General features: G+C 62.0%; 52 protein-coding genes, 1 tRNA gene and 1 pseudogene (1 of these 54 running past the window's edge). 6 read left to right on the top strand and 48 right to left on the bottom strand.

Annotation, left to right across the window (positions count from 1 at the left end; translation table 11 throughout):
* The 21 genes from RDW26_RS04600 to RDW26_RS04500 all read right to left on the bottom strand — a co-directional run.
* Positions 1-312, bottom strand: partial view of a ribonuclease J gene (locus RDW26_RS04600; RefSeq protein ID WP_307982702.1) — the 5' end (the start) only. It extends 1536 nt beyond the left edge of the window; the window shows 312 of its 1848 coding nt (coding positions 1-312); its start codon is at positions 310-312; the stop codon falls past the left edge of the window.
* Positions 313-382: 70 nt separating this feature from the next.
* The gene (gene dapA, locus RDW26_RS04595; RefSeq protein WP_307982701.1) at positions 383-1273 is read right to left on the bottom strand and encodes a 4-hydroxy-tetrahydrodipicolinate synthase; all 891 of its coding nucleotides are present in this window, start codon (positions 1271-1273) and stop codon (positions 383-385) included.
* Positions 1274-1464: 191 nt separating this feature from the next.
* Positions 1465-2232: a 4-hydroxy-tetrahydrodipicolinate reductase gene (gene dapB, locus RDW26_RS04590; protein ID WP_307982700.1), complete on the bottom strand. Its 768-nt coding sequence runs from the start codon at positions 2230-2232 to the stop codon at positions 1465-1467.
* A 69-nt stretch (positions 2233-2301) separates the two neighbouring features.
* Positions 2302-4536 carry a polyribonucleotide nucleotidyltransferase gene (locus RDW26_RS04585; RefSeq protein ID WP_307982699.1) on the bottom strand — a complete coding sequence of 745 codons (2235 nt, stop codon included), beginning with the start codon at positions 4534-4536 and terminating at the stop codon, positions 2302-2304.
* A gap of 157 nt (positions 4537-4693) precedes the next feature.
* Entirely contained in the window at positions 4694-4981 is a 288-nt protein-coding gene (gene rpsO, locus RDW26_RS04580; RefSeq protein WP_042434157.1) for a 30S ribosomal protein S15, read from the bottom strand.
* Positions 4982-5191: 210 nt separating this feature from the next.
* Positions 5192-5440 (bottom strand): TIGR03905 family TSCPD domain-containing protein, encoded by a 249-nt coding sequence (locus tag RDW26_RS04575; protein ID WP_307982698.1) that lies wholly within the window; start codon positions 5438-5440, stop codon positions 5192-5194.
* A 74-nt stretch (positions 5441-5514) separates the two neighbouring features.
* Positions 5515-6291: a DNA repair protein RecO gene (recO, locus tag RDW26_RS04570; RefSeq protein ID WP_307982697.1), complete on the bottom strand. Its 777-nt coding sequence runs from the start codon at positions 6289-6291 to the stop codon at positions 5515-5517.
* A gap of 3 nt (positions 6292-6294) precedes the next feature.
* Entirely contained in the window at positions 6295-8190 is a 1896-nt protein-coding gene (locus tag RDW26_RS04565; protein ID WP_307982696.1) for a PASTA domain-containing protein, read from the bottom strand.
* A gap of 121 nt (positions 8191-8311) precedes the next feature.
* Positions 8312-9262, bottom strand: coding sequence for a GTPase Era (gene era / locus RDW26_RS04560; protein ID WP_114620788.1), 951 nt, complete (start codon positions 9260-9262; stop codon positions 8312-8314).
* A 25-nt stretch (positions 9263-9287) separates the two neighbouring features.
* Positions 9288-9716, bottom strand: a complete 429-nt coding sequence (locus tag RDW26_RS04555; RefSeq protein WP_307982695.1) for a diacylglycerol kinase family protein — start codon at positions 9714-9716, stop codon at positions 9288-9290.
* A gap of 5 nt (positions 9717-9721) precedes the next feature.
* The gene (gene ybeY / locus RDW26_RS04550) at positions 9722-10186 is read right to left on the bottom strand and encodes an rRNA maturation RNase YbeY (protein ID WP_118349227.1); all 465 of its coding nucleotides are present in this window, start codon (positions 10184-10186) and stop codon (positions 9722-9724) included.
* Positions 10164-11159 (bottom strand): PhoH family protein, encoded by a 996-nt coding sequence (locus tag RDW26_RS04545; RefSeq protein WP_307982694.1) that lies wholly within the window; start codon positions 11157-11159, stop codon positions 10164-10166. The genes ybeY and RDW26_RS04545 overlap by 23 nt, the downstream gene beginning before the upstream one ends.
* A 69-nt stretch (positions 11160-11228) precedes the next feature.
* Entirely contained in the window at positions 11229-12452 is a 1224-nt protein-coding gene (locus RDW26_RS04540; RefSeq protein ID WP_307982693.1) for a MiaB/RimO family radical SAM methylthiotransferase, read from the bottom strand.
* Positions 12449-13246, bottom strand: coding sequence for an RsmE family RNA methyltransferase (locus RDW26_RS04535; RefSeq protein WP_307982692.1), 798 nt, complete (start codon positions 13244-13246; stop codon positions 12449-12451). Before RDW26_RS04535 ends, RDW26_RS04540 begins: the two co-directional genes overlap by 4 nt.
* A 237-nt stretch (positions 13247-13483) precedes the next feature.
* Positions 13484-14605 (bottom strand): molecular chaperone DnaJ, encoded by a 1122-nt coding sequence (gene dnaJ / locus RDW26_RS04530; protein WP_307982691.1) that lies wholly within the window; start codon positions 14603-14605, stop codon positions 13484-13486.
* Between the two features lie 50 nt (positions 14606-14655).
* Positions 14656-15672, bottom strand: a complete 1017-nt coding sequence (hrcA, locus tag RDW26_RS04525; protein WP_298629184.1) for a heat-inducible transcriptional repressor HrcA — start codon at positions 15670-15672, stop codon at positions 14656-14658.
* Positions 15673-15787: 115 nt separating this feature from the next.
* A complete protein-coding gene (gene hemW / locus RDW26_RS04520; protein WP_307982690.1) occupies positions 15788-16894 on the bottom strand; it encodes a radical SAM family heme chaperone HemW in 1107 nt (368 codons plus the stop codon).
* Entirely contained in the window at positions 16887-17858 is a 972-nt protein-coding gene (gene dusB, locus RDW26_RS04515; protein ID WP_307982689.1) for a tRNA dihydrouridine synthase DusB, read from the bottom strand. Before dusB ends, hemW begins: the two co-directional genes overlap by 8 nt.
* 9 nt (positions 17859-17867) lie before the next feature.
* Positions 17868-18062, bottom strand: a complete 195-nt coding sequence (locus tag RDW26_RS04510) for a hypothetical protein (RefSeq protein WP_307982688.1) — start codon at positions 18060-18062, stop codon at positions 17868-17870.
* A gap of 15 nt (positions 18063-18077) precedes the next feature.
* Positions 18078-19880 (bottom strand): translation elongation factor 4, encoded by a 1803-nt coding sequence (gene lepA, locus RDW26_RS04505; protein WP_294380301.1) that lies wholly within the window; start codon positions 19878-19880, stop codon positions 18078-18080.
* 161 nt (positions 19881-20041) lie between these two features.
* A complete protein-coding gene (locus tag RDW26_RS04500; protein WP_307982687.1) occupies positions 20042-20470 on the bottom strand; it encodes a hypothetical protein in 429 nt (142 codons plus the stop codon).
* A 373-nt stretch (positions 20471-20843) separates the two neighbouring features.
* Here RDW26_RS04500 and rpsT point away from each other — a divergent pair.
* Positions 20844-21101, top strand: a pseudogene (gene rpsT / locus RDW26_RS04495) (30S ribosomal protein S20); the annotation flags it as partial.
* Between the two features lie 478 nt (positions 21102-21579).
* Here rpsT and holA read toward each other — a convergent pair.
* The 12 genes from holA to carA form a co-directional block, all read right to left on the bottom strand.
* Positions 21580-22557, bottom strand: coding sequence for a DNA polymerase III subunit delta (gene holA, locus RDW26_RS04490; protein ID WP_303868468.1), 978 nt, complete (start codon positions 22555-22557; stop codon positions 21580-21582).
* 9 nt (positions 22558-22566) lie between these two features.
* Complete coding sequence (locus tag RDW26_RS04485; protein ID WP_307982709.1) at positions 22567-24693, bottom strand: DNA internalization-related competence protein ComEC/Rec2; 2127 nt, start codon at positions 24691-24693, stop codon at positions 22567-22569.
* Positions 24694-24956: 263 nt separating this feature from the next.
* The gene (locus RDW26_RS04480; RefSeq protein ID WP_307982686.1) at positions 24957-25637 is read right to left on the bottom strand and encodes a ComEA family DNA-binding protein; all 681 of its coding nucleotides are present in this window, start codon (positions 25635-25637) and stop codon (positions 24957-24959) included.
* A 423-nt stretch (positions 25638-26060) separates the two neighbouring features.
* Positions 26061-27278, bottom strand: a complete 1218-nt coding sequence (gene thiI, locus RDW26_RS04475; RefSeq protein ID WP_307982685.1) for a tRNA uracil 4-sulfurtransferase ThiI — start codon at positions 27276-27278, stop codon at positions 26061-26063.
* A 175-nt stretch (positions 27279-27453) separates the two neighbouring features.
* Positions 27454-27714 (bottom strand): DNA-directed RNA polymerase subunit omega, encoded by a 261-nt coding sequence (locus tag RDW26_RS04470; protein WP_042434108.1) that lies wholly within the window; start codon positions 27712-27714, stop codon positions 27454-27456.
* 7 nt (positions 27715-27721) lie between these two features.
* Positions 27722-28294 carry a guanylate kinase gene (gmk, locus tag RDW26_RS04465; protein ID WP_307982684.1) on the bottom strand — a complete coding sequence of 191 codons (573 nt, stop codon included), beginning with the start codon at positions 28292-28294 and terminating at the stop codon, positions 27722-27724.
* 3 nt (positions 28295-28297) lie between these two features.
* The gene (mihF, locus tag RDW26_RS04460) at positions 28298-28606 is read right to left on the bottom strand and encodes an integration host factor, actinobacterial type (protein ID WP_042434102.1); all 309 of its coding nucleotides are present in this window, start codon (positions 28604-28606) and stop codon (positions 28298-28300) included.
* Positions 28607-28821: 215 nt separating this feature from the next.
* Entirely contained in the window at positions 28822-29550 is a 729-nt protein-coding gene (gene pyrF, locus RDW26_RS04455) for an orotidine-5'-phosphate decarboxylase (RefSeq protein WP_296129059.1), read from the bottom strand.
* Positions 29544-30494 carry a dihydroorotate dehydrogenase gene (locus RDW26_RS04450; protein WP_307982683.1) on the bottom strand — a complete coding sequence of 317 codons (951 nt, stop codon included), beginning with the start codon at positions 30492-30494 and terminating at the stop codon, positions 29544-29546. Before RDW26_RS04450 ends, pyrF begins: the two co-directional genes overlap by 7 nt.
* Positions 30495-31301 carry a dihydroorotate dehydrogenase electron transfer subunit gene (locus tag RDW26_RS04445; protein WP_307982682.1) on the bottom strand — a complete coding sequence of 269 codons (807 nt, stop codon included), beginning with the start codon at positions 31299-31301 and terminating at the stop codon, positions 30495-30497. It lies immediately after the preceding gene.
* 272 nt (positions 31302-31573) lie between these two features.
* Positions 31574-34828, bottom strand: a complete 3255-nt coding sequence (gene carB, locus RDW26_RS04440) for a carbamoyl-phosphate synthase large subunit (protein ID WP_307982681.1) — start codon at positions 34826-34828, stop codon at positions 31574-31576.
* Positions 34821-36170 (bottom strand): glutamine-hydrolyzing carbamoyl-phosphate synthase small subunit, encoded by a 1350-nt coding sequence (gene carA, locus RDW26_RS04435; RefSeq protein WP_374110309.1) that lies wholly within the window; start codon positions 36168-36170, stop codon positions 34821-34823. The genes carB and carA overlap by 8 nt, the downstream gene beginning before the upstream one ends.
* Before the next feature lie 376 nt (positions 36171-36546).
* On the opposite strand from carA, the gene RDW26_RS04430 reads away from it, so the two are divergent.
* Both RDW26_RS04430 and RDW26_RS04425 read left to right on the top strand, forming a co-directional pair.
* The gene (locus RDW26_RS04430; RefSeq protein WP_307982679.1) at positions 36547-37743 is read left to right on the top strand and encodes an MFS transporter; all 1197 of its coding nucleotides are present in this window, start codon (positions 36547-36549) and stop codon (positions 37741-37743) included.
* A gap of 91 nt (positions 37744-37834) precedes the next feature.
* Positions 37835-39022 carry an MFS transporter gene (locus RDW26_RS04425; protein WP_307982678.1) on the top strand — a complete coding sequence of 396 codons (1188 nt, stop codon included), beginning with the start codon at positions 37835-37837 and terminating at the stop codon, positions 39020-39022.
* A 112-nt stretch (positions 39023-39134) separates the two neighbouring features.
* Here the strand turns inward: RDW26_RS04425 and RDW26_RS04420 are convergent, their stop codons facing one another.
* The 6 genes from RDW26_RS04420 to RDW26_RS04395 all read right to left on the bottom strand — a co-directional run bounded on the left by RDW26_RS04420 (position 39135) and on the right by RDW26_RS04395 (position 45965).
* Complete coding sequence (locus RDW26_RS04420) at positions 39135-40427, bottom strand: dihydroorotase (RefSeq protein WP_298625309.1); 1293 nt, start codon at positions 40425-40427, stop codon at positions 39135-39137.
* A complete protein-coding gene (locus RDW26_RS04415; RefSeq protein WP_042434081.1) occupies positions 40411-41355 on the bottom strand; it encodes an aspartate carbamoyltransferase catalytic subunit in 945 nt (314 codons plus the stop codon). Before RDW26_RS04415 ends, RDW26_RS04420 begins: the two co-directional genes overlap by 17 nt.
* Positions 41356-41358: 3 nt before the next feature.
* Positions 41359-41946 carry a bifunctional pyr operon transcriptional regulator/uracil phosphoribosyltransferase PyrR gene (pyrR, locus tag RDW26_RS04410; protein ID WP_042434078.1) on the bottom strand — a complete coding sequence of 196 codons (588 nt, stop codon included), beginning with the start codon at positions 41944-41946 and terminating at the stop codon, positions 41359-41361.
* Positions 41947-42563: 617 nt separating this feature from the next.
* Positions 42564-43835 (bottom strand): glycosyltransferase family 4 protein, encoded by a 1272-nt coding sequence (locus RDW26_RS04405; protein WP_307982677.1) that lies wholly within the window; start codon positions 43833-43835, stop codon positions 42564-42566.
* Positions 43836-43889: 54 nt separating this feature from the next.
* A complete protein-coding gene (locus RDW26_RS04400; RefSeq protein WP_307982676.1) occupies positions 43890-45023 on the bottom strand; it encodes an aminotransferase class V-fold PLP-dependent enzyme in 1134 nt (377 codons plus the stop codon).
* A gap of 174 nt (positions 45024-45197) precedes the next feature.
* Entirely contained in the window at positions 45198-45965 is a 768-nt protein-coding gene (locus RDW26_RS04395; protein WP_307982675.1) for an acyl-CoA dehydratase activase, read from the bottom strand.
* Between the two features lie 177 nt (positions 45966-46142).
* Here RDW26_RS04395 and selD point away from each other — a divergent pair, with 177 nt between their 5' ends.
* The gene (gene selD, locus RDW26_RS04390; RefSeq protein WP_307982708.1) at positions 46143-47204 is read left to right on the top strand and encodes a selenide, water dikinase SelD; all 1062 of its coding nucleotides are present in this window, start codon (positions 46143-46145) and stop codon (positions 47202-47204) included.
* 109 nt (positions 47205-47313) lie between these two features.
* Here selD and RDW26_RS04385 read toward each other — a convergent pair whose 3' ends face one another.
* From RDW26_RS04385 to RDW26_RS04370, 4 genes are all read right to left on the bottom strand, one after another.
* Positions 47314-47556 carry a DUF3343 domain-containing protein gene (locus RDW26_RS04385; RefSeq protein WP_307982674.1) on the bottom strand — a complete coding sequence of 81 codons (243 nt, stop codon included), beginning with the start codon at positions 47554-47556 and terminating at the stop codon, positions 47314-47316.
* 18 nt (positions 47557-47574) lie between these two features.
* Positions 47575-48174 (bottom strand): sulfurtransferase-like selenium metabolism protein YedF, encoded by a 600-nt coding sequence (yedF, locus tag RDW26_RS04380; RefSeq protein WP_307982673.1) that lies wholly within the window; start codon positions 48172-48174, stop codon positions 47575-47577.
* 48 nt (positions 48175-48222) lie between these two features.
* A complete protein-coding gene (locus RDW26_RS04375; protein ID WP_307982672.1) occupies positions 48223-49401 on the bottom strand; it encodes a double-cubane-cluster-containing anaerobic reductase in 1179 nt (392 codons plus the stop codon).
* Between the two features lie 235 nt (positions 49402-49636).
* Positions 49637-50479 (bottom strand): formate/nitrite transporter family protein, encoded by an 843-nt coding sequence (locus RDW26_RS04370; RefSeq protein WP_307982671.1) that lies wholly within the window; start codon positions 50477-50479, stop codon positions 49637-49639.
* A gap of 253 nt (positions 50480-50732) precedes the next feature.
* On the opposite strand from RDW26_RS04370, the gene selA reads away from it, so the two are divergent.
* Positions 50733-52196, top strand: coding sequence for an L-seryl-tRNA(Sec) selenium transferase (selA, locus tag RDW26_RS04365; RefSeq protein WP_307982670.1), 1464 nt, complete (start codon positions 50733-50735; stop codon positions 52194-52196).
* Positions 52197-52202: 6 nt separating this feature from the next.
* The gene (gene selB / locus RDW26_RS04360) at positions 52203-54137 is read left to right on the top strand and encodes a selenocysteine-specific translation elongation factor (protein WP_307982669.1); all 1935 of its coding nucleotides are present in this window, start codon (positions 52203-52205) and stop codon (positions 54135-54137) included.
* Between the two features lie 246 nt (positions 54138-54383).
* Here the strand turns inward: selB and RDW26_RS04355 are convergent.
* The 5 genes from RDW26_RS04355 to RDW26_RS04335 form a co-directional block, all read right to left on the bottom strand.
* Positions 54384-54480 (bottom strand) — tRNA-Sec (locus RDW26_RS04355).
* Positions 54481-54583: 103 nt separating this feature from the next.
* Positions 54584-54853: a hypothetical protein gene (locus RDW26_RS04350; RefSeq protein WP_307982668.1), complete on the bottom strand. Its 270-nt coding sequence runs from the start codon at positions 54851-54853 to the stop codon at positions 54584-54586.
* Between the two features lie 272 nt (positions 54854-55125).
* A complete protein-coding gene (locus RDW26_RS04345; protein WP_307982667.1) occupies positions 55126-56061 on the bottom strand; it encodes a protein kinase in 936 nt (311 codons plus the stop codon).
* An 81-nt stretch (positions 56062-56142) separates the two neighbouring features.
* Complete coding sequence (locus RDW26_RS04340) at positions 56143-56565, bottom strand: helix-turn-helix transcriptional regulator (protein WP_307982666.1); 423 nt, start codon at positions 56563-56565, stop codon at positions 56143-56145.
* A 122-nt stretch (positions 56566-56687) separates the two neighbouring features.
* Positions 56688-57437 (bottom strand): DUF4352 domain-containing protein, encoded by a 750-nt coding sequence (locus tag RDW26_RS04335; RefSeq protein ID WP_307982665.1) that lies wholly within the window; start codon positions 57435-57437, stop codon positions 56688-56690.
* Positions 57438-57671: the final 234 nt, after the last annotated feature.

Here is a 57671-nt window from a genome sequence, read left to right as displayed (position 1 = left end):
GTCGGGAAACATGAGGCCAGCATCGTCGAGCACCATGTCGCCCTTGCACTCGAACACGGTCATGTTCTTGCCGATGGCGTCAAGGCCGCCGAGCGGGATGATCTTCAGCGTGGCTCCACGGTCTTTTTTCGAGGAGTCGAAGGAGCGCTTGCGGGAACGCGGACGCTTACGGCCCTGATCGGCGTTGCCCTCTTTCGTGAGCTTGGGACGCTCAAGGTCAAGCTTGACGTGCTTGACCGTCTGCGTGCTTTTGCCGCTGTTCTCAGGGCGCACATCACCGTTGCGCTTCGGGCGCTGTTCGTTTTGTTCCATGTATTGATTTCCTTACTGCCAACATACAGCAGGGCCGCATGGATTGAAGCGACCCTGCTGCGTATCCTGGCTACAGGACGCCGACCTCGCGCATAGTGCGCTCAAGCTCGGCGGACTGCTCGGCAGTGGCATCGACCAGCGGTAGGCGCACTCCGCCTACCGGGAAACCGGCCAATTTCAGTGCCTCTTTGACCAGGATGGGGTTCGCTGTCTTGAACAGCCCTTCCATGAGGGGCATGAGGCGTTCGTTGGCGGCAGCGGCTTCTTCCCACTTGCCGGCCGCGCACAGCTCCACGATCTCCTTCATTCGAGCAGGAGCAACGTTTCCGATGGTGGAGATGACGCCCACGCCACCTAGTTTCATAATGTCATAGGTTGCCGAATCGTCGCCGGAGTATACGCAGAAGCCCTCGGGTGCGCCCTCTACGATGGCCTTCACCTGATCGAAGTCTCCAGAAGCCTCCTTGATCGCAACCACGTTATCCAGATCATGCGCAAGACGCAGCGAGGTTTCCGCGGTCATGTTCACCGCGCAACGTCCCGGGATGTTGTACAGGATGATCGGCAGCTCAACCGAACGCGCAATAGTGCTGAAATGCTGATACAAGCCCTCTTGCGGAGGCTTGTTGTAGTACGGTACGACGCACATGAAGCCGTCGACGCCGAGCTTGGCGACATCGCTTGCGAAGCCGACCGTGTCCGCCGTGCAGTTGTCGCCGACGTTGGCGATGACCGGGATACGGCCATCGACCGCAGCCACAACGGCCTTGAACAGCTCGATCTTGTCCGGATAGAACACCGTGGGAGATTCACCGGTGGTGCCGTTGATGATCAGCGAGTCGGCGCCGCCCTTTACCAAACGGTCAGCAAGCTCCTGAGCACGATCGAGATCGAGATCGAGATTGTCCTTCATGGGCGTGACCATGGCCGGAATCATGCGACCGAAACGAGGATTTCCCATCGTTGGCACCTTTCTGTACAAGCATGGTTCATCACCATGCACCTGAATCGCAAAATGCAACTTGGCCATATTATGCCACGGCACCCCGGAGGGCGCCGTGAAGTCATTAAATTGTCACGCTCAAGAAACAAATGTTGCCGCCTAGGTGGTAATTCCTGCCATAAGCAGCAAAAGACTAGCTTGGCGTGCGGCTATTCCATGAAGTTCTCAAGCCCGACGATAAGGCCCTGTCGGTCGCCGACGCTTCGGATGCCCAGCAGCACGCCGGGCATATACGAGGTGCGATCCCATGAATCGTGGCGGATGGTAAGGGTCTGGCCCATGGAGCCCAACACCACTTCCTGGCTTGCCACATAGCCCATAGAGCGCACCGAGTGCACGGGCACGCCATCCACCAACGCGCCGCGAGCTCCCTCGCAACCTGCGATCTCGGTTTCCTTGCCAGGAGCGGTGCTTTGACGGCCGTCGCGGGCCTCGGAGATGATCTGCGCCGTGCGCACGGCGGTTCCAGAGGGGGCGTCCTTCTTGTTGCAGTGGTGGAACTCGAGCACTTCCGCTTCAGGAAAGAACGGCGCAGCGGCTTTTGCGAACTGCATCATGAGCACGGCGCCGGTGGTGAAGTTCGGGGCATAGAACAAGCAGGTTCCCTCAGGGGCAAGGGCAGCAAGCTCTTCGAGTTTGTCGTTGGCAAGACCCGTGGTACCCACCACGCAATCGATGCCCGCCGCAAGGGCGACGCGAAGATTGCCCTCTACGACGGAAGGCTGCGTAAAATCGACGAGCACATCGAACCCGCCGGCATGCACGGCCTGCTCGACCGTTTCATACACTGCGAACACCTTCGAAGAGCCATGCGGGTCGATTCCGCAGGTCACCTGCATATCATCGGCAGCAGTGACGGCATCGACCACGGCTGAACCCATACGTCCGGCAAAACCGGAAACGGCAACGTTGATCATGTTGAAGCTCCTCCTTAGAAAAGATGGCGGCCTAAGGCGGCCGCCATCGCTAGCTATCTTATATACAGCTTATTGGGATTCATGACGGCGACGAGGGGTGCGGTTGGCACGACCGGGGCGCACGTCGCGCTGGCCGCCTTCGCGCTTGCCTCCCTCGTGGCGTTCATGGCGCTCATGCCCGCGATGCTCGCGCGGAGCAGGTGCGCTGCCTTCGGGAGCTTCCGGCTTGTCCAGACGATCGAGCGAGATCTTGCCCGTCTTGGGGTCGATCTCGAGGACCTGAACCTTGACAGTGTCGCCGAGCTTCAACACGTCCTCGACCGAGCCGACGCGACCGTTTGCCACACGGGAGATATGCAGCAGGCCGTCCTTGCCGGGGGTGAGCTTGACGAAGGCGCCGAAGTCCTTGATGCCGACGACTTCGCCCTCGAAGATCTCGCCGACCTCGGGCTCCTTGACGATACCGAGGATCATGGCCTTGGCGGCTTCGCCAGCCGGGCCCTCGATGGCGGCGATATGGATGGTGCCATCTTCCTGGATGTCGATCTGCGCGCCGGTTTCGTCCTGGATACCGCGCACGACCTTGCCACCGGAGCCGATGACGTCGCGGATCTTGTCTACGGGGATATGGATGGTCTCGATGCGCGGAGCAGTGTCGCGCAGGCTTGCGCGGGGCTCGGGCAGCTCGGCGAGCATGGCCTTCAGGATGTGCGCACGGCCTTCGTGAGCCTGTTTGAGCGCACGGCCGAGGATCTCGGTGGACAGGCCCTTGGCCTTGTTGTCCATCTGCAAAGCGGTGATGCCCTTCTCGGTACCGCAGACCTTGAAGTCCATATCTCCGAGGAAGTCCTCGATGCCCTGGATGTCGGAGAGGATGACGATGTCGTCGCCTTCCTTGATAAGACCCATGGCGATACCGGAGACCGGAGCCTTGATCGGCACGCCCGCATCCATCAGCGCCAGCGTGGAACCGCAGGTGGAAGCCATGGACGAAGAGCCGTTGGACTCTAGGATCTCGGAAACCACGCGGATGGCGTAGGGGAACTCGTCTTCAGAGGGGATCACCGGCAGCAGGGCGCGCTCAGCCAGCGCACCGTGGCCGACCTCGCGACGCTTCGGAGCGCCCATGCGGCCCGTCTCGCCGGTGCAGTACGGCGGGAAGTTGTACTGGTGCATGTAGCGCTTGCCCTCGGCCGGGTCGATGGTGTCAAGACGCTGCCACTCGTTGAGCATGCCGAGCGTGGCGATGGAAAGCGCCTGGGTCTGGCCGCGCTGGAACAGACCGGAGCCGTGGACGCGGGGCAGATAACCGGGCACGATGTGCAGCGGACGGATCTCGTCGGCGCGGCGGCCGTCGGCGCGCTCGCCGGTTTCGATGACCATGGCGCGCATGGCCTTCTTCTCAAGCGACTTCAAGGCAGCGGCAATGTCGGAGCCCCAAGCGGCAAGCTCCTCCTCATTGAAGCACTCTTCCTTGATGCGGGTCTTGAGCTCCTCGACCTTGCCCATGCGAGCCTGCTTATCGGCATCGCTCAGAGCCTGGGACATCTCGTCGAAGAACGGGGAGATGCGCTCGTCGATGGACGGGTCGGCAACGTGGATAGGCCACTCGACCGGGGTGATGTCGCAACGATCGAGGAAGCGCTGTTGGGCTTCGCAGAACTTCGCGATGGCCTGCTGACCGAAGTCCATGGCGCGCAGCATAAGATCCTCGGAAACCTCGTTGGCACCGGCCTCGACCATGGAGATGTAGTCGGCGGTACCTGCAATGGTGAGCTCGAGATCGGAGGTCTCCTGCTCCTCGTAGGTGGGGTTCACGATGAACTCGTCGGTCTCGGGGTTATGGGCGATGCGCACGCAAGCCGCAGGGCCGTCAAACGGGGCGCTGCCGATCATAAGGGCTGCCGAAGCGCCGCCGACGCAGATGCAGTCAGGAGCGTTCTTGCCATCGCACACGAGCGTAGTGGCGACGATATGCACCTCACGCTTGAAGCCGTCGACAAAGCCGGGACGGATGGGACGGTCGATCATGCGGGCGGTCAGCGTGCCCTTCTCGGACGGACGCGCTTCACGCTTGAGGTAGCCGCCGGGGATGCGCCCGACGGAGTACATCTTCTCCATGAAGTCGACGGTAAGCGGGAAGAAGTCGTAGTTCTTCTCCTCCTTGGAGATGACGGCCGTGACGAGCACGGTGGTCTCGCCCTGCGTGACCAGGACAGCGCCGGTAGCCTGCTTGGCCAGCTCGCCCGTTTCGAAGCGGTAGGTCTTGCCGTACAGCTCGAAGGACTCGACGATCTTTTCCATGTGGTGTTCTTTCCTTCTCTATTCCTTAACCGCCGTAGTGCGGTCAAGCTTCTTCGGCCAGGGGTACTCACGTTTCCCGCTTGCCGCGAGCAGGCATGCCCTTGCATACCCGACCGCTATGCAAAAGCCCGCGCAGCGCTGCGCGGGCTTTCGTTGACTAGATGTTGTCGCGAATGCCGAGCTTCTTGATGAGGGCACGGTAACGCTCGATGTCGCGCTCCTTGATGTACTTGAGCAGACCACGACGCTTACCGATGAGCATCATCAGGCCACGGCGGGAATGGTTATCCTTCTTGTGGGTCTTCAGGTGCTCGGTCAGGTTGCGGATACGCTCGGACAGGATGGCGACCTGCACGTCCGGGTTGCCGGTGTCATGCTCGTTGGCGCCGAACTCGGCCACCAGCTCTGCGGTGCGCTCTTTCGTGATGCTGAGTTTGCTAGGCATGCTAACTCCACCTTTCCTGCGGGACTTGCCCGCCTTCCGTGCAGCTGTTGCTGCGCTCTACTTGCTTTCCGCTGGGATCCATGCTGGATGGGGACCAAGCTGAAAGTGGCTGCCGATACGGCAACTGGTCTAGAATACGATGACGGAGCGCTTGCACGCAAGTGTAATGGACCCACCTGCACAGCTTGCGCACAAAACCCCCGCCTGCGCTTATTGCGCTTGACGGGCCTCGCGCAGCGCATGGACAAGTTGGTCGGCACAGCTAGTGGAACGGCGACCGCAAGTATTGCCCTCGAGCACGGCAGCAACATCGTCGATGTTCTTGCCGTTGACCAGCTTGCCGATGGCCTTGAGGTTGCCGTCGCAGCCGCCGACGAAATCAACATGCTTGATAGTGTCGCCGTCAAGATCGACGTGGATCTCTCGCGAGCATACGCCCCTGGTTCGATAGGTGTACATATATGTTTCCTCTCTCTTGGATGGTGAAAGTATGCCATAGCGGCAGACGGACCGGCCCCTATTTGGACAAGCACCTAAAACAATCCGCAGGTGAATAGGAAGTTGAGCGATTTCAAGCGAATGGAGGCGTGCATCTGCGCCCAGGTTTGGCATAAGCGAAGCACATCGAAGACGCACGACTGATCGAGCTGAATCGAAGCGATATCCGAAAAACGCATCCCCAGCAGCGCGCTTGCCCAGGAAAGCGTTTCCGGGGCAAGGCCGGCAACGTCGGAGACGCGACATGCATCGCACACCACACCGCCCTCGCCGCACGAGAACGCTATGGTTCGATGGGCCGAATTCCCCACTTCACAGGCCAAAGGCTCGCCGCAAACGCAGCAACGATCCAGCGAAGGGCGGATGCCCAGAAACGCGAACGCCTTGAGCAACCAAGCTGCGCAGATGGCAGGCCCGTGCGCGGAATCTGCCGAGGCGAGCACATCGAGGGCCGTTTGCGTGAGCGGGAACAGCTTTGGGACCTCGAGACCAGGCTGCGTGATGCGATCGAGCAGCTCGACGATGGGAGCCGCGCAGGCGGCAAGCTCCATGCTTTCACGTAGCGCGGCATTGCCGGCGACCAAACGCGCTTCCTTGACGATATCGAGCGAACGCCCTTGCGCTAAGAGCACATCCGCCTGCGAATACAGCTCCAACCGGGAGCTGAACTGGCTGGTAGGTTTTCGAGCCCCTTTTGCAACGGCCCGAATCTGCGAGCCATCCTGCGCAAGCAGGGACAAGATGAGGTCCGACTCCCCCAACTTGGTCTTACGCAGCACGAGCACATGGGCATTGTAGGTGCTTTGCGCCACGGGTTACTTAAACGATACCGACGCGACGTTGTTCGAGGAGTCGAAGGTAACGGTACCCGAAACCTGTTTCGAATCCCCCGCGACCGATATGGTCTGCCCCAGAACCGTCACCGACTTGGAAGCCTTGCCCGATGCGGTGAAGGCAACCGTGTCGTTGCCCTGATAAGAGACGTTGTCGACCGAGGATACGGTGAACGACGACCCATCCGATGCGGTAAGCGTGGTCGAGGAGAGGTATGAGCGCGCGGCGGCAGTCAGCTCGCTGGCGCGGGACTTCGCAAGCGAGACGACGACGACCGTGTCGGAGGGGACCTTCGAGCCTGCAGCGGGCTCGACGCCCATGATGGCCCCTTCGCTTGCGGTCTCGCTATACACATATACCGCTGTAGAAGACAGCCCAGCGTCCTTGATCGCCTGCACTGCCTCGTTATAGCTCATGCCCGAAACGTCGGGCACGGTATAAGCCTGCGCCACCTTGAGCGTGATGCCGGTGGAGGCCTTCGCCTTCTCCCCCTCCTCCGGGCTGATGGAAAGGACGGTGCCCTCCGGCTCATCAGAGCGCTCAAGCTGCACATCGACGTTTTCGAACCCGTTGTCCGAAAGGGCCTTCAATGCGCTGTCCTTGCTGGAACCAACCACCTTGGGAACCATGCGAGAAGTGGACACGTGGATGACGACCTCGGCGCCCTCCTCCTGGCGTGCGCCGGCGCCCGGATCCATGAGCAGGACAAGGCCCTCAGTGGAATCGGAGGGAACGGTTGTGGAGCGAACCGCAAAGCCCTTGTTCTGCAACACATATGTAGCGTCGGCCTGCGTCATGCCCGTGACGTCGGGAACGATCTTTCCGCCCCATAGCTCCATCTGATACGTAACGCCTCCGGCTACGCCTGCAGCCAGGACCACCACCAGCGCCACGATGGCGGCGATCTTCGACCCGGGAAGCCGCTTGCTCTTCGATTCCGGCTTCTTGTCGTCTTTCGACTTCGTTTCGGAAACGACGGGCTTGGTTTCCTTTTCAGCGTGCTTAGGATGCTCCTTCTCAGGCTTGGCTGCAGGTTGCTCCGCTTCCTTAACGTGCCCAATGCTTTGCTGCTGGGACTCGCAAGCTTTGGCCTTCTCGGCTTTCTTCTTCTTGCGGTCGCGCTTCTTCTTGTTGGGGTCGGGCGCGATGAAATCCTTCTGCTGCGACAGATCGGCATCGGTGATGCGCGGCATCTGCATGGTGTCGCCTGAATGCCAGGCGGCCTTAGGAGGCACATATCCGGGATACACGAGGAACTCGTCGAAGCCGGACAGGTCAGGTTCCCAGCCCGATTTGATCGCCGGCGAAGCAGGCTTAGGGCCGAGCGTTTGGGTTTTCTCGGACTCGAAGGCAAGATTGCGGATATCAGGAAGATCGAGCACGTGCGTGCGCTGATGCGCAACATCATCGGCGTCGCCGTGGCTTTCACCAAGCTCATTCGCCGCGTCCTGTTCGGCTTCCTGGGTGCTTTCGGCTACGTCTTGCCGCGATTGAGGGTCATCTTGCATGGCGATATCGGAGCTGTCGGCATCGATGGCGTCCTCTCCTACTGCCTCTTCATTGCTGTATGCAGTATCACCAGCATCTTCAGCGTCATCGTCTGACGCGGACGCGCCGTCGAGCTGCACAACGGGTTCGGAATCGACGTCTTCGCCATCCTGACCGCCATCTGCTGCTTCAGCGCTTTCGAGGTCAGCACCGCACACATCGGGGACGGCTTCGTCTTCGGCGGGTTCCTCGTCACCGATTATGCTCAACGCTTGGGCAGGTTCCGCGCCTTCGATCTGCTCGAAGGCGGCACGAGGCAGCTTGGCCCCGCACTCGTCGCAGAACTTCGCGCCTTCGCGATTTTCCGTGTGGCAAGAAGGACAGATCATGCTTGAAACTCCCTTGCGCGTGCTTACTGTATGAATTCCCGTAAATTGTACCGAAAAACAGGATTGAGGTGCCACTTGGCACCTCAATCGCAAAATATCTTATAAACCTGAAAACAACCTGCTATAAACCCTCACCATATCCGAATCGGCGGATTTGCGTGGCATCGCGGCGCCAGTTCTTCTTGACCTTCACCATAAGGTCAAGGTACACACGCGTGCCGAGCAGCTGCTCAAGATCTTCTCGGGCCTCCTGGCCGATGCGCTTGATGGCGCTACCGCCCTTGCCGATGATGATGCCCTTCTGGGAATCGCGCTCCACATAAATGCGGGCCAGGATACGATTGAGGTCCTTCTTCTTTTCATACTCCATGTGCTCGATGGTGACGCCGATGGAATGAGGGACCTCGTCGCGGAACGTTCGCAAGATCTTCTCGCGGATGAACTCAGCGACGATGACCTCGATGGGCTGGTCGGTTTCCATATCCGCGGGGAACCATGCCGGCCCCTCGGGCAAGAAGCACTGCACCTCTTCGATGAAAGCGTCCACATTGTAGCCGGATTCGGAGGAAAGCCCCACCATGGCATCCCAGTTCGCCAGCTTCTTGGCGGCCTCGGCCTGCTCGTGCATTTGCTCAGTGGTGACCAGGTCGCCCTTGGACAGGACGCAGATCTTCTTCGCGTGTTTGCAATGCGGGCCGTCAAGCTGAGCGGCAACCCACTCGTCACCACGACCGACAGGCTTGCTGGCATCGATGAGCATGGCAATGACGTCGACGTCTTCGAGCGCCTTGAGCGCCGAGGTGTTGAGTTCCTCGCCAAGCGCATCGTGGGGTTTGTGCAAGCCCGGGGTGTCCACGATGATCATCTGCATGTCGTCACGCGTGTAGACCGCGCGGAAGCGATGACGCGTGGTCTGGGCGGTGTTCGAGGTGATGGCGATTTTCTTGCCCATGATGGTGTTGAGCAGGGTGGATTTTCCCGCATTGGGGCGGCCGATCAACGTTACGAAACCGGATTTGAAGCCTTCGCCCGAAGGGGGCGCGGCATGTCCGAAATATGCGTCGAGGTCCATAAGACTCCTAGGTTCAAAAGGTTGTTTACGATGCCATGAGGGCGAGCAAGGGTGGGATGAAGACGATGCAGCCGACCACAAGGGAGGCAAAGGCACCTGCAAGCGCAGCACCCGCCGCGCAGTCCTTCGCCCGGCGAGCCAGTTCATGGTACCCGGGGCTTGCAAGGTCGACCACGGCCTCAATGGCCGTGTTAACCGTTTCAAGCGCGAACATCATGCCGACGCATATGATAACGGCAAGCCATGAAGAGGTATCAATGCGCAACGCGAAGCCGAGCGCTATCGCAACCACGGCCATGCATACGTCGATGCGCAGGTTACGTTCGCTGCGAACCGCGTCGAAAAGGCCGCGCCCGGCGTTGGCGAAGGCGGAAGTGAGCTTATAGCGCTGCCCCTTTTCCTTCGTTTGGGCGGAACGGATGAATGCCTTGTTGTCGGAGGATGTTTCGCCCATGGCCGTTATCGCGCATTCCAGGCGGCCAAGATCTCATCCTCTAAGGCCTCCATGACCTTGGCGTCCTCCTCGACGATGTGATCGTAACCGCACAGATGCAGCAGACCGTGAACGAACAGCAGGCTGACCTCCTGCTCGAATGTGGTGCCGAACTCATGGGTTTGGCGCTCGGCCACATCCGGCGCGATGACGACGTCTCCCAGTTCGTAGACATCACCGAAGCCTGCGGGAACCATATCGGAAAGCTCATCCTCAACGCCGTCGCATTCGAAGGACAGGACATCGGTGGGTCCTTCCTTTCCGCGATACTGCTCGTTGAGGCGGGCGATCTCCTCGTCGGTCACAAAGCTCAAGGACACCTCGGTGTTCTGGGGCTTCTCCTGATGATCGAGCACGAACTGAGCGAGTTCGACAAGCGGCATGTCCTTCAGGTCATCGCCGCGGTAATCATAGTTGATTTGAACGTCCATTGCTGCCCTTCTTCTGCATGGCGTTGGCCTGTGTGCGGTCATACGCCGAAACGATGGCCGCCACCAGCGAGTGGCGAACCACATCCTTACCCGAGAATCTGCAAAACGACACGCCCTCGATGCCGCCGAGGATATCTTCAATTCCCTTCAAGCCCGAAACGCCGCGCGGCAAGTCGAGCTGGGTGATATCGCCGGTGATGACCATCTTCGACCCGAACCCAAGGCGCGTGAGAAACATTTTCATCTGCTCGGGCGTGGTGTTCTGCGCTTCGTCCAGGATGACGAAGCTGTCGTTGAGCGTTCGCCCGCGCATGAAAGCCAAAGGTGCGATCTCGATGACGTTACTCTCGATGAACTGCTGCGCGCGCTCCATATCGGTCATGTCGAACAAGGCGTCGTAGAGCGGGCGGATGTAGGGATCCACCTTCTCGTTCAAGGAACCGGGAAGAAAACCCAGGTTCTCCCCCGCCTCGACAACGGGACGCGTGAGGATGATGCGTCCAACTTCCTTGCGCTTGAGCGCGGCAACGGCCATAGCCATGGCAAGGTAGGTTTTACCGGTGCCCGCCGGCCCAATGCCGAAGGTGATGGTGTTTTTACGTATGGCGTCCACATAATGCTTCTGCCCGGCGGTTTTCGGCCTGATCGCACGCCCACGATACGTGAGCAGGATGTCCTCGCGAAGCATAGACGGGGTGAACTCGGCCGTGCGCAGAAGATCGAGCGCGCGCTGGATGAACCCATGATCAGGGGTTCCACCGCCTTCAACGAATTTGAAAAGCTCGGAGAAGAGCGCCATGAGGGATTGCACCTCGACTGGATCACCTTCGAGCACAACCGAATCGCCGCGTACCGTGATACGCGCATCGAACGCCTCTTCGATTAAATGGAGCAGGCAATCGCCAGCTCCCACCACAAGCGCCATGTTCACGGTTGGCGGCGCGGTGAGCGTGATATCCGTTGAATCTGTCATGCCAGCAAGTATAGCACGCCCGTTCGCGGTTGCCTCGCGCACGCGAAGGGCGCACATGTAGCGCACAAGCTACAGGCTGACGGCAACCAATTGCCCGATGCAAGCGTTTTGGGGAGCCGGCACCTCGAAATAGCTTTCGGTCATCGCCTGCCCGGCCTCCTCCACCAATGCGAGCTCCGTCGTTCCGGCACGACCCGACAGCTGCTGGGCGCGAAGGGCGTCGGCGACCTCGCGCAAACGCTTCGCACGCGCCGTACGTACCGCAGGCTCCACCTGGTCGACGCGTTCGGCGGCAGGGGTTCCCTGGCGCTTAGAGTATGGGAACACGTGAATCTTCGTGAACCTGCATCGTTTAGCCAGCTCCACGGTATCGTTGAACTCCTGGTCGGTTTCGCCCGGGAATCCGCAGATGATGTCGGTGGAAAGCGAGAGCATGGGCATAGCGGCATACAGCTTTTCGACAAGCTCTTCGAAGTACTCGGCGCTGTAAGGACGATGCATTTCTCGCAGCACCTTCGAGTTGCCCGACTGCAATGGCAGGTGCAGATGACGGCAAATACGCCCTTCCGACCGGGCCATCAAGTCGATCAGCTCATCAGAGACATCGCGGGGCTCGATGCTGGAGATACGGAACCGGCAAGGGGGCTCGCCAACCTCGTGAATATCGGCAGTTTCGGCAAGCAAGCGCTCAAGCAGCACGTCAAGGCGTTCCCTGCCGTTTTCGCCCTGCTCGTGCCAAGAACCCAAATTGATGCCGGTGAGCACGATCTCCCGAACGCCTTCGCGCGCAAGGGCGACGCACTCGGAGATGATCGCCTGAGCAGGGCGGCTGGAAGCTCGACCACGAGCAACGTGCACGATGCAATACGTGCATGCGTTGTTGCATCCGTCTTGCACCTTCACACCGACGCGCGTTCTAAAGCCCTCGCCAACCGCAAGCGGCATAACCCCGTGGCCGATAGGGCCGACGAGGCAGTCGAGCACGTCATCGACTTGCAACTTTCCCGCGATGTGCACGCGTGCGGGGTCCATGGACGTGAATGCATCGGCATCGATGGCGGCGGCGCAACCCGTGACCACCACATCCGAGTTGGCGTTGGCGCGCAAAACCTGCCTGACGGCCTTTCGCGTTTTCTTCTCCGCCTCCCCGGTGACGGTGCACGTATTGACAACCACCACATCGGCGGCATCGGGGCCAGTTTCCAAACCGCCGCGCGCAAGCAGACCGGAGGCGAACGAATCGGATTCCACACGATTCACCTTGCACCCGAGATTGACGATGGCGAAGTTCATGCGCGCTCACCTGCCCCCATGCCGCCCATTTCATACAGCACCAAAGCAGGCGCCACGATACCGGCGGTTTCGGTGCGCAAGATCGAGGACCCGAGCGAAACCATGCTCGCGTTTGCGTTGCTTGCAAGGATTGCGTCAACCTCTTCTTGGGCAAGGCCGCCTTCAGGGCCCACCACAACCGCGATCCGCGCAAGATGACCTTCTGATGCGTTGAGAACAGCCGGACGAAGAGCATTGCGCAGCAGTGCGGTGCCGGGCGCTTCCTCCCAGCACACGACGACGGCGTCGAAGGCTGCAAGCACCTCTTTCAGCTGAGCAAGCTTCATGGGATGATGCACATGAGCAAGGTGGGTTTGCCCTGATTGCATGGCGGCGCTTTTCGCGATAGCTTGCCATCGCTCGGTTTTGGACGCCGCTTTCTTTGCATCGACCTTCATAATGCTTCTTGAGGCAGCGAAGGGAATGAACTCGGACACGCCCAGCTCGGTGGCATGGCGGAGGACTGTTTCCATTTTGTCGCCCTTGGCAAGGCCCTGCACTAGGCAAACATGCGCGGCGATCGGCTTGCCATCAAGATGGCCCGAGATGGCGACGATAGGCAAAGCGCCATCAAAAGACATGATCTCGCATTCGAAATAGTCCTGCGCCGCATCCACCACGGCGATATGCTCTCCGGGGTCAAGGCGCAATACCTTGGCATGCTTCGCATCATCGCGCGAAAGCGCCAACGGGAACTGTTCCTGGACCTCATCGGCCAAAACCTGTTCATCGAGGAAAAACTGAGGAAGCGACACGGGAATCCTTATCTGCGAGCATAGGGCTTATTGAACGAATGCGAGCACTTCCGGTCCGGTTGTCCGAAACCCTGCATGACGGGCAGCGCAACGGCCAGCACTCGAAAGTTGCCGACGGTTGAATGGTTGAACGAAACGCGAACCGGAACGAAAACGCTTTGCGCAACCGTTCGATACACGATTGCGCAAAGCGTCGAGCACGAGCTTTCCCGCTCGAACGCTGAGCGGGAAAGCGGACTAATTGAACTTGTCGCGCAGTTTCTGCAGCGGCGTGCGGGCCTCGGCAACGTCCTCTCCCATTTCGTGGGCGAGCTGCTCGAGAAGCTCTCGCTGCTTCTTAGTGACCTTCTTCGGCACCGCGACGGTAACGTGGACGTACATATCACCACGTGCCTCGCTTCGGAAACGCGGCATGCCGAAGCCCTTCACGCGCACGATTTGATCGTTCTGCAGTCCTTCGGGGATACGGACCTTGACCTTCTCGTCTTCGAAGATGCCGTCGACCTCGATTTCGGACCCGAGCGTTGCCTGGACGATGGACACGTTGGCGCGACAATGCAGGTCATCGCCATCGCGCTCGAAGAACTCATGCGGCTGAATGCGGCACGTGACGATAAGGTCGCCGGAGGCCGCCCCGCGCAAACCCGCCTCGCCGAAACCGGTAAGGCGCAGCTGCTGAGAATCGCGAATGCCGACGGGAACCTCCACGGTGACACGCTGACGATCGGGCACGCGCCCTTGACCGCCGCATTCGGGGCACGGATTGTCGATGGTTTGACCGGTGCCGTTGCATTTGCTGCAGGTGGTTGCCGTCTGCATATCGCCCAAGAACGTATGCTGCACGGTAACCACACGGCCTTTGCCGCCACATTCGGGGCAGGTGACCTGCTTGCCACCTTCGGCCATGCCCGTACCGTCGCAATCAGCGCACGGAGCCAAGCGATCGTAGACGATCTCCTTCTTGGCACCGGTTGCCACTTCCTCGAGCGTCAAACGCAGGCCGACGCCCATATCGCGCCCATCGGTGCGCTGCTGACGGGCACCGCCAGCGCCACCGCCGCCGAAGAAACTGCTGAAGATATCGCCGAACCCACCGCCGAACAGGTCGTCGAAGTCGACATAGCCGCTACCGCCGCCAGCCGCGCCGGAAACGGTGCCGAACCGGTCGTACTGCGCGCGCTTGTTCGCATCGCTGAGCACGTCGTAGGCTTCGTTGAGCTCTTTGAACTGGTCCTCGGCATCGGGGGCCTTGTTCACATCAGGATGCAGCTCGCGCGCCTTGCGGCGAAACGCCTTCTTGATATCCGCCTCCGTGGCATCACGGGAGACGCCGAGAACTTCGTACAAGTCCTTCGCCATGTTGGCCGTATCCACCTTTCCATTTCCCAGCAGGGCACCCCGCCAGGTTCCTACAAATCACCGAGCGCGGTGCCCGCGATGCGGACCGCGCGTAATACCTTCGAATAGTCCATGCGCGTAGGGCCGATGACCGCCACCACACCGGCGGAATCGCCGCGACCGTAGCGGCTGGCCACAACCGATACGCCGGACAGCTCGGAGGCCTGGTTCTCCGAGCCGATGCGCACCGTGGGCCTGCCGTCGGTTTGGCATGCCGTGTCGTCAAGGATGTGCAGCAGCACCGTATCATCCTCGAGCACCTGCATGACGGGAAGCACCGCCTGCGATTGGCTGAACTCGGGCTGAGACAAAAGCGAGCTGAACCCAAGGCTGTGGGCACGCGATCCCTCGCCCTCCCGCAGGCATGAGAGAACCTCGTCGAGCGTCATGCGCACGAGCGGGTCGGCAAACGCCTCCGACATGCCCCGGCCCAAGCCGTGTTCGATATCGTGAAGCGTGTTGCCACCGAACACCTCGTTGAGCAGATGTTGCACGCGGGCCAGCTCGTCGCTGGACACCTCTTCGGCAAAATCCATATGGCGGTTAAACACTTGGCCGTCTTCGGTGACCACAACGACAAGCGCGTTGGTGGGCGTTAGAGAGATAAGCGAAAGCTGCTTGATGTGCAGATCGAGCACCGACGGGGCGAGCACGATGGACAGGCAGTCGGTAAGGCGCGTTAGGGCTTCGGAGGTCTGCTCGACCAGGTCATCAAGTTCCGAAGCGCTTTGCCTGAGCTTGTCAGCCGCTTCTTGGCAACGCTCGTCCTCTTGTTCGCCGCCTTCCTGGGAGAGCAGGTCGTCGACGAAGGCGCGGTAGCCTTGATCAGTGGGAATCCTGCCCGCAGAGGTGTGGGGCTGGGCAATATAGCCCCCGTCCTCGAGAACCGAAAGCTCGTTGCGCACGGTCGCAGGGCTTACGCCGAGCTGATAACGTTCGGTAAGCGTGCGCGAACCTACCGGCAGAGCGCGCGCGACGTATTCCTCAATGAGCGCTGCGAGCACTTTTTGACGCCTATCCGAAAGCACGCTTCCCCACCATCCTTTCACCCACTACGGTATAACCAATTCGTAACAGCTAATATTAGCAGCGAGATGGTGGGAGTGCTAAATATTGCACCGAATCGTAAGAAACGGACACTCCTTATGCTAAATCGAACAAGGCGCCGTACAGCTGATTGCCGCACAGCCAACCACGTTCAGTGGGGCGCCAGCGTCCGTCGACGTGCTCGCACAGCCCTTGCTCGGCGAGCGCGTCGAGCGTCTCCCGGGTTTTCGGCAGCAGCTGCGCGGCCCGCTGCACCAGGTCATCGGAAATACCGCGCGACATGCGCATGCCCAGCATCATATCCTCGGCAACCATTTCCCCAGCGTCGAGGTCATCGGTGACCTGACCATCTTGGACGCGCATGCGCCGCTCGGCGTTCTGCGTCATGCTAGCCGCGCTACGCCCCAGGCCAAGGTAGGAAACGCCGGTCCAGTACGCGATGTTGTGACGGCACTCGAACCCGGGTTTCGCATAGCTTGCCACTTCGTAGCGCTCATATCCAGCCTGGGAGAGGATGTGCTCCGCCGCCTGCATATGCTCGGCTTCGACATCGTCATCGGGCTCTGCAAGCTGGCCGGACAAAACCATAGCGTCGAAGGGTGTATGCGGCTCGATGGTAAGCGGATACACGCTGACGTGGGGAACCCCGCAATCGATGGCGGTTTTAACGCTGTCCTCGAACGACTCGATGCTTTGCCCGGGAATGCCGCACATAAGGTCGACGCTGACGTTTTCGAACCGTTCCCGCGCACATGCGATGGCCCGCTTCGCCCCTTGCGCATCATGGGCGCGCCCCAAGATGCCGAGCACATGGTCATCGAAGCTTTGCACGCCGATGGAGAGCCTGTTCACGCCAAGCGCCCATATGTCACGGACCATGGAAGAGGTCAGGCTTTCGGGGTTCGCCTCCATAGTGCATTCCACATCGGGTTCCAGACGTATGGAAAGCCCCAGGGTGTAAAGCAACATGGACAGCCGCGGCATGCCCACATGGGAAGGAGTGCCGCCGCCAAGATACACCGTCGAAATGCTTCCAAGCTCGCCTTCCTTAGACTTGCGGCGAATCTGCAGGCACAGGTCTTCCACGTATTCGTCGATTTGCGGGCTTTCGGCGGGCACGGCGGCAGTGGCGAAGTCGCAATAGCTGCAACGCTTCACGCAGAACGGCAGATGCAGGTACAGCGCGCGATAAGGATCATGCATGGCTTCCCGCTATCTCGAGCAGCTCGTCAAACACGGCGTCGAAATCGTCCACACCCACGCAGGCGTTGATCTTCCCGCGCGCCGCAGCGGCACCGGGAAGGCCCGTCATATACCACATGGCGTGCTTGCGCATGCGCACGATGTTGCGCCCTTCGCGCTGCGCGAGCAGCCGTGCATGGCGTCGAGCCATGGCGATTCGCTGTTGCACGGTGGGCGCGCAAGGCTCCGGCGAGCCTGCAAGCGCTGCAGCGGCCTGGGAGAATATCCACGGGTTGCCTTCAGCGGCACGTGCGATCATAACGGCATCGCATCCGGTCTCCCGGGTAATGGCCACGGCATCTGCGCCGCATTTGACGTCGCCGTTGCCGACCACGGGCACATCCACCGCCTGCTTAACGCGCGCAACGACGCCCCAATCGGCGCACCCGCGATACAGCTGCTCGGCGTAACGGCCGTGCACCGCGACCGCAGCGGCCCCGGCATCCTGCATACGAACCGCGAATTCAGGGGCGGTTTCGCACCCCATGGCCCATCCACGGCGGAACTTAACGGTAACGGGATGTTCCACCGCCCGGCTTACCGCAGACACGATGGAGGCGGCCAGGTCCGGATCGCGCATAAGCGCGCTGCCGTCGCCTTTCGTGACGATCTTGCGCGCAGGGCATCCCATGTTGATATCGATATAGGCGAGATTTTCGCCCATGACCTGCTCGATCCAAGCTGCTTGGGACGCCATGGTGTCGGGCTCGTGGCCGAAAAGCTGCACAGCGACCATATCCTCGCCTTGCGCCAGGTCGAGTAGATGACGCGTTTTCTCGTTGGCATAGGAAAGGCCCTTGGCGGAAACCATTTCGGTATACGTCAAATCGGCGCCTTGCTCGCGGCACAGCGTGCGAAACGCCATGTCCGAAACGCCCGCCATGGGCGCAAGCAGCAGGCGATGGCGATTAAAGAAATCGTACATGCGCCCGCCCTACATCGCAGACAGGATGTTCACACCGGAGACCAGCGTGAACCCGAGCAATACGATAAGGGCTATGACCACCACGATGCAGCCAAGACCTGCGGCCTTCGTACCGCCGCGCTGAGCCCGCTCGAGCTCTTCGCGAGCCTTCTTATCGTCGAACGCATCGTCCAACCAGTTGTAATCGTCGCGCTTTGCGCCCATATTTCGCAACAGCCCCTAATCGTCGACCTTCAAAATAGCCATGAACGCTTCCTGCGGCACCTCGACGTTGCCGATGGCCTTCATGCGCTTCTTGCCCTGCTTCTGCTTCTCGAGCAGCTTGCGCTTGCGGCTGATGTCGCCGCCGTAGCACTTCGCTAGCACGTCCTTGCGCTTGGCCTTCACCGTCTCGCGCGCAAGCACGCGTCCACCGATGGCGGCCTGGATAGGAACCTCGAACATCTGGCGAGGTATGATCTCCTTGAGCTTTTCGGTAAGCACGCGGCCGCGATCGTAAGCTTTATCGCGATGCACGATGAAGCTGAGCGCGTCGATAGGCTTACCGGAAAGCAGGATATCAAGCTTGACCAGGTTCGATGGCTTGTATCCGTCGAAGTCGTAGTCAAGGCTGGCGTAGCCTTTTGTGTTGGACTTGAGCTTGTCGAAGTAGTCCATGATCAGCTCCGAGAGCGGAATCTCCCACAGCATTTCCACCGTGTGCTGCGACAGGTAGTTCATGGTGACGAACGTGCCGCGACGCGCCACGGTCAGGTCCATGACCGCGCCGACGTAATCGGGCGGGATGAGGATCTTCGCCTTCAAGTAAGGCTCCTCGATGCGCTCGATCTCGCCGGGGTCGGGCATCTCCTGCGGGGAATGCAGGCTGATCATCTCGCCGCCTTGACGAAACACGTGATACTCCACCGAAGGCGCGGTGGCGAGCAGGTCCAGGTTGAACTCGCGTTCCAGGCGCTCCTTGACCACTTCCATATGCAGCAGGCCCAAAAAGCCCACACGGAAGCCGAAGCCAAGCGCATGGGACTTCTCGGGTTCCCAGATGAGCGCAGGGTCGTTGAGCGACAGCTTCTCGAGCGCCTCTTTGAGCGGCTCGTACTGATCGGAATCGATGGGGAACAGGCCCGTGTAGACCATGGGCTTGGCCTCACGATAACCCGGCAGGGGCTCGTCGACGCCGCCCTCGGCCAACGTGAGCGTATCGCCCACCTTAACCTGGGAAAGGTCCTTCAGGCCGGTGACCAGGTAACCGACCTCGCCCACGCCGAGCTGCGGCAGCGGCTCCTCGGCAGGATGACGCGCTCCCACCTCTTCGGCCAGGATAATCTTGCCGCTGGCCATGAGCTTGAGTTTCTGGCCCTTGCGCATGGCGCCGTCCACCACGCGCACCAGAGCCACAACGCCGCGGTACGGATCGAAGTAGCTGTCGAAGATGAGCGCGCGCAGGGGCGCATCGGCGTCGCCCTGCGGCGCGGGGATGTTGTACACCACGGCCTCGAGCAGGTCGTGGACGCCCACGCCGGTTTTGCCGCTTGCCAGCACGGCGTCGTCAGCCGGGATCGCAAGGCCATCCTCGATCTCGGCCTTGACGCGCTCGGGCTCGGCACTGGGAAGGTCGATCTTATTGATGAGCGGGATGATCTCAAGGTTGGCGTTCATGGCCATCATGGCGTTAGCCACCGTTTGCGCCTCGACGCCCTGGGTGGCATCGACCACGAGCACGGCGCCTTCGCATGCAGCCAGACTGCGGCTGACCTCGTAAGTGAAATCGACATGACCAGGGGTGTCGATGAGGTTGAACTGGTACGTCTCGCCATCATCGGCGGTATAGTTGACGCGAACGGCCTGGCTTTTGATGGTGATGCCGCGTTCGCGCTCGATGTCCATGCTGTCAAGCAGCTGGGCCTGCATATCGCGATGCGCCACGGTGCCGGTCATCTCCAAGACGCGGTCGGAGAGCGTGGACTTGCCATGGTCGATATGGGCGATGATGCTGAAATTTCGGATATGGGATGGGTCGGTCATGTCCCCCTCTTGCTTTCTGATGCCGTATGGATGCGACGGTTGCACGGCAAGGCCGGGCAACAGGTTTCCCTGCGCTGCGCACGATGCGGTTTCGACGTGCACCGCGATGATTGCATAAGAACGGATTTTACCAGCTGGTGGCCGTCCTTACCGCCATAGCACTACAATTCCACGTCAGCGGTCCCGGTGCTCTCCGATGACACCGTGACCAGCTGGGCCTTCACGGAGCCCTGCACCTGCGCGCAAAGCGCCCAGGTGCCTTCGGAGAGCTGCACCTGAGCCGAGCCGTCTTCCGCTTTCACCGAAGAAACCTGCTCGGGAACGAACTTGGAGCCGTCTTCTGAGACGAAGATGGGCTTGCAGACCAAAACCTGCTCGGCGGAGGTTTTCACCGAAACGGTTCCGTTTGACTGAACGGCAGACGCGGGAGCGGCGTCATCGAAGACCTGCTTGCCGCCCGAATGGCAGCTGGAGCAGTCCTGCCCCTGGTCGATGACCTCATGCTGACCCGAGCCGCAGCCTGCAAGCCCAAACGCCGCTGCGAGCGCAAAGGCCATACCTGCCGAAACGGCGACCCTTCGAACACCCATGTTGAACCCCCCTTCAAGAGGAAATCCCGGATAAAGTTGTGCATTGTTCTGCACAACTGCAAATAAACAGGTGCAAAACCGTGCGATATCGGCTATTCTAGCTCATTGCGTATCCGGCATATGCGCGCTCCTGCAATATTCGCAGGGCATCCGCAGACAAGGCTGCATGAAGGATCACCGTGGTGCCGGGTGGCCGATTGGCTAGCTGAATGGGAAATCCTGTCCATTCCCGCATATGAATGCTTTCGCGCTTTGCGCTCGAAGCCATATGCCAATCCGTCACCTGTGCATCTCACCCACTCCTTCGCAGCCGCGCCGAAGGCGCAAAGCAAGCCGAAACCGGCAAACCACGTTAGAGCGAAGGAGTTTCACAATGGCAAACATCAAGAGCCAGAAGAAGCGCAACATCACCAACGAGAAGTCCCGCCAGCGCAACCGCGCCATCAAGTCCGAGCTGAAGACCGCCATCCGCGCTGCACGCGAGGCCGTTGCCGCCGGCGACGCAACCGCTGCTTACGCCAAGGGCCTGTACGCTTGCCGTCTGCTCGACAAGGCCGTCTCCAAGGGCGTTATCCACAAGAACCAGGCCGCAAACCGCAAGTCCGGCGTGATGGCGCTCGTCAACACCATCGTCACCGATGAGGTGCGCGCTGCTTACGTGAAGCCCGAGGCCAAGAAGCAGGAGGCCACCGGCTCCAAGAAGGCCGCTCGCAAGGCTGAGAAGGCTGCCGCTTACAAGGCTGCCGCCGAGGAGAAGGCCAAGCGTGTTGCCGAGCAGCAGAAGCTCGAGGCCGCTGCCGCCGAGCGCAAGGCAAAGGAGGCCTCAGCGGCCGCCGCTGCCGAGGCTGCCGCTGAGGCTGAGGCCGCCGAGGGCGAAGAGGCTGCTGAATAGCATCTCATCTGCTAGTGAACCAAGAACGGCTCCGGATTCCCGGAGCCGTTCTTTTTTATATGAAACAGGCGCCGACCTACGTTGATGCCTTTTACACAAACGCGCATCCAACGCGATGATCGGGCGAGCTGGGGCCGAATCGGACGCGCACATCCCACCCGACCAACCAAGCACTTGAACACGAACCGATGTCGCAAAACGGGCTCGAATCGCACCGCTACCCCCGCTTCGCGGTGACGTTCACCACCCACTCGCGGAATGCCGCATCAGGGTCGGCGCCGCTTTTCATAGCTTGCTCGGTATCGCGAGCGGTGATAAGCGCTTGCCGCAACTCCTGCGGAGTGTACTTCCGCGCCCATGCCGCATGGTTTTTCACACGCCAGTCGGGCTGCTTGAGCGCGGCGGCTATCCCTCGCCCCTGCCCGCGGGCGGCAAGGCTTTGCGCGCACATAAGCTCGCGGATGCGCGTGACGCACATGGGGAGCAGCGCATGGGGCGATACCGATTTCATGCGCTGCAGGTCGAGCAGGCACTTCGCCGTGTCGCGTGCCGCGAACGCGTTTGTGAACTCCCAAGGCTTGACCTCGGCAGTACGGCTGACAAGCGATCGCACCTCTTGCTCCCCGACCGCCGCGGTGCCGGAATGAGCAAGGGCAACCTTCTTGATTTCGGCATCAAGATGAACGGTATCCTCACCCACCAGGTTCACAAGAGCGATGGCGGCACCTTCCGAAAACGTGACCCCGTGGCCAACCGCCATGGAGCGCACCAGTTTAGGCAGGTCGCGGGCCTTCGGCGGGGCGCAGTCGATCACCGCGGTTTTGCCGTGCTTTGCAACCGCTTTATACAGGCGGGTGTTCTTCGCAAGCTTCTCGGCAACGAGGGCGAGCACGGTGGTCTCGCAAGGCGCATCCAAATAGCTGACGATAGGTTCCGAATCGGCCTTCTTCAGCTTATCGGCCTCGCGAACCTCCACCAAGCGGACAGGGGATGCAAACGGAATGGTATTGCATGCGTTGACCACATCGTCGCCAGTGAATTCAGCCCCTTCGAACACATCGGAGTTGAACGATAAATCGCCCATGCTTGACAGACGCGTGCGAAGCCGCTTCATAACGGCATCGCGCTTCAAGGCATCCTCACCGGTGATGAGGTACACGGGAAGCAGGGATTGGTTGTTCTTCGAATCAGTCATAGCCCCATTTTACCGCAGCGTTTCCACGCTGATATGGTCCTTAGCGAATCTGCATGCCACATCCCCGTGCTCATCGGTGCGCATCACCGCGCTTCCCGCACGTTCAAGGGACTCCATCGTCGATGCGGCAGGATGCCCATAGCGGTTCCTTGCCCCCACCGAACAGAGGGAAATCTCTGGAGACAATGCAGCTGCTTGTTCTTGCGTCAGCGCGTTTTTCGACCCGTGATGGCCGACCTTGTACACGTCGACCCCGTCGATCAACCCGGCGGATAGCATCTGCGAAACCTCCTCATGCTCGGCATCCCCCACCAACAAGCTTCGCCACTCCCGGTTGCCGTCTCCATCGATATCGGTATCCACGGTAAAGCAGAGACTATCTCCATTGCCGCCTTCGTCCTGAAACGCAACCGGCCACACGCAGGTGAATTTAAAAGCACCGAACCGAAGCTTATCCCCTTGCGATAAACCCTCGATCCGTTCCTTCCCCACCAGCATATTCGCATGCTGCCGAAGCTTGGCGCACGAGACACAAGAGCACGCAAGGCCATCACGGGCAAGGAGAACGCGATCAACCTGCACCACGCCATCAAGCGACGCCAACGATCCCATGTGATCATCGTCGGGGTGCGTGACGACAAGGGCATCAAGACGGGTGATATGATGCCGCGCCAACGCTTGACGGAGCAAGGCGTCTTGATTGCCCGTGTCCACCAGCACCGAATGCTTGCCGCTACGGATAAGAATGGCATCGCCTTGTCCGACATCAAGCGCGACGATCTCGCATCCTCCATACGAACTCGATGCTTTCAACAGGGCGAACATGATCGCGCAGGCGATACCGGTTACCGACAGCAACCGATACGCCGAACGAGAATCCGGCTTTGGCCACCAAAGCCATAGCGCGCAGGCCAACACGAAACCTGCTAGTAACGCAACGAAAGCCGGGGCAACGATCGGGATGCTCGCGTAGGGAATCGATGCGCATGCCTGGACCACCTTTAATAGCAACGACGCGCTTGCGCACGTAATGGAAGCGACGACGCCAGGCAACGGAAGCATCGCACATACGAACGCCCCTATGATGCCGGCTGCGCAGACCGGGCCGAACAGCGGCGCGATGGCGATGTTGGCAACCGGAGCCGCTAAAGGAAGCTGGCTGAACAAGGCCGCAGAAAACGGCGTCGCGAGCACCGATGAGGCGAACGTCAACGCCAACGCCTCACGTACAAAAGCCGGCAACCATCCCAAACAAGCCTTCAACCACGAGTTAGCCAAACCGCCGAACACGACGATCCCGAGCGTGGCCAAAACCGACAGCGCGAACGAGGACGACAACGCCGCCTGGGCATCAAGGGCGATCATAACGACGATGCAGCATCCAAGCGCGGATAACGACGAGGCCCGGCGTCGAGCCGTCCACGACGTCATTCCAGCTAATGTCATAAGCGTAGCTCGAATGGCGGAAGCCGGCATAGCGGTAAGCGCCAGGTATGCCGCGAGCAACATGATTTGAGCAGCTACCGAAATCGGCTTGGGAACGCGCAACGCGCCAAGTATCGAGGCCATGAGCGCTGCTACGATGGAGAGATGCGCACCGGAGACCGCAACCACATGCGCAAGCCCGCTGACCTGGAATTGCCGGTATACCGACTCTGGCAAACCAGCCCTCCATCCGCAGGAGATAGCGGCTGCAAGGCCCATATCGCCACGTAACGGCTCCGTAAGCGCCCGCACGGCGCGCTCCCGAAACGATAGGAGCGCAGCACCTGGACCCCGAAGCTCAACACGCTCGCAGGTTCTCAATTTGACGTTTGCGACGATGCCGCGTTGCCAACCCCGCGGTGCGCGATCTTCGGAAAATTCCGATATCGTGCCGTAGCCGGTAAACCGCTGGCCATACATAGGCAGAGCGTAGTCGCAGGGAAAGGAGATTTTCGCCGTGAACGATCGGTCAGACCCCTCCGCCTGCACTCGAGCTGTACAGGAAACGCCGAATTCGCCTTGCACACCATCCGATAACGCGGTGATGCGCAACAGGCCCTGCGACCCGAGAGCCACCTGTTGAGCTTGATGAAGTCGCGCCCCTTGCGCGAAGCCTAAAGCACCGCCGCACAACAAGCCCACTACAAGCACCAACGCAAGAAGGTGCCTTCGACGGCGCCAAAGCAGGCAGAGACAGCATACGCACGCGACAAGCCCGCTCGCACATAACGCAGCACACACGACGACCGAAAGCGAACGCGCAGACAGCAACGCGACAACGGACCCCGCCCAAACGCCTAGCGCAAATGCCAGCACAGGAGGAATCGCCGGGCGCAAGGGAAACGAGGCCTCGTCCTCAACGGTCCGGTTCCCAGGAACAACCGTATCCCGAAGCAACTCGCTTTGGGCAGCGCCTACCCGACGCAAATCGAATCCGCCAACGATGCGTACTTCTTGTCTCCGATTCCGGACACCCGTTTAAGGTCCTCGACGGTTTTAAACGGGCCATTGGCCTGCCTATCCGCAACGATGCGCTGCGCCAATGCGGGACCCACCCCGTTGAGCTGCTGCAGCTGATCGACCGTTGCCGCGTTGATGTCGACCTTCCCGTTTACGAGAGCCCCACCCGATGACGCCGCAGACGCACCGGAATCCGCTGCGGCAGGCGCCTCAGAGCCGCTAGCTTGCTGCATGCTGGGAACGATGATCTGCTCCCCATCCTGCACCTGACGGGCAAGGTTGAGCGCATCGACGGCAGCGTCCTCGGCAAAACCGCCTGCCGCATCGACGGCCTGCTGCACTCGCGCATCGCCGGCAAGCTCATATAACCCAGGATCGACCACCGACCCTCCAACATGCACGAACAGAGAAGTGCTCTCGCTTTGCGAAGGATCCACCTGCCCCGATTCACCATGCGAAGCATCGGCCTTCTCAACGGTGAAGCCGGAATCCGGCGCGACCACCGAAGCCAGGCCCACACCGCCTGCGACCAAAACGCAAATCGCAACAGCTGTAATGCCTATCACAACGGGAAGGCGCACCCCGCCCATATGCAGCTTGGCGCGAACCGAATCGGCGTACCGAACGAAATCCATAAAAGCCCCTTTCCTTGATTTCGGAAAGCATAGCTCCGCCATCTTGCAGAACCCTTGTCGACAAGACCGATGCGAGTCCCATAAACCTTGCAAGATGAGGGAACAGCAACCCGGGTCGCAGACCTTCCAAGCACCAAGAAAAGTCGTTGAGAGCTAGAGAGCGTCTCCAAGCATCGCCGAGAAATCGTTCCTTGAGCCAAAAAGCCAAAGAGACGCAAAGTTGATAGGCCGATCGACACTCGGAAATAAACTCAACTCGATAAGCGCCTTTCAGCGAAGTCGAAAGCCACACAGCACAACCAGGCCCCGTTTTCGTATAGCCGAACACGCGAGAAGGCCGTGCAAAAGCGCGGCCTTCTCGTTTGAATCTCATGTTGCACCCGAGAATAGGGTGTCGACCCAGCGCGATATCCGCAGGAAACGCTATTCCTTGCGCGGCTTTTTCTTCTTGTAGCCCGGGCACTTGTAGTCGTGCGGCTCCGCGGCGTCGGCGAGCTCGGACACCCATTGATCGACGGGAAGCGCCGATTCGGACTCAAGCACGTCTTCGAGCTGCGCATGCGTCTCGGGATTGCGCGGCATGAACAGCGTGCAGCAATCGGGGGCATCCTGAGACGAGATCTCGAAGGTGCCGACCTGCTGCGCCATATCGATGATCTCCAGCTTATCGGTGCCGATGAGGGGGCGGAACACCGGCATATCCACCGCCGCATCGGTGCAGCGGATGTTATCCAAGGTTTGCGAGGCCACCTGGCCGAGCGACTCGCCGGTTACGAGGGCCTTCGCCCCTTCCCGACGGGCGATCTCCTGCGCAACCTTGAACATGAGGCGGCGATACATGATGACGCGCAGCTGAGGAGGCACCGTCAGCGAGATCTCGCGCTGGTAATCGCCGAACGGCACGACATACACGCGGCCTATGCACCCGGTCCTCTCGAGCACATGCGCGATATCGTCGACCAGGTACTCGCTGGTGTCGCTGGTTTGCGGGCGGCCGGAGAAGTGCATGCCGATGCACACGGCGCCGCGACGCGCCATGCGCCACGTTGCCACCGGCGAGTCGATGCCGCTGGATAACAGACAGGCAACCTTGCCCGAGCTTCCAACCGGAAGGCCGCCGACGCCGCGCACGCTGCGAGCGTACACGTAAGCAGCGTTCTGCACCACTTCAACGCCCACCACCACGTCGGGATTCTTCATCTGAACCTGCTTTTCGGGGTGCGCCTCGCACAGCGCAGCGCCGATGATGCGGTTCATATCCATGGAACCGACTTCGAAGTCGGTGTGGTTGCGACGAGCCTGCACCTTGAAGCTGGTGAAATCATCGACGTCGGCCATGGCCGCCAGCGCTGCTTGCTCCATTTGCGCCAAATCGCGCTCGCACTTGTAACCGGAGGATACGCGGGCAACACCGGGCACCTTGCGGATGAAGTCGGCGCAACGTTTCTCGGTCTCCCAATCAGTGCCCTCGCGCAGAAACACGCAAAGGCGGCCGGAGATGCGATGAATAGTCACCACATCGAAATCGGAGAGCAGCGCCTCAAGGTTTTTGAGCAGGCGCATCTCGAACGTGGAGCGGTTGTGGCCCTTCAGCCCGATTTCGTGATAGTGGACCAGGCAAATGCGCTGGAATTCGGTCATATGAACAACCCTTCGAAACATACGGTAAGCGGGTAAACGGAACAAACCCTCTGCCGTCCTGCAAGCCTTTACGCTGCTTGCATCGCACGAACAATGCGGCAAATAATCAGCGTAGACAGGCGCAGGACGCCAGAGGGTTCACACGTCAAACGAAAACTGCTTGGCGTAGAAAGGTTTAGTGGTTCTCGGCGTCGATGGTTTCCGGATCGTAGGAAACGTCGCCGCGGGCGATTTCGGAGAAGGCCATGGAAAGCGGCTTCTTATCTGCAGCTTTAGCGATCTCGACGGCGGTTTGCAGCTGGATGGCGCGATCGCGTTGGCCACGCATCATGTCGTTGATGTCATGGGCGCGCTTGGATGCCAGGGCGCACAGCAGGAAACGGTCGTTATCGGTTGCGTCCAGAAGGTCGGTGATCCTGGGTTCGATGATGCTCATAGGGTAGTTAACCTCGCGTTTTCTCGGCTTGTTCGTTCACGTATGAGACGAGCTGCGAAACAGCTTCGTCAAGATTATCGTTCACAAGCTGTATATCATACTCCATTTTGCGGGAAAGCTCCACCCTAGCAGCCGCAAGACGCTGCTGGATGACTTCCTCGGTTTCAGTATCGCGTCCGCGAAGGCGCTGTTCGAGCACCTCCATGGAAGGCGGCTCGATGAAGATCAGGTGGGCTTCGGGCACCTTTTCCCTGATCTGGAACGCCCCCTGCACATCGATTTCAAGGATGACCTGCTGGCCTGCGGCCATATGCTGCAGAACGCTGGCCTTGGGCGTACCATAATGGTTGGACCCGTAGACCGCCCATTCGAGCAAGCCGTCGGACTCGATGAGCTGCTGGAACTGCTCCTTGGTTTTGAACTGGTAATGAACGCCGTCGACCTCGCCTGCGCGGGGGCTGCGCGTGGTGGCCGAAACCGAAACCCACGCATCGGGAACCGCCTGCACAAGTCGGGCCACCAGCGTGCCTTTGCCAGCACCTGATGGCCCGGAGATGACGAACAGATTGCCGCGACGCACTGCCTAGCCCAGACGCTCGAGGAGCGCGACCTGCTGACGCTCGCCAAGACCGCGCAGGCGGCGGCTTTCGGCGATCTGCAGCTCCTTCATGACCTTCTCGGCCTTGGCCTTGCCGTAGCCGGGAAGCGTTTCGATGAGCGTGGAGACCTTCATGCGGCCGATGACCGGGTCGTCTTTCATGTCGACCACCTGGGCAAGCGTGAGCTTGCCGGCCTTGAGATCATCGCGGACCTGCGCGCGCTTGATGCGAGCGGCCTTGGCCTTTTCAAGGGCCGCCTGACGATCTTCAGGGCTGAGTTGGGGAATAGCCATCAGTAATCTCCTTCGTGTAAATCAAGCGTTGTCGTGATACTAGCACGTCAACCGACATCGACAACAACCAGTTACCCAAATCACAAAAAAGTTTTCGCGGAAAAATGGCCCTGCACCTGGGATTCTTTCGAATCCAACGCAAAAGCGCCCTTCTTCAGCGACAACACATTATGCACGAACGATGCCAGCTATGCCACGAACGCGCGAAATTCCCACTAGTCCAGCTCGGCCACGATGGCATCGAAGGCAGCAGCCGGGTCGGCGGCCTGCGTGATGGGGCGGCCGATGACGATGTGCGATGCGCCGTTTTCGAAGGCCTGCTTGGGCGTGGCGACACGGGACTGATCGCCCAGGGCGCTGCCGGCGGGACGCACGCCCGGCGTGACGATATAGCCCTCGGGGCCGAGCACCTCGCGGAGCATGGCGGCTTCCTGCGGGGATGCCACGACGCCGGAGATGCCGGAGCGCTTGGCCTGCTCGGCAAGCACGTTGACCTGCTCGGACATGGGACGGGTGACGCCGGTGTCGGCGAGGGCGGCCTGGCTCATGGAGGTGAGCACGGTGATACCCAAGGTGATGGGCACGTCGAAGCCGTACTCTGCAGCCGCGCGCTCGGCGCCCTTTTGCGCCGCGCTCATCATGGCGACGCCGCCGATGGTATGCATCGTCATCATGTCCGCGCCGCTAGCGGCCGCCGAATACGCCGCGCCCTCGACCTGATGCGGGATGTCGTGGAACTTCAGGTCCAAGAACACCTTGAACCCGCGCTCTTTCAGGGCGTACACCACCGCGGGGCCGTTGGCGTAGAACAGCGTCATGCCGATCTTCATCCACGTGGCCTTGCCCTGCAGCTTGTCGGCCAGCTCAAAGGCCTCCTCGATGTCGCAGTCCAGGGCGACGATGACGCGGTCGCGCTCGGGGATATCGGAAAACGTGGTTAGCATTGCAGCGCTCCAATCAGTTCGTTTACGCCTTTGACGCCATGACGCTCGCAATACTCGGCGATGCCGTCGATGACGTCGATGGTTGCCTGGGGGTTGACGAAGTTCGCGGTGCCCACCGCCACGGCGGTGGCGCCGGCGAGCATGAACTCCACGGCATCGGTGCCGTTGGAGATGCCGCCCATGCCCAGAAGCGGCACCTTCACCGCGTTGTGGCACTGCCACACGCAGCGCAGCGCCACGGGCTTGATGGCGGGACCGGAGAAGCCGGCGAAGGGACGCGACGTGAGCGTGCAGCGGCGATCGGCGTCGATGGCCATGCCCATGAGCGTGTTGATGAGCGAGATGGCGTCGGCGCCGGCGGATTCGGCGGCGCGGGCGATCTCGGAGATATCGGTGACGTTGGGCGTGAGCTTCACGATGAGCGGACGGGCAGTGGCCTGGCGGCACATGCCCACCACCTTCTCGACGGACTCCACGTGCGTGCCAATGGTCATGCCGCCGGCATCGACGTTCGGGCATGAGATGTTGACCTCGTACGCATCGACGGGAGCAGCTTCTAGCGCTTCGATGACCTGCACATATTCGTCGAAGCTATGGCCTGAGACGTTGACGATGGTGGTTGCGCCGACCTCGGCAAGCCACGGCAGCTCGCAGGCCTTCAGGTGCTCGACGCCGGGGTTTTGCAGGCCGATGGAGTTGAGCATGCCCGAAGGAACCTCTGCGATGCGCGGGGAGGCGTTGCCCTCCCACCCGTTAAGCGAGACGCCTTTGGTGGTGACGGCGCCCAGGGCGGAGACGTCCACGAAGTCGGAGTATTCGCGGCCGGCAGCGAAGGTGCCGGATGCCGTGGTCACGGGGTTTTTCATGGAAAGCCCGCCGAGGTTGACGGCCATGTTCACGTTCGTGGGGGCCGCGGTTGCGGGAAGCATGGGGATTGCAGTCATCTACCACACCACCTTTTCAGCATCGAAAACCGGGCCGTCGACGCATGAGCGCTTCTTGCCGTCGACCGTGTCGACCACGCACGACAGGCACGCGCCCACGCCGCAGGCCATGCGCTTTTCCAGGGAGATCTGGCACGGCACGCCGGCACCGGCCGCCTGGCCCGCCACGATCTTCATGAGGGGCTCGGGGCCGCAGCACGCCACGTACTGATACGGCTTCCCGTCGACGCCGGCGGCAAGGGCCTCTTCGACCAAAGAGGTGCAGAAGCCTTCACGACCGAGCGTGCCATCGTCGGTTGCCACGCGAACATCGCGCGACAGGAGCTGCTCGTAGCGCTTCAGGCACACGAGCGCATCGGCGGTCTGCGCGCCGAGCACCACGTCCACGTGCACGCCCGAACCGACAAGCTCCTGGCACAGCATGAACAGCGGGGCCGCGCCCACGCCGCCGCCCACGAGCAGTGCGCGCTGCGTACCGGCAGGCGCCTGCCAGCGGCGGCCGACGGGCCCGATGAGCTCGGCGGATTCGATTTCGTTGGCCACATCAGGTGCGAGCGCGGCAAGATGGTTCGTGCCGAAACCCACCGTTTGATACAGCACATCGAGCGTACCGCCAGCCGCATCGGCCGCATACACCGAGAACGGACGGCGCAGCACGTGGCCCTCCATTCCGGGGATCTTCATATGCACGAACTGACCGGGTTCGATCGCGGCCGCGATGGCCGGCGAGGAAAGCGTCATGAGATACAGATTCAGGCCGACGCACTCGTTCTCCAGAATGCGGACCCGCTCGTTCACAAGCGCCACAGGGCTCCTTCCGTCACGATGGCCGCGATGCGGCCCTTGCTACGTTGGGAGCGATTGTACCATTGCAGCAGCTAGCAGGGGCAAATGCCGACAGTTCGAACGCAAACGGCCCACGAGCGCGCCCGAGATACCCTACGCAAGGGCAGAAAGGATGCAACGGGCGAAATAACGGCGACGGGGACGGCGCCTCGCGCAGCATGCGAACCGCCGCCGCGCGAAACGCGCTCCCGTCGCCTATCCCCCGCGGGTTCGCACCGGCAGGGCGATACGCCTTACTTGACCGGATCCCCCTCTAGCGGCAAAGGATGCTGCGGAAGATCTTGCAGCGCAATCACCGTCAACCCGTTCGCGCGCATGGCCTCCAAACCTGCCGCCATGGCCTGGGCGCCTGCAAGCGTGGTGATCTGCGTGACGCCGTGCTTGACCGCCTCGGTTCGCAGCTCGTAGCCATCGTCGCGGGTGGCATGACCGAACGGCGTGTTGATCATCAACGCGATCTCGCCGGCAACCAGCATGTCGAGCACGTTGGGCTCGCCTTCGCTGATCTTCTTGACCGGTGTACAGTCTACACCGGCAGCTCCCAGCGTACGCGCCGTTCCCGCGGTAGCCACGATACGGAAGCCGAGACGCACGATGTCGCGCGCAATGGGCACGATGCCGCGTTTATCGCGGTCGCACACGCTCACGAACACCGTACCGCCCTCGGGAAGCTTATAGCTGATGGCAAGCTGGGTCTTGGCGAACGCGCACGGGAAGTTCTCCGCGATGCCCATGACCTCGCCGGTCGATTTCATCTCGGGACCGAGGATGGTGTCCGCACCCGGGAAGCGGCCGAAAGGCATAACGGCCTCCTTGACGCTGAAGCGGTCCAAGCGCCGCTCGTCGCTTGGCAGGCGAAGTTCGGCGATGCTCTCGCCCGCCATGATGCGTGCAGCGGCCTGCGCTAAGGGAACCCCGGTGGCCTTCGAGGCGAACGGCACGGTGCGACTGGCTCGCGGATTGGCCTCGATCATGTAGATGACCTGGTCCTTGATGGCGAACTGTATGTTGAGCAAACCGACCACGCCCAAGCGAAGCGCCAGGCGGCGCGCGATGGAGCGCAGCTGCGCCTGGATGGCATCGGAGAGCGAGAACGGTGGCGTGCAGCAGGCCGAGTCGCCGGAATGGATGCCGGCCATCTCGATATGCTCCATGATGGCCCCGACGTAGGTTTCGGTGCCGTCGCACAGGGCGTCAAGGTCAAGCTCCACGGCCCCCTCGAGGAAGCGATCGAGATATACCGGGTGATCCGGCGTGATCTTGGCCGCCTCCGCCATATAGCGCTTGAGCTGGGCATCGTCGTAGACGATGCCCATACCGCGCCCGCCGAGCACGTAGCTCGGGCGCACGAGCAGCGGGAAGCCGATGTCTGCCGCAACCTTTCGCGCCTGCTCGAAGGTGGTCGCCTGACCAGCGGCAGGATAGGCGATGTCGAGCTCGTCGCATACGGCACGGAACCGGTCGCGGTCCTCGGCAAGGTCGATGGCCTCGGGCTTCGTGCCCATGATGTTGACGCCGGCTTCTTGCAGGGCAGCCGCCAGCTTCAACGGGGTCTGCCCGCCCAACGTGACCACCACGCCCTCGGGCTGCTCGACATCGACGATGTCCATAACGTCCTCGAAGGTCAGCGGCTCGAAATACAGCTTGTCGGAGGTATCGTAGTCGGTCGACACGGTCTCGGGGTTGCAGTTGACCATGATCGTCTCGTAGCCAGCGTCCCGAAGCGCATAGCTGGCGTGCACGCAACAGTAATCGAACTCGATGCCCTGCCCGATACGATTCGGCCCGGCGCCCAAGATCATGACGCTCTTGCGACCCGGCGTGGGAACGGCCTCGTTCTCATCCGCATCATAGGTTTTGTAGTGGTATGCCGTGGTGCCGGGGAACTCGGCGGCGCAGGTGTCGACCGTCTTGAACGCCGGCACGACGCCGAGGCGCTTGCGCTGAGCACGTACCTCAAGCTCATCGGCGCCGACGAGGTGTCCGATCTGCATATCTGACAGGCCCATGCGTTTCAGCAGGCGGAAGGCGTCCGCATCGAGCTGCTCAAGGGACATGCCGCGAAGGTTCTCCTCGATGACGACGATATCGCGCATGCGGTCGATGAACCACGGATCGATGCCCGTGGCCTCGTGCAACCGCTGCGTACTCCACCCGCGGCGAAGCGCCTCGGCCATATAGAAGATGCGGTCTTGCGTGGGGCGCCCGACCAGCTCATCGAAGCCGTCCTGCTCGAGCACATCCTTGCATTTACCGTCGGCGTTCAGGCCGGCGCGCCCGTTTTCCAGCGAGCGCATGGCCTTGCCGAGCGCTTCCTCGAACGTACGCCCGATCCCCATGACCTCGCCGACGGCCTTCATGCGCGTGGACAGCACGTCGTCAGCGCCCTGGAACTTCTCGAACGCGAAGCGAGGAACCTTCACCACGCAGTAGTCTATGGAAGGCTCGAAGCATGCAGGCGTGGCCTTCGTGATATCGTTGACGATTTCGTCAAGCGTATACCCGACGGCAAGGCGCGCCGCGGCCTTGGCGATGGGGAAACCGGTGGCCTTGGAAGCAAGCGCCGACGAGCGCGATACGCGCGGGTTCATCTCGATGACCACCATGCGGCCGTTTTGCGGGTTCACGGCGAACTGCACGTTCGACCCGCCCGTCTCCACACCCACCTTTTCGAGAATGGCGAGGCTTGCCGCGCGCATGCGCTGGTATTCCACGTCGCTAAGCGTTTGAGCAGGGGCGACGGTGATGGAATCGCCCGTGTGCACGCCCATGGCGTCGAGGTTCTCGATGGAGCAGACGATGATGCCGTTTCCGGCCTTATCGCGCATGACCTCCATCTCGTATTCTTTCCAGCCTTCGATGGATTCTTCAACGAGCACCTCGCCGGCTGGCGACAACTCAAGGCCCTGCGACACGATCAGGCGCAGCTCATCCTCGTTGTGCGCGATACCGCCGCCGGCGCCGCCCATGGTGAAGCTCGGGCGCAAAACCACCGGATATCCGAGCTTTTCCACGATGGCCAGCGCATCCTCGACGCGATACGCATAATCGCTGCGGGCCGTTTCGATGCCAAGCTCTGCCATGCACTCGTTGAACAGCTTACGGTCCTCGCCGCGGTTGATGGCATCAAGGTCGCAGCCGATCATCACAACGCCGTATTTCTCCAGAATGCCGGATTCAGCCAGCTCAACCGCGGCGTTCAAACCGGTTTGCCCGCCCAAGGTGGGCAGAAGCGCATCCGGATGCTCGCGAGCGATGACCCGTTCGATGAACTCGGCGGTGATGGGCTCGACGTAGGTGCGATCGGCCATGGCGGGATCGGTCATGATGGTCGCCGGGTTGGAGTTGACCAGCACCACGCGAAAACCCTCGTCCTTGAGCACCTTGCACGCCTGCGTGCCGGAGTAATCGAATTCGCACGCCTGACCGATGACGATGGGACCGGAGCCGATGACCAGAATGGTTTCGATATCGTTGCGTTTAGGCATTCGTGAGCTCCTTCGCTGCTTCGGCGCCGAACCGCCAACCCGCCAAGCGGTCGGCAGCGATGTCGATGTCCAGATAATCCTTGCGTCCTTCCATCAAGCGCACGAACGCCGTGAACAGATAGTGCGCATCGGTCGGGCCCGGCGCGGCCTCGGGATGGTACTGCACGCAAAACGCGGGCACGTCCAGAAACGCCACGCCCTCCACCGTGCCGTCGTTGAGGTTGACATGGGTTAGCCGGATACGCCCGAAGCGGTCGTTTTGCACGACGGGAGCGATGCCGGCGCGTACCCAAAAGCGCAGGTCGTCATGATGCTCGGTATGCCCGCCCGACAGCTCCGGCACAAGCTCGCCCATGCTGGGGAACAGCACCCCGAACCCATGGTTTTGCGCCGTGATCTCCACGCGGCGCGTGAGGAGGTTCATCACGGGATGGTTGCCGCCTCGATGACCGAACTTGAGCTTCTCGATATCGGCGCCGGCAGCTTTGCCCATCATCTGATGACCCAGGCAGATACCGAACATCGGCACCTTACCGAGCAGCTTCTCAACCTGGGAATACGTGCCCGAGACCGCATCTGGATCGCCGGGTCCGTTGCTTAAGAACACGCCATCGGGATGCTGCGCAAGAACGTCCTCGGCAGGCGTATCCCACGGCACGCACGTGACCGAGCATCCAGCGCGCACGAGCCCGTCGAGGATGGAGCGCTTCACGCCGCAATCGTAGGCAATGACGTTGAAACGGGCTGAGGGGGCCTCGGTCAAAGCGAAAAGCACGCTATTCGGCACATCGTCGGCAGTATGTTCATAAGGGCGTTCGCGAGACACCGTGGCGGCAAGGTTTTGCCCCACGATGCTCTCGCTCGCGCGCACTTTCGCGACCAGGCTTTCCACGTCATCATCGACGGTGGAGATGATCGCGCGCTGGGCACCATGGTCGCGCACGTGGCGCACGAGCGCGCGCGTGTCCACGCCCTCGATGGCCGCCACGCCGTTGCGTTGCAAGTACTCGCCAACAGACATGCCGCTGCGCCAATTGCTCGGCGTTGCGCACATATCGCGCACCACCAGCCCTCGCAGTGCGGGCTTGCCCGATTGCGCATCCTGTAGATTCACGCCATAGTTGCCGATTTGAGGATACGTCAGCGTGATGATCTGGCCCGCATAGCTGGGGTCGCTGATCACCTCGAGATACCCCTCGAGCGAGGTGTTGAAGCATATCTCGCCGAAAGCCTCCCCCGCAGCGCCGCACGCCGTGCCGAAGAACACGGTGCCATCTTCTAAAGCTAAAGCCGCCTTCGCGCCAACCCCCTTCGAGGTCCCGCGTAGCAGCTGTTCTGTGATGTTGCTCACATGCAACTCCTTTCGTGATGGCAAGCGCGCACCGACTCCGTAAGGCCGAATCCCGACCTCGTGGGCCGAACACTATGCAATCAAAGCCGGCCATCGCCCGCCATATTCCTTTTCGGTCTCTCCGTACCGCCCTTAAAGGACTTGGAGGAGTATACAACTGAATAGCTGTTTTACTTTGTGTTATGCAGTTTTATTACCTGTTGTTAACGTAATATGCATTGAAATCGGCTGCCGATTTTGTGCAGGCGCACATAAACCCCTGGTGGGACGCGGATTTCGGCCCGCTTTCCCATTGAGGGGAACCTCCCATACGTAGTAGGATGTCTGCTATACGGGGAAATATTCCGGAATCGGGAAGGGGAAACCGATGGGAATCGATGAACAGGCGACAAGCCAACCTCCAGGTGCGATGCGCGGCGCCATCGTGGGAACGGTGGCTTTGGTAACGGTGTTCGCGGCAGCCTCCGCGCCCATCCCGCTTTACGCCACGTGGCAGCAACAGCTGGGTCTTTCCGCCTCCGACGTTTCCATGACCATCGTCATGTACCTGTTCGGCGTGCTTTCCGTCCTGTTCTTCGCCGGATCGCTGTCGGACGCATCCGGGCGCAGGCCCACAGTGGGCGCCGCGCTTGCCTGCGGCGTTGCCGGCTGCCTGCTGTTCATCGGTCTGTCAAGCGGCCCTATGCTGCAATTCGCCCGTTTCGTGCAGGGCGTTTCCTGTGCACTCTCCATGAGCGCCACCTCTGCGTTCGTAATCGACTGCACCTCGGAGCGCCATCGCACGTTCGGTATGACCATCGCAAGCACAGGGTATCTGATCGGGCTTACCGTGGGATCGCTAGGCATCGGGTTTTTCGCCACCGTTTCCACCGCCTATTGGCAGGTATTCGCCGTGATGGCCGTAATCATGCTCGCAACGATGCTCGCCCTTCCCTTCACGCCTGAAACGGTGCACAACCGCATCACCTGGAAAAAAGCCGTGAAGCCGATGGTGCACGTGCCGCCCCATCTTCGAAAGCTGCTCCCTATCGTGGCCGGCGGCTATATCTCCACCTGGTCGGTCGGCTTCTTCTTCCAATCGCTTTCCACGCCGGCATCGGTGGACTACTTCGGGGCAACCGATCCGCTCATCCCGTCTTTGGTGCTGGCTTTGGCCATGGCACCGAGTGCGCTAGGAGGGCCTGTTTCGGCGCGCATGGGAACGCGATCTTCTATGATCGTCGGCTACATCATCATGTTCGACACGATCATCGCACTAGGGGTGTGCATGGTTTTGGGGCTTTTGGTCCCCTATCTGGTGCTCGAGGTGGTGTTCGCAGTCACCACGGGCATGATCCTATCCTCGAGTCTGCATATGCTCATCAGCGCATCCACCCCGCAGGAAAACGCCAGCGTGGTAACGCTTGCCAACCTGACCGGTTACGTAGGGTCGACCGTGGTGTCGACCATTCAAACAGGGCTCACCGCCACATTCGACCTGGCAACGGTGTACGCCTTCATCGCGCTTCTCGCCGCCATCTCGATCGTACCGGGATGCATATCGATGGCTAAACATCAACGATAACAGTTAGCGAACAGCACGTCGTTTCCGGGGCGCACGCGCCTTGACGCTACCCCGATGCAACGCGACGAGCTTGCAATGACGAGGAGGGGACATGACCGAAAACTGCCACGCATCGAATGCGAAAGACCTGAGAAGCGCCATCATCGCGGCGTGCGCCATGCTGCTGACCTTCGCCGCGGTGGCGGTGCCCGTGCCGTTGTACGCCGAGTACAAGGTAGCCCTGGGGCTGACCGATGCCGACATCTCGCTGACCATGGTTTCCTATCTCACCGGCGTTCTGACCACGTTGTTCGTAGGAGGTTCGCTCTCGGACGCGCTCGGTCGCAGGCCGCTCGTGGCCGCCGCCCTGCTGTTCGGCTCGCTAGCCTGCGCGCTGTATATCTGGCTGCCAAACGGAGCCGCCTTGCAGATCGCCCGTATGGTGCAAGGCGTTTCGTGCGGCCTCACCATGAGCGCGACCTCGGCTTTCATGCTTGATTGCACCTCGCAGCGCTATCGCACCTTCGGCACCACCATCGCCAGCACCGGCTGCTTGATCGGCATGATGATCGGGTCTTTGGGCATCGGTATCTACGCCACGTTCTCGCGCAACTATATCCCCATGTTCGCCGTGCTCATCGTGCTGATGATGCTCAATGCCGTCCTTCTTCCGCTTGCGCAGGAAACGGTCACGCAGCGGATCACCATCCGCAAGGCCATCAAACCGCTCGTGCATATCCCGAAGAACCTTCGCCCGGTATTCCCGCTTGCCGCAGGATGCTATATCGCGGCTTGGGGCACCGGCGTGTTTTTCCAATCGCTGTCAACCCCTGCCGCTGTGGCGTACTTCAAATCGACCGACCCGTTAATCCCCGCGCTCATGTTCGCGCTGGCCATGGCACCGAGCGCGTTGGGCGGCCCCATGTCCGCCCGCACCACCACGCGATTCGCCGTATACGGCGGCACGGCGCTGCTGTGCGTCAGCTACGCGATCTTGTGGGTTACGCTCACGAAGGGCATGACGGTGCCGTTCCTGATCGCCGACGGCGTGTTCAGCGTTTCCACCGGCATCCTCCTGTCCGCCAGCATGCATATGCTCATCAGCTACAGCGACCCCGCCGACAGCGCCAGCGTGGTATCGCTCATCAACTTCACCGGCTATGTGGGCTCCACGGTAGTGAGCATCGCCATGAGCACCATCGCCAACACCTTGGCTTTGAGCACCGTTCTTATGGTCGGTTTCGCCATCTCGATGGTGTTCATGATCCCCGGTTTCGCAACGAAGGCGCTGCGCAAGTAGCGCGAATACACGGCACCCGCCAAAGACAAATTGACCACCGCGAATGCAAAAAGGGATGCCCCGGATCGAATCCGAGGCATCCCTTCGTTATATGCGCTGGTAAAGCTCGTCGCTATTCGACGATCTTGCCGTCTTCCATGGTAGCGTAGCCGCCGACGTACACGTCGGTTGCACGGCCGGTGAGCTGGGCACCGATGAAGCCGGAGTTCTTCGCCTTGCTGCAGAAATCAGCGGCATCGACGGTCCAGGCGGCCTCAGGATCGATGACCGTCAGGTCAGCGGTGCTGCCGGCCTCGAGGGCCACGCGCTCCACACCCAGAATAGTGCGCTGGTTGGCTCCCATGAGCTCGGTCATGCGCTCCCAGGAGATCTTGCCGGTGGCGACCAGGTTGGTGATGACCAGGCCCAGGCTGGTCTCCAGGCCGATCATGCCGAACGGCGCCAGCTCGAACTCGCGGTCCTTCTCCCATGCGGTGTGCGGGGCATGGTCGGTGACGATGGCGTCGACGGTGCCGTCGATCACACCGGCGATAAGGGCCTCGGCATCGGCAGCCGTGCGCAGCGGCGGGTTGACCTTGAGGGCCGTGGAGTAATCGTCGCCGATGTTGTCCTCAGTGAGGAACAGGTGATGCGGGGTGACCTCGCAGGTAACCGGCAGGCCCTCGGCCTTGGCGGCGCGCACCATATCAAGGCCGCGCGCGGTGGAGATGTGCTGGATGTGCAGCTTGCAGCCGGTCAGGCGACACAGGGCGATGTCGCGAGCGATCTGCAGTTCCTCGCCTTCCGCCGGCCAACCCAGAAGACCAAGGCGCGTGGAGGCGACGCCCTCGTTGACCTGGCCGTCGCCGACCAGATCCTCGTCCTGGCAGTGGCTCATGACCACGCGACCGAACTGGCTGGCGTAATCCATGACGCGGCGCATCATGCCGGCAGCCTGGATGCCACGGCCGTCATCGGTGAACGCGACGGCGCCGTGTGCGGCCATGTCGCCCATCTCGGAGAGCGTCTCGCCCTTCAGGCCCTGCGAGCAGGAACCCGACACGTGCACGCGGCATTTACCGGCCTGAAGGGCGATGGATTTCACATACTCGACGGCGACGGCGTTGTCGACGACCGGGTTGGTGTTGGGCATGGCGCAAACCGCCGTGAAGCCGCCATGGGCTGCGGCGCGGGTGCCGCTGGCGATGTCTTCCTTCTGCTCGAAACCCGGCTCGCGCAGATGCACATGCATGTCAACCAGGCCCGGGACGACGATCTTGCCGGCCAAGTCGCGCTCAACGCCCTTCTCCAGGGAAATGCCCTGGCCGATCTCGACGATCTTACCGTCGCGGATGAGGATGTCGGCGGTTTCGTTCAGACCGACCTGCGGGTCGATCACATGCGCGTTCTTAAGCAGTAATGCCATCTTCGCTCCCTCCAAGCAGCAGGTACAGGGCGGCCATGCGGGTCAGGATGCCGGCATAGACCTGGTCAAGGATGACCGAACGCTCCGGGTGGTCGGCCATAAAGGAATCCAGCTCGACGCCACGGTTGATGGGGCCGGGATGGCACACAATGCAGTCGGGGCGCATGAGCTTGTTGCGCTTCTCGGTGAGGCCGTAGAGCATGTTGTACTCGCGCAGGCTGGGGTACGGCGCGCCCTCGAGGCGCTCGCGCTGGATGCGCAGCATGTACACGACGTCAAGTTCGGGGAGCACCTCGTCGATGTTGTGCGAGATGTGATCGACGCCGAGCACCTCGGGGCGTGCGGGCAGCAGCGTGGGCGGAGCGATGGCGGTGACCTCGCAGCCCATGATCTTCAGGGCCGGGATGAGGCTGCCGCACACGCGGGAGTGCCCGATGTCGCCGACGACGCCGACCTTCAAGCCGTCGAGACGGCCCTTGGTCTGCCAGATGGTGTACAGGTCGAGCAACGCCTGCGTGGGATGCTGATGCTTGCCGTCGCCTGCGTCGATGACGTGGACGCCGGACACGTCGGCGATCTTGCGCGGCACGCCGGCGTGCTTGTCGCGCACGACGATCATGTCGATCTTGTAGGAGCACAGCGTTTCCACCGTGTCCACCAGGCTCTCGCCCTTGACCGAGGAGGTGGAGCTGCCGCCGAAGTTCAGACTTGCAGCGGACAGGCGCTTCTCGGCCATCTCGAAGCTCGAGCGCGTGCGGGTGGACGGCTCGTTGAACATGTTGACCACGGTGAAGCCCTTGAGCGTGGGCACCTGCTTGATGCGGCGCTCGTTGACCTCCTTGAACTTCACGGCCGTTTCCAGGATGGCCATGATGTCATCGGCGGAATACTCCGTGATGTCGATAAGATGCTTATGGTTGAAAGCCATTCCCTATTCACCTCCCAGCGGTGCGGCGCCGATGTGCGCGCCGTCGGACATTTCCAGAATCTCGACCTCGGACTTGCCGTCCACTTCCTCCAGGAACAGGCGCACGTTCTCCTGTGCGGCGGAAGGCACGTTCTTGCCGACGTAATCTGCGCGGATGGGAAGCTCGCGATGCCCGCGGTCCACGAGCACTGCCAGCTCCACGCGAGCCGGGCGCCCGATGTCCATGAGCGCATCGAGCGCGGCGCGGATGGTGCGGCCGGTGAAGAGCACGTCGTCTACGAGCACGACGTCCTTGCCGTCCATATCGAAGTCGATTTCGGTGGAATGCACTTCGGGGGCGAAGTGGGTGGCGAAGTCGTCACGATAGAAGCTGATGTCAAGCTTGCCGAGCGGCACCTTCGTGCCCTCGATCTGCTCGATCTTCTCAGCCAGGCGCTTGGCGAGCAGATCGCCGCGCGTGACGATGCCGACGAGCGCGAGGTTGTCCGCGCCCTTGTTGGTCTCGAGGATCTGATGCGCGATACGCACCAGAGAGCGCTCGATCTCGTCTGCATCCATGCAGACGTTCTTGACCGTCCCTGCGTCAGTCATACACACCCTTTCTCTAGTCGAGTGCGTACAGACAGACACGTCTATCGGGAAAGCCGCCGAGTTTTTCGGCCCGCCCGAACCTTGACGCCATGTCGCAAGGCATAAAAAACGCCTTTGCGGCTGACAAAGGCTTCATCTCAGATCCGCTCTTGTGAATGTGAGCGATTCGGGTGTTACCTTGTCGGTCTCTCTGTACCGCATTTAAAGGAACTGTTCGCAGTTTATGCGGACCGGCGCGGTTTGACAACCCCGAATATCGAAAAACTAAATGAAATAGCGTCTTGTAACGCCCACAACGCTTAGAACAGGCATTTTATGCACTCGTAACGCCCGTAGCTCCCACATAATCCGTGAAAACTCGGCACTTGGGATACAGCTGGGATAAGGTAGTCGAGCGAAATGTCCCGTGCATGGACAGCAAAAAGCCCCGCTTCGGCGGGGCTTTGCTTTACTCGTCATGAAACTTGACGACCACGTTGAAGCCTTGGACGGTGAACAGGGGACGGAGGTGCGTTCACGTAGCCAATCTCCGCACCTTTGGCAACGCAGCGCGAACACACCTCCGTCCCCTGTTCAGGTTCCACATTCCCCGCCCGCCGATGCGATTCGCGCAGATTCTAGCCGATCAGCTCGGTCATGCGGGCGGCCAGTGAATCCCAAGACACGGCGGTGGCGTCGAACCCGGTCCCCTCAAGGGGTCGCTCCGCCGCCGCTTGAAGCTGTTCGAGCAGCGCATCAGAAAGGCGCTGCTCGAAAGCCGGCAGATCCTCGGACACGGGCACGTCGACGCCCTCGATGCGCGGCGGCTCCACGAACGAGACGGGGGCATCGGGAAGGCACGCGTCAAGCCAGGGCTTGACGCCGGGAAGGCTTGTGACGACCGCCCGGCAGCCGCTTGCAAGCGCCTCCACCGTGACGAGCGGCAGCCCCTCGAAAAACGAGGGCAACACGAACACATGGCTTGCGTTATACGAAAGCACCAGGTCATCCTGCGAGACGCGGCCGCGAAACGCCACCGGGAACCGGCAACGGCCGGCCAGCTCGACGATTCGGTCGTACTGCGCCTGGTCGCTATAGCCGCCGACCAGGCGCAGCTCGACGTCTTGCGGGTCGAAGGGCAGCAGGTCCATGGCGCGAACAAGGCTTTCCACGCCCTTTGCGCGACAGAGCTTGCCCACGTACAGCACGCGCAACGGACGGGATGGGCGCAAACCGGCGCGAGGAGCGAACTCTTGGGAGTTGTAGCCGGTCCCCACGACGCGGATGCGTTCGGCGGGCAGCCCGAACAGCTCGGCGATCTCGGCCTTCTGCGCCTCGTGCAGCGCCATGACCCCATCGAGCGAGCGGACGGCGTCGGTGATGCGCTCCTTCTCCAGGCTGTGGTTGCGTAGCTGGCGAAGGTCGGTGGAGTGGCAAACCGCCCAGATCGGGCACGGGCGCCCCTTTCGGCCCGCCACTTCCCCATTCACGTCCGGTAACCGATTTTCACCGGCAAAAGCATCGAGCACATCGCAAGCCGTCGAGCACACCAGATACAGGTGATGGCAGATGATCGCATCGGGCCGGAAGCCCAGCACCGCCTCGCGAATGCGCTTCCCGAACGCAGCGCGGAACGCCTGGACCATCTCCGGCGTCATGTCGCGATACCGTGTGGCCTGGTAAGGCATCACGTCGCTCATGCCGCACACGGGAAACGGCAGCTCAGGTGTGCGAAAGCGCACCGGAAGGAACTCGACGCCGCTGGCAAGCTGCGGGGAGTCATCCTTGTCGATGCCGGCGATGACGGCCACCTGGTGGCCGGCGGCGGCCATAGAGGCCACCGTTTCGGCCAGGTACACGCCGCTGCCGGTGCTATCGGGCTTTTGGGCGGAGATGCAGAGGATGCGCATGGAGGTCCTTTCGGGATCTGGATGGCGTTGGGTTACGGAAGCATACGAAACGGGTCACGAGCAGGCGATTTCGCGCAGGGCCTCAAGAGCCGCATCGCAATCCTGCGACGAGTTCATAGCCCCGAAGCTGAAGCGCACGACGCCCTGCTGCTGCGTGCCGAGCGCCGTGTGCATGAGCGGGGCGCAATGCGCGCCCGGACGGACGCACACGCCCCACCCCTGCGCCAGCCGATCGGCGATCTCGCCGGAATCGGCATCGCCGACGTTGACGGCGACGATGCCGCAGCGTCGACCGGAGCCGCCGCCGAGCACCCGCACGCCATCGATGTCGGCGACCCTTTCCAGGAAGCGCGCCACCAGCCCCTCGATATGCGCTTGCACATCGGCCACGCCGCACTTTGCAAGCCAGGCGCACCCTGCCGCAAGGCCCACCAAGCCGTGCGCGTTTGCCGTACCGGCCTCGAGCGCCTCGGGCATGAAGCGTGGATGGCGCTCATCGAAGCTGTGCACGCCCGATCCGCCTTCCACCAGCGGGGCGATATCAAGGCCCGGGCGAACGCACAGCCCGCCGGTGCCCTGCGGCCCATACAGGCTTTTGTGGCCCGTGAAGCACACGACGTCTGCGCCGATGGCCGAAGCCGAGAACGCCCACGCGCCGGCCGTCTGGGCGGCATCGAGGATGAACAGCGCGCCTGCGTTATGCGCGGCGGCCGCCATGCGCTCGATGTCGTAGACGTCGCCGGTGACGTTGGAGGCGTGCGTGACCGTGACCAGGCTGGCACCGGCAAGGGCCTGCTCGTAGGATTCCCAATCTAGCGAGCCATCAGGTAGGATGCCGGCCACGCGCACCTGGCATCCGCGCTCGTCGCGCGCGCGGTTGAGCGGGCGCAGCACGGAGTTGTGCGAGGCGGCCGTGGTGACGGCAACGCCGCCTGCGGGCAACAGGCCGTCGATGGCGATGTTGAGGGCCATGGTGGCGTTCAAGGCGAACGACACGCTGCCGGCGCCCCAGGCCCCGACCAGGTCCGAAACCGCCTTGCGCGCCCCGAACACCGCCATGCTCGCATCGAGCGCGGCCTGGTGCGAGCCGCGTCCAGGGCCGCCGAACGACGTCATGGCCCCGCACACCGCATCGATGACGGCCTGGGGCTTGTGCATGGTGGTGGCTGCGTTGTCCAGATAGATCATGGCTTGTACCCAATCGTTCGAAGATGATGACGGTCACCGATTTTCACCGGCACCGTGAATGCGTACGGGGAATAGATGAAGGGAAGATATGCCCTCAAAGCGGCGAAAAGCGGGCCGTATGGAGAAAGCCGAACGGCCCATCCGCAAAGACAATGGCGGCGAAGGCGCAAACCGCTATTCCGCAGCCTCTATCTCGGCTGCGATGACGGCCGCGCCCAAGGCTCCCGCGAAACGCGCATCGGGGCAAGAACCCACCGGCGCGCCCAGCTCGGCCTCCAAACGCGCGCGGACGTAATCGTTGTCGCACAACCCGCCGGTAAGGTGATATCGCGCCGCGGGAACCTGCCCCACGAGCGTGCACACGCGCGCCACGACCGAATCGATGACCCCGCGGGCGATGTTCTCGCGCGGCTCGCCCTTGCCCACCAAGGAGATGACCTCGGATTCGGCGAACACGGTGCACATGTTGGAGATGACGGTGGGCTGCCCGGCGGCCGCCAAGCGCGCGAGCTCGGCTTGGCTGACGCCCAAACGGTCGGCCATGATCTCCAAGAAGCGCCCGGTGCCCGCAGAGCATTTGTCGTTCATGACGAACTTGCGCACCTTGCCGCCAGCAAGGCCGATGGCCTTGGTATCCTGCCCGCCGATATCGATGACGGTGCCGTCTTCGCGAAACAGCGCCGAGGCGCCGCGGGCGTGGCAGGTAATCTCGGTGACCACCTTGTCCGCGTACGGCACGGCCACACGGCCGTACCCTGTGGCCACCACCGGCATCCCGCCCGCATCGAACCCCTCGCAGGCAAGCGCGCTGCGCACCTGTTCGGCAACCTCGACGCTTGAAAAGCCGGTGGGGATGACCAGCTTGAACGCGATGGCGCCCGAAGAATCCGTCACGACGGCCTTCGTAGCCGTGGAACCGATGTCGATGCCGATGCCCGCCATACCCGATGCTCCCTGCCTTTCGTTGCAAGCCCATGAAACCGCACCCTATCAAACGCTTTCGCGCCTGATGCAAAAAGATGCATACCTACTTGCGACTATACTATACTGGCAATGATACCGACCCGACCCCATAAGAAAGGACCGCGCATGAGCACGGACAACCCCGCGAGCGGCGCCATGTGCGACGGCGATCGCATTCGCCTGACCACGCTCACCGATAAAGGCGGTTGAGCGGCTAAATGGGGTCCGGGAGACCTCTCCGAGATTCTGCGCGATATCGCGCCAGCCGTGCCAGACCCGAACCTGTTGCTTGGCTTCGACACCGCAGACGACGCGGCGGTTTGGCAGGTGGACGAAAACAACGCCGCCGTGCTGACGCTTGACTTCTTCACGCCCGTGGTCGACGACCCGTACGAGTTCGGCGCCGTGGCCGCGGCAAACGCCCTGTCCGACGTGTTCGCGATGGGCGGCAGGCCCGTCACGGCGCTCAACATCCTGGCCTTCCCCAGCTGCATGGGCACCGATGTGGTGGGAGACGTGCTGCGCGGCGGCGCGGACAAGGTGCGCGAGGCCGGGGCGTTCGTGGTGGGCGGCCATTCCATCGAAGACGACGAGCCCAAATACGGCCTTTCCGTGTTCGGCCTGGTGCACCCTGAGCGCATGGTACGAAACGGCGGGGCGCTGCCGGGGGATGCGCTGTACTACACGAAAACGCTCGGCACGGGCATCATGAACGCCGCGCTGCGGGCGAAGCTGCGCAGCGACGAGGACCTTCGCCCGGTCATCGACGGCATGATGGAGCTCAACCGCGCCGCCGCCGAGGCCATGCTGCAATGCGATGTGCATGCCTGCACCGACGTCACCGGCTTCGGCCTTGCCGGGCATCTGCACGAGATGCTCGACGCGTCCGGATGCGCGGCGCGGCTGGACTGGGACGCATTGCCCCTGTTCGACGGTGTCTACGAGCTGTCGTGCGACTACTGCCGCCCCGGCAAGACGTTCGGCATCATCGACTGGGCAAGCTCGTTCGTGGAGCAGGGCGAAATCGACGACTTCGAGTTCGACGACCGCATGGGCGTGCTGTGCGACCCGCAGACCTCCGGCGGCTTGCTCGTGGCCATCCCGCCGGAAAACGCAAGCCGCTTCGAGGCGGAGTGCGAGCAGCGCCAGGGACGCAAACCCTCCCGCATCGGAGCCTTCGAAGCCGGGCCGGCAGGCAAGATCTTCGTGAACTGGTAAGCGCGCAGACCGGCGCATCGCAGGGCACCGGCCGAACCGTTGCCATCCATGGTCGCAATAAGCCATACGCAAAACAAGGGGAGCCGTCGGACGACGGCTCCCCTTGCGTTCAGTACAGATCCACAACGGTGATGTCCTCGAAGGCAAGCCCCCGGTGCGCGAGCGCTTCCTCGAGCGTTTCGCGCTGCTCGGCGGGAACGCTCCAGGCCAGGCCGCAGCCCGCGGAGATCTCGGAGGGCACCGGGATAACCCGCCCCGGCAGGCCGCCGCCGGCCGCGGCGGCCTGCACGGCCATCGCGTCGGCCGTGCTATGAAACGTCACCACCGCATGCGGCGTTTTGCATCGCTGCATCTTACATACCGCCAACGGCTAGGGGCGTACGACGACGCCGGCCTCAAGCTGCTTCTGGACGATGACGTACATGTTGGTCACCTCGCCCACCGCAAGCTTGTCGGCAATCCCGAAATGGTTGAGGCAGGTTCCGCAGCTGAAGATCTCCACGCCGGCTTCGGCGAGCTTTTTCAGGTCCTCGAGCACAGGGCTGCCCTCGACGGTCAGATGCACGCCGCCGTTGTAGGCCAGGATGGCCGCCGGCAGCTCGTCTTGCTGGGTGAGCGCGAACACGAACGCCTTCATGAGCGTGGCGCCCAGCTCGTCGTCGCCCGAGCCCATCAGCTCGCTGGACAACACGACCACCTTCTGCCCCGCCGGCACGAGCGGCTGGCACTCCTCGCATGTCTCGGCGGCAGCCTGAGCGCCCTTCGTGAAGGTCACCGCGAACTCCGCTTCGCCGCGCTGCTCGGAGGCGGTTTCGATCTTGAGCGACTTGCCCAGGTTTTCCAGGTTGTGCATAGCGGTCTTGTTGTCCACCACCACCTCAAGGGCGCCCTCGCCCATGCCGGCAAGGGCCTTCTTCGCGTTCACCACGGGCAACGGGCACGCCTGCCCCTTGCAATCGAGCTTCTCCATGAGCGTTTCCTTTCCGCGGCGCAGCGCCGCATGTGCATAAACGATCGGCTACAGCATCTCGATGAACGCGCCCAGGCGGGTTTCCACCTGGCCGGCATCGTTGGTGGAGTAATCGGTTTCAAGCTTCATGTAAGGCACGCCGGCCTGCTCGCAGGCGCGCTGCACGCGCACCGCCTCGATGTTGAAGGTGTGGCAAGCTTGCAACACCACCTCAACGACGCCATCCACCTTGTATTTCCCCACCATGTCCATCATATGCTCGACTCGGCCCTCGTTGGGCGACATGACCGAGCAATTGATCTGCAGATAACGATCGGAGATGGCGCGCAGGATATCGGGCGCGTCCTCGTCGACGAGCATGCCCTGCGTGCGCTCGCCGGAGCAGTCGTCGATGCAGACGATCACGCCGCCGGCACGCTCGGCGGTCATGCCCACCTTCTGGATGACGCCGCCCGTGGGGCAGCCCGTGATCATGATGCGCTTGGCGCTTGCGGGCACCGGACGCTCCCCCGCCTCGTAGGCGCTGCGGCGCTTCTGCGCCAGGTCCTCAAGGGTTTGAGCATAGGAATCCACATCAAAGCCGAACGTGGCGCGCAGCAAGGTGGCCATAAGCTCCACGCCGCTCATCGCGGGGGGCTCGTTTTGCTGCAGGTTGTACAGATCCATCATGGCGCGGCGGACGCGGTTGCGCTTGCAGACCGCCTCGCGCAGGGCCTCGTCAGTGATCTGGACGTCGAAGCGCTGCTCGAGCTCCTCTTTGAGCAGCTTGCATTCCTCATACCAGATATCGCCGGCGTAGCTGCGGTTACGCGCCTGGGGCAGCTGCATGACGTGCACCGGCTTGATGTCGGCGAGCAGCTCGTACATCTTCTTCTTGCCGTCGCACGTGGTCTCGCCCAAGATTATGTCGCTGAAGTAGGTGAAAGGGCATTTGTCGGTGAGCGCGAAGCCGTACGTGCCCTTGATGAGCGGGCAGAGGTTTTTGGGCAGCACCGTCTCGGCATCGGGGATGGTCTCGTTGTTCATGCCGCACAGGCCCACCGCGCCGGCGCCCGCGGCGTCCACCAGCTCAAGCGGGCTGTACGAGCACAGGTAACCGCACAGGTTGCCGCCCTCCTGCTTGTAGTTCATGGCGTTGACGAAGCTGGCGCGGCGCGCCTCGTCGAAGGTATCGTAGATGCCGGGCAGGTCGACGGGCACCGCCGGTTCGTTTGCGGGTTCGAACATGGAAGCCTCTATTCGTTTCTCGTCTGTGATGATGCGTGCGCAAAAGGATATGCGCAAGTGACGCAAGCATGCTTGCGCGTGCAGAATCCAGCGCGCCCGATGGCAGAAAACGGCGCGTCTTTTAACCGACTATAGCACCGCCGCCCAACCGCGCCGCCGCGCAAAAAGAAAACGGCACCTGCAATCCGCAAGTGCCGTTCGCAAAATCGTTTGGGCCGGAACACCGGGCTTCGCGCTACTTCGCGCTCTTCCTGGCATACGCGAACCAGTAGGCCAGACCGACCAGGACGCCGCCGATGATGTTGCCGACCGTGGCGGCCGAAAGGTTGTACAGGATGGCCGTGACATCAAGCGCGCCGGCATTGGCGACCGCAGCGCCGAACCCGGCGGACTTCATGAGCAGGCCCGTAGGCAAAAAGAACATGTTCGCCACGCAGTGCTCGAAGCCGGCTGCCACGAAGAAGCTGATGGGGAGCATGATGCCGAGCACCTTGTCCACCACGGTGCGCGCGGAAAAGCCGATCCACACCGCCAGGCACACCATGACGTTGCACATGATGCCCTTGGCCATGAGCACGAGCCAATCGGGGGTGACCTTGCCGACGGCCACCGACACCATGGCGTCGCCCACGGCGCCGCCGTTCATCGAGCCGACGCCGCACCAGTAGATGAGCGCCACCACGATCAGCGACCCGACCAGGTTGCCCAGCCACACGATGACCCAGTTGCGCACCAGGCCGCCAAGTTTGATCTTGCCCGAAGCCAAGCCCGTGACCATGAGCATGTTGCCGGTGAACAGCTCGGCGCCGCAGCACAGCACAAGCACCAGGCCCAGGCTGAAGCAGATGCCGCCGACCATGCGCTGAGCGGCGAACGGCACGGCCGAGTCGCCCAGGAACACCAGGAAATACGTTGCGCCGAACGCGATGAACGCACCGGCGAGCATCGCCAGCACGAAGCACTTCGCGCCCGCCATGCCGGCCTTGCCCTCGGCCAGCGTCTCGGCCTTCGCCTCGATCTCGGCGGGGCCGAGCGCATCGGGTCGCAGCGCCTTCACATCCGATTGATCCATTGCCATGGAAACCTCCCCCTGTTCGCGATCTCTCGTCTTTTGGAAAAACACGGTAATTTTTGCATGGCTGCACGCGTGAAACGCCCGCGTTGGCGTGAACGGCGCGAATTGACCCGCCTGCGATAACATTTGCCGGACATTTGGCGCACTCGCCGCCTTGCCCGGGGCCGCATATGCCATGACTGCTATATTGAGCTACGGAAAACCCGCGGCGCCCCGCATGCGGGGCGCCGCCGCACGCTATAGGGAAAGAGGACCCATGCCCGAACCACGTACCGATCTGTTACGCGCATTGCCCCAGGTCGAAGAGCTGATGCAAGCCGCACCCATGAAGGCGCTCGAAGCCATCGTCCCCCGCTCCATGCTCGTCGACCGCGCCCGCGCGGCCGTGGATGCGCAACGTCGGCTCATCTTGGCGGGCGAGGCGGATGCAGTCGATGGCGAGGCCATCTTGACCGATGCCGTCAACGGCGCGCTCGCAACGCTGCGCCCAAGCCTCAGGCGCGTCATCAACGCGACCGGCGTGGTCATCCACACCAACCTCGGCCGCAGCGTGCTGGCAGAGCCCGCCGTGCAGGCGGTGGTGGAGGCGGCGCGCGGCTACTCCACGCTGGAATACAGCATCGAGATCATGGCGCGCGGCAGCCGTCATGATCACGTGGAGCATCTGATCTGCGCGCTCACCGGCGCAGAGGCGGCCATCGCCGTGAACAACAACGCGGCAGCCGTCATGATGGTGCTCGCCGAGTTCGCTGCCGGCCACGAGGCCATCGTCAGCCGAGGCGAGCTCGTCGAGATCGGCGGCAGCTTCCGCGTCCCCGACATCATGGCCCAGTCAAACGCCCGCATGGTGGAGGTGGGCGCCACGAACAAGACGCACGCCTTCGATTACGAACGCGCCATCACGCCCGACACGGCCATGCTGCTCAAGGTGCACCCCTCCAACTACCGCATGATCGGGTTCACTGAAAGCGTCTCGAAGACCGACCTGCGCCGCATCGCCGATGCGGAAAACGCCCGCCGCGGCGCTGCGGGCGCCGCCTGGCCCGAAGTGCTCGTCTACGAGGACCAGGGCTCGGGCGCGTTCATGCACCTGGACGTGTTCGGTGAATACGCCGAGCCCACGGTGCGCGAATCGCTTGCCGAGGGATGCGACCTGGTCAGCTTCTCGGGCGATAAGCTGCTCGGCGGGCCACAGGCCGGCATCGTGGTGGGCCGCAAGGACTACATCGACCGCCTGAAGAAGCATCCGCTGGCCCGCGCGCTGCGCCTGGACAAGATGACGCTCGCCGCCTTGGAGGCCACGCTGCGCCTGTATCTGGACCCCGAGGATGCGCTTGCCCGCATCCCCACGCTGCGCATGCTCACCGAAGATGCCGAAACGGTTCGCGAACGTGCCGAAGCATTGATGGAGGCCTTGGCCAAGCGCGTGACGCCCAAGCAGGCGCAGCTGGAGATCGTGGAGGAGACGGGGCGTGCAGGCGGAGGGTCGCTTCCCATGTGCGACATCCCCACGTTCTGCGTGCGCATGCGCTTCGAGGCCGGCGACGCGCAGGGCTGCGAGGAGCATCTGCAGCGCAACCGCGACGTACCCGTGATCGCGCGCATCAAGCGCGAATGCGTGCTGTTCGACGCGCGCACCATCACCGAAGAGGATATCCCCGAGATCGCCTGTGCCGTAGCCGGCTATTTCGCGGCCATCGAAGGGCGAAAGGAGTCGTAGCGCGCCATGGCAACCGAATCGAAACGAGACCTGGTGCTCGGAACCGCAGGCCATATCGACCACGGCAAATCCACCTTGGTCCAGGCGCTCACCGGCACCGACCCCGACAGGCTCAGCGAGGAGAAGCAGCGCGGCATCACCATCGAGCTCGGCTTCGCCGAGCTCAAGCTGCCCAACGGAAGCGCCATGGGCGTGGTCGACGTCCCGGGCCACGAGCGCTTCGTCCGCCAGATGATCGCGGGCTCCACCGGCATCGACGTGGCCCTTCTGTGCATCGCCGCCGATGACGGCATCATGCCGCAAACTGAGGAGCACTTGGCGGTGCTGCAGCTGCTGGCCGTGCCCACCTGCGTGGTGGCGCTCACGAAATGCGACCTGGTGGACGAGGAATGGGCGCTGTTCATGGAAGACGAGGTGCGCTCCCGCCTTGCCGCAACGCCGTATGCCCAGGCCGCCGTCGTGCCCGTTTCCGCCCGAACCGGGCAGGGCTTGGACGAGCTGCGGGAAGCCATACAGCTTGCCGCCCGCGCCACCGCCGGCCGCGCCGAGCAGGAGGCGATGCGCCTGCCCGTGGACCGCAGCTTCACCATCAAGGGCGCCGGCACCGTGGTGACCGGCACGCTCTGGAGCGGCATCGCGCACGTAGGCGACGAGGTGGAGGTGCTGCCCTCGGGCCTGCGCACGCGCATCCGCGGCATCCAGGTGCACGGCCAGGCGGTCGAGCAGGCCGCATCGGGCCACCGCACCGCGTTGAACCTCAACGCGGTGTCAACCGACGATGTGCGGCCGGGCAGCTTCATCTGCACCCCCGACGCCGTCACGCCCACCGACCACTTCGACGTCGACATCACCTACCTGGGGATTCCCGACCAGGACAAGCCGCTTGAAACCGGTTGCCGCGTGCATGTTGCGCACGGCACCTCCGAATGCATCGGGCGCGTGCTGCTCATGGACGGCGTGAAAAGCATTTCCCGTGGTCAGACGGCCGCAGCGCAGATCCGCACCGAAAACGACTTACCGGTTGCATACGGTGACCGGTTCGTCATCCGCTCCTACTCCCCCGTGCACGTGATCGGCGGCGGCGTGGTGCTGCGCGCTCATCCGCGACGCACGACCACGGTAAGCGAAGGCGACCGGACCTTGCTCGACACGCTGCGCGCAGGCGATGCCGCGGCAGCGGTGCGCGCCGCCTTCGATATGGCCGAGTTCCCCGCTACGCCCGCCGACATCGCCCATGCAACCGGGCTTGCGCTGTCGCAAACCGCCGATGAGCTGGAAGCGCTTGCCGCGTCCGGCGCCGCCGAGAAGCTTGCAGGGGCAGCTGGCGCGAACACCCGATTCGCCACCAAGCGCATGCTGCAGAAGCTGCTAGGCGCGATAGAGAACGCCTTGCTGCGATTCCATAGCGCAAACCCCGCAGCAACCGGCATGTCGAAAGACGCCCTGCGCCAAGCCTGCATGCCCCGATGCGCGCCCGACGCCTTCGATGCGGTGCTCGCGCGCGCTTGCGCGGAAGGCAAAGCCGTTGCCGATGGCGGCATGATAAGCCACCCGCAAGCCGGAGCCGGCGCCCGCAAGCTGGAGGAAGGCAACGCCGACAAGCTGGCCGAGCTGCTGGCCGCGGCAAGCTCGAAGCCGCCCGCGGTTGCCGACCTGCTCAAACAGGCCGACCTTGCACCAAAGCAGGGATACAAGGCACTTGGGCTGCTTGAGAAGCAAGGCCGCGCCGTCAAGGCCAGCGAGGAGTTCTACTTCGATGCCGACGCACTTGCCTCGCTCGAGCAGGCGGTTCGAGACGCATTGGCGAACGGCCCCGCTTCCGCGGCCGACCTCAAAGATGCCATGAGCCTGAGCCGCAAACACGCCATCCCCGTTCTCGAGCACTTCGACGATGCGGACGTCACGCGCCGCGTCGGCGACATGCGCGAGCTGGCAAGCTAGGCCGAAGGCGCCCATCAGGGTCGCAGCAAACCGATTCGGCGGCCACCCGTCGCCAAGCCTACCCTCTACTCGAGCACAGGGTAGACATACGCAAAACGCCTCCCTTCCCTATAGCATGGAAGGGAGGCGTTGCCGTTTTCAAGCCCGAAGGGGAACAGGCTATGCAACACATAAACCCGCAATGCTCCTCAAGTAAAACCAGTACATATAAAAAGAAGCCCCAAAGGGCTCCTTTTGCGTCTTATATGGCGGAGACACGTGCGAATCGAACACACCCGAGACGTTCTGCGCGCCTCACAACGGCTTTGAAGGCCGCGGGGCCCACCAGGACCCATCCATCTCCACGTGATTTCATCATTGATTGTACCCGAACCGTAATCTGATGCGGCCCCATTCGATAAACGGTGCGATATTTCCAAAAAATGGTTGGATAGCAGTAACAAATACTAGGATTCGCGCAAAAACAGGATGCCGATGAGCGTGAGCACGATGAATGCGGCGCCCATCATACCCGCCGCCACAATCGCCCGTTGTTTGAGCGTAGGTCGCTCAAACCAGTCGAACAGCCTTTCCAGCGGCCGGGTATCGACGAGCAACGGGATCGGCCAGTCCATGGCCAGCCAAACGCAGACATAGCCGACCGCGCAAGCGAAGGCGGGCAAGCGAGCCATGTCCCCCTGCGGATTCATGCAGGAGGCGACGCACGCGAAGACCATGACCGCGCCCCAAGCTGCCAAAAGGACATCCCACGCCACCCCCACGCCCAAAGGCAGGCGATGCGCAAGGCCGGACGAAAACTCCCACAGCCACCGCAAGGCGACTATTGCGCCATGCGCAAAAGCCGCAAAACCGCCGCGCTCCTTGGTATGACGCGACCCGGGTGCGCTAATCACCGCAGCCGACGGAACCATCTCCACCTCACAAGGCGCGGCGCAATCGCGAACCGAATCGGCGGCACGCACAGCGTCACAAGGCTGCGAAGCGCCATCTATACCGGAACTCGGCTCGGGTCCGGAATCTTGGACGCAACCCGCATCGGCAGAAGACACTCCCAGTCGAAGATCGCCGGAAGCCTGTGGGCACCACGCTCCAGTAGCAGGAGCTTCCCTTCGAAATTCGACCCGGCATCCAGTCGCATACATGAACGCTGCGCGCATCGCCGCCACCGATCCGAAGCGATCGGCAGGGTCGAACGCCGTCGCCTGGGCCACCACGTCGCGCACCGATTCGGGAACCCCATGGGCACGCAAGCGCCGTTGAACCGTCGACGAACGGGCGTCTCCTCGCACAGCAGGTAGAACAGCAGCATGCCCAAGGCATACACATCGCTGCGCACATCGGTCTGCCCGTAGCCGAACTGCTCGGGCGGCGCATAGGCGCGCGTGCCGAAATGGCTGGTATCGCACGCGGCATCCTTGTCGAACGTGCGAGCGATGCCCAGGTCGATCACCAAGACCGTATCCCCGTCCACCATGAAATTCGACGGCTTGATATCGCGATGGATAAGCGGCGGGTCGAAGCGGCCATGCAGCTCGGCAATGGCATCGCATATGCCGGGGAACAGCCGCTTTGCCACGTCAAGCGATGGACCGGTTTCGTAGATCTCATCGGCAAGCGTGCGCCCAGGCACGAATTCCATGACCACCGCATCCTGCTCCCCGAGCGAATAGCAGTCGACGATGCGTGGCAGGTGCAGAAACCGTTTGCCCCGACGTTGTGCTGCCAGCACGCGAGCGTACGCGCCGCCCAGCCCCGATTCGGCATCGAACACCTTGCGTACGTAGGGGCCTTGCTCGGCACCGTTGGCCCCGACGAAGAAGACGCGCTCCGTTCGCTCGTACCGGCCTTCCTTCAATACGGCATCGACGCGATAGCACTCATCGCGCGCAAGGCTGTCAAGATGTTGTCGGAGGGATTCGTTCATAACGATGATGGTAGCAGATGAATCGACGTGCCAACGTCGGAGAGCAGCGAACGGGCCGGCGCACCTTGCTCGAAATATGCGCTACTCGGTGATGGTGTCCTCATGGAAGGCGTAGAGCTGATCGTCTGCGGTTTGCAGCGTTTCGCCGTGGGTGATGCAGAAGATGATGATGGCGTCACGCCGGTTCTTGCAATACAGCTCGTTGCAGCCCCCCGCCTGCAAAAGGCGGTTCGTCTCGCGCAGCGACAGCTTCATGGCGAACGCAAGCTGCAGCAGCTTGTTGCGCGAGGGGTTGCGCTGGCCGACGAAGATCTGATATCCGAACGTGGGGTTGATGCCCGCAAGGCGAACCACCTCGGGACGCCTGAGGCCCCGCTCATCAAGCAGCTGCTGAAGATAGTCGGGCAAACTGCGGCACGCAAGCTTGTGCTTGCTGGCGAATACGGCTGGATCGGGCGAATCGAGCAGCTCGTTGAGCAAATCCTCGGTCATCGGTTCTTTCACGCGCCGCTTCCTTCTCCGCTTCGCCGGTTTTCGTTTCCTTGATTCCATAGTAGCAAAGAGGAGGCCCATCAGGCGCGGTGATGCAACCCACCGCGCCTGATGGGCGCAAACCTTCGGAATCGTTAGACGATATCCCAGGAAACATCCGAACCGCGGCCGATGAAGGCGTTCTGGTACAGCACCTTCACCACGTCGCCTTCGAAGTATAGGTTGCCGGAAACCGTGCCGCCGGCGGCAAGGGTACCGGAATTGAGCTCGTTCTCGCCGTTGGAGTAATACGTTTGCGAGCGCTGGGCACCCTGGGCGTCTTCGGCCTTCCAATCGTAAGGGTTGAATGACGCCTGGCTGCTGCCGTTGTTTTGATAGGTCACGCTCACCTGCGTGATGGGCGATCCGTCATAGTTCTGCAGCCCGGTCACCACGCCGTCGACCGTGAGCACCAGGCCGTTTTTGAGCGTGATGGAGCTGCCGGCCGCAGCAGCCTGAGCATCATCGGCGGCCTCATCGGAAGCAGGGGCCGTAGTCGCGGGCTGATGGGCTGCGGGCTGCGGAGCCACGGAGGTGCCCGAGAAGGCATCGTCGATAGCCGAGCTGTACATGCTTTGCGTGGCCAGCACCACGACGAAGGCGATGACGTTCATCGCCACGCCGGTGATGGACAGGCCCTTGCCCGACTTCCTCCCCTTCACGCACAGCACCGTGCCTATGAGCGCGAGCGCGAAGCCGATCGCGGCGAGCAATGCCGAGAAATTGTTGATGATGGGCAGAAACGACGTCGCCAAGGCGATGATTCCCAAAACGAAACCGGCGATTCCCAGCCCCGATTTCGATGGCCGCGAGGTCGGCGCGGCTTGCACAGTGTTGGTTTCCATGAGCATTCCCTTTCCCTAAACGATGCACTGACGTGCTGAAACGATGTCAATGCTAGAGAAAGGGCCTTATGATTTCATTAGACGATATGAGAGCCAGGGTGTGAAATAGCCCCCTGGATGACGGATGCGTGGGTCGGAACGAAAATATGCTTGCCAGCAAAGTTCCGCCACAAGTCAAAAGGAGGCTCTCATGCCGTATCGCACCAGCATCGGGCTGGATGTTCACGCCCGCTC

Source organism: uncultured Senegalimassilia sp., assembly GCF_902464545.1.
Classification (GTDB): domain Bacteria; phylum Actinomycetota; class Coriobacteriia; order Coriobacteriales; family Eggerthellaceae; genus Senegalimassilia.
The sequence above is the reverse complement of the archived record's forward strand: the minus strand, read 5'-3'. Positions and strand labels throughout refer to the sequence as shown.

Excerpts from the sequence above, each read along its gene's own strand:
- dapA (WP_307982701.1), bottom strand. The coding sequence starts at position 1,273 with ATGGGAAATCCTCGTTTCGGTCGCATGATTCCGGCCATGGTCACGCCC.
- dapB (WP_307982700.1), bottom strand. The coding sequence starts at position 2,232 with ATGATCAACGTTGCCGTTTCCGGTTTTGCCGGACGTATGGGTTCAGCC.
- RDW26_RS04585 (WP_307982699.1), bottom strand. The coding sequence starts at position 4,536 with ATGGAAAAGATCGTCGAGTCCTTCGAGCTGTACGGCAAGACCTACCGC.
- rpsO (WP_042434157.1), bottom strand. The coding sequence starts at position 4,981 with ATGCCTAGCAAACTCAGCATCACGAAAGAGCGCACCGCAGAGCTGGTG.
- RDW26_RS04575 (WP_307982698.1), bottom strand. The coding sequence starts at position 5,440 with ATGTACACCTATCGAACCAGGGGCGTATGCTCGCGAGAGATCCACGTC.
- RDW26_RS04565 (WP_307982696.1), bottom strand. The coding sequence starts at position 8,190 with ATGATCTGTCCTTCTTGCCACACGGAAAATCGCGAAGGCGCGAAGTTC.
- era (WP_114620788.1), bottom strand. The coding sequence starts at position 9,262 with ATGGACCTCGACGCATATTTCGGACATGCCGCGCCCCCTTCGGGCGAA.
- RDW26_RS04555 (WP_307982695.1), bottom strand. The coding sequence starts at position 9,716 with ATGGGCGAAACATCCTCCGACAACAAGGCATTCATCCGTTCCGCCCAA.
- ybeY (WP_118349227.1), bottom strand. The coding sequence starts at position 10,186 with ATGGACGTTCAAATCAACTATGATTACCGCGGCGATGACCTGAAGGAC.
- RDW26_RS04545 (WP_307982694.1), bottom strand. The coding sequence starts at position 11,159 with ATGACAGATTCAACGGATATCACGCTCACCGCGCCGCCAACCGTGAAC.
- RDW26_RS04540 (WP_307982693.1), bottom strand. The coding sequence starts at position 12,452 with ATGAACTTCGCCATCGTCAATCTCGGGTGCAAGGTGAATCGTGTGGAA.
- dnaJ (WP_307982691.1), bottom strand. The coding sequence starts at position 14,605 with ATGGCGAAGGACTTGTACGAAGTTCTCGGCGTCTCCCGTGATGCCACG.
- hemW (WP_307982690.1), bottom strand. The coding sequence starts at position 16,894 with ATGCATGATCCTTATCGCGCGCTGTACCTGCATCTGCCGTTCTGCGTG.
- dusB (WP_307982689.1), bottom strand. The coding sequence starts at position 17,858 with ATGTACGATTTCTTTAATCGCCATCGCCTGCTGCTTGCGCCCATGGCG.
- RDW26_RS04510 (WP_307982688.1), bottom strand. The coding sequence starts at position 18,062 with ATGGGCGCAAAGCGCGACGATTACAACTGGTTGGACGATGCGTTCGAC.
- lepA (WP_294380301.1), bottom strand. The coding sequence starts at position 19,880 with ATGACCGACCCATCCCATATCCGAAATTTCAGCATCATCGCCCATATC.
- RDW26_RS04500 (WP_307982687.1), bottom strand. The coding sequence starts at position 20,470 with ATGGGTGTTCGAAGGGTCGCCGTTTCGGCAGGTATGGCCTTTGCGCTC.
- holA (WP_303868468.1), bottom strand. The coding sequence starts at position 22,557 with ATGACTGATTCGAAGAACAACCAATCCCTGCTTCCCGTGTACCTCATC.
- RDW26_RS04480 (WP_307982686.1), bottom strand. The coding sequence starts at position 25,637 with ATGGATTTCGTTCGGTACGCCGATTCGGTTCGCGCCAAGCTGCATATG.
- thiI (WP_307982685.1), bottom strand. The coding sequence starts at position 27,278 with ATGACCGAATTCCAGCGCATTTGCCTGGTCCACTATCACGAAATCGGG.
- RDW26_RS04470 (WP_042434108.1), bottom strand. The coding sequence starts at position 27,714 with ATGAGCATCATCGAACCCAGGATCACCGACCTTCTGGACGCAACCGAT.
- mihF (WP_042434102.1), bottom strand. The coding sequence starts at position 28,606 with ATGGCTATTCCCCAACTCAGCCCTGAAGATCGTCAGGCGGCCCTTGAA.
- pyrF (WP_296129059.1), bottom strand. The coding sequence starts at position 29,550 with ATGCTAACCACGTTTTCCGATATCCCCGAGCGCGACCGCGTCATCGTC.
- RDW26_RS04450 (WP_307982683.1), bottom strand. The coding sequence starts at position 30,494 with ATGACTGCAATCCCCATGCTTCCCGCAACCGCGGCCCCCACGAACGTG.
- carB (WP_307982681.1), bottom strand. The coding sequence starts at position 34,828 with ATGCCTAAACGCAACGATATCGAAACCATTCTGGTCATCGGCTCCGGT.
- RDW26_RS04430 (WP_307982679.1), top strand. The coding sequence starts at position 36,547 with ATGGGAATCGATGAACAGGCGACAAGCCAACCTCCAGGTGCGATGCGC.
- RDW26_RS04425 (WP_307982678.1), top strand. The coding sequence starts at position 37,835 with ATGACCGAAAACTGCCACGCATCGAATGCGAAAGACCTGAGAAGCGCC.
- RDW26_RS04420 (WP_298625309.1), bottom strand. The coding sequence starts at position 40,427 with ATGGCATTACTGCTTAAGAACGCGCATGTGATCGACCCGCAGGTCGGT.
- RDW26_RS04415 (WP_042434081.1), bottom strand. The coding sequence starts at position 41,355 with ATGGCTTTCAACCATAAGCATCTTATCGACATCACGGAGTATTCCGCC.
- pyrR (WP_042434078.1), bottom strand. The coding sequence starts at position 41,946 with ATGACTGACGCAGGGACGGTCAAGAACGTCTGCATGGATGCAGACGAG.
- RDW26_RS04405 (WP_307982677.1), bottom strand. The coding sequence starts at position 43,835 with ATGCGCATCCTCTGCATCTCCGCCCAAAAGCCCGATAGCACCGGCAGC.
- RDW26_RS04400 (WP_307982676.1), bottom strand. The coding sequence starts at position 45,023 with ATGATCTATCTGGACAACGCAGCCACCACCATGCACAAGCCCCAGGCC.
- RDW26_RS04395 (WP_307982675.1), bottom strand. The coding sequence starts at position 45,965 with ATGGCGGGCATCGGCATCGACATCGGTTCCACGGCTACGAAGGCCGTC.
- RDW26_RS04385 (WP_307982674.1), bottom strand. The coding sequence starts at position 47,556 with ATGCAGCGATGCAAAACGCCGCATGCGGTGGTGACGTTTCATAGCACG.
- yedF (WP_307982673.1), bottom strand. The coding sequence starts at position 48,174 with ATGGAGAAGCTCGATTGCAAGGGGCAGGCGTGCCCGTTGCCCGTGGTG.
- RDW26_RS04375 (WP_307982672.1), bottom strand. The coding sequence starts at position 49,401 with ATGTTCGAACCCGCAAACGAACCGGCGGTGCCCGTCGACCTGCCCGGC.
- RDW26_RS04370 (WP_307982671.1), bottom strand. The coding sequence starts at position 50,479 with ATGGCAATGGATCAATCGGATGTGAAGGCGCTGCGACCCGATGCGCTC.
- selA (WP_307982670.1), top strand. The coding sequence starts at position 50,733 with ATGCCCGAACCACGTACCGATCTGTTACGCGCATTGCCCCAGGTCGAA.
- selB (WP_307982669.1), top strand. The coding sequence starts at position 52,203 with ATGGCAACCGAATCGAAACGAGACCTGGTGCTCGGAACCGCAGGCCAT.
- RDW26_RS04350 (WP_307982668.1), bottom strand. The coding sequence starts at position 54,853 with ATGGTCTTCGCGTGCGTCGCCTCCTGCATGAATCCGCAGGGGGACATG.
- RDW26_RS04345 (WP_307982667.1), bottom strand. The coding sequence starts at position 56,061 with ATGAACGAATCCCTCCGACAACATCTTGACAGCCTTGCGCGCGATGAG.
- RDW26_RS04335 (WP_307982665.1), bottom strand. The coding sequence starts at position 57,437 with ATGGAAACCAACACTGTGCAAGCCGCGCCGACCTCGCGGCCATCGAAA.